Here is a 57,671-nt window from a genome sequence, read left to right as displayed (position 1 = left end):
GAGGGCGCCGTGTGCACGATGCGCCCGGGCGACCCCGGTTTCGAGGAATGCGAAGCCTGCCAATAAGTCAAAACAGTGTCTGAGGTTGCTCCCGCGCAAGCGGGGGCGCCGTGATCTGCACGACACTGGGCTCGCGCTCCGAAAGAGCGGGAGCGACGCGCAAAGAATTAGGAGAAACACATATGCTGAGCTGGGACGACGACGTCAAACCTGCCGCACAACCGCAAGCTGCACCGCAGCCCGCGTATCAACCGCAGCCGCAACTGCAAACAGCCACCGCCGACCAGGGCGGCGTGCTGCCCCGTCGGCCACGCAGGCCGCGGGCACGGGCATCCTGGGCAACAATCCGAATGCCGCTGCCGCACAGAGCAACCGCCGGGTGAATGCCGCCGACAAGCGCGTCATCAATGGCGCCACCGACGTCAACCAGCTGGTGCCGTTCAAGTACAAGTGGGCCTGGGAAAAGTACCTCGCCGGCTGCGCGAACCACTGGATGCCGCAGGAAATCAACATGTCGCGCGACATCGCCCTGTGGAAAGACCCGAACGGTCTGACCGAAGACGAGCGCCGCATCATCAAGCGCAACCTGGGCTTTTTCGTGACGGCCGACTCGCTGGCCGCCAACAACATCGTGCTGGGCACGTACCGCCAGATCACCGCGCCGGAATGCCGCCAGTACCTGCTGCGCCAGGCGTTTGAAGAGGCGATCCACACGCACGCGTACCAGTACATCGTTGAATCGCTGGGCCTGAACGAGGCCGAGATCTTCAACGCGTACCACGAAGTGCAGTCGATCCGTGACAAGGACGAGTTCCTGATCCCGTTCATCGACACGCTGACCGATCCGTCGTTCAAGACCGGCACGCCCGAGAACGACCAGAAGCTGCTGAAGTCGCTCATCGTCTTCGCCTGCATCATGGAAGGCCTGTTCTTCTACGTCGGCTTCACGCAGATCCTGGCGATGGGCCGTCAGAACAAGATGACCGGCGCTGCCGAGCAGTACCAGTACATCCTGCGCGACGAGTCGCTGCACTGCAATTTCGGTATCGACCTGATCAACCAGATCAAGCTGGAGAACCCGCACCTGTGGACGGCCGAGTTCAAGGCCGAGATCACGGAGCTGTTCAAGAAGGCCGTCGACCTGGAATACCGCTACGCAGAAGACACCATGCCGCGCGGCGTGCTGGGCCTGAACGCACCGATGTTCAAGGGCTACCTGCGCTTCATCTGCAACCGCCGCTGCCAGCAGATCGGCCTGGACGCGCTGTTCCCGAACGAAGAAAACCCGTTCCCGTGGATGAGCGAGATGATCGACCTGAAGAAGGAGCGCAACTTCTTCGAGACGCGCGTGATCGAGTACCAGACCGGCGGCGCGCTGTCCTGGGAGTGATCTGAGCTAGCCGCTCGACACTCGTTCGACCCGGCATCAACGTAGACAGGCGACGCACCACGCGTCGCCTGTTTGCGTTTTGGGGCGATCGATTCACGTGCGTGCGATTGCGCCGCGCCTGTCAGCCATGGCAGGCTGCGGCAATCACTGCACCGGATCCCGCCATGACGGTCGAAGCCTTCTTCTCGCAGACCTACGATGAAGCCCGCGGCAAGTTCCTCGCTGCTGCGCAGGCCCGGAGGCTCCGCATCGAGCGCCATCTGCATCCGGATGCGGTCGGGCCGTCCGGCGAGCAGCTTTCCATCGACACCGCGTTGTTTGCCCCGGCGCAGGCTGAAGCGCTGCTGATCGTCACCTCCGGCGTCCATGGCGTGGAAGGGTTCTGCGGCTCCGGCTGCCAGACCGGCTTGCTGCAAGACGACGAGCTCTTCGCGCGGCTGGCGGCCGGCAAGGTCGCGCTGGTGCTGGTGCACGCGGTCAATCCGTACGGGTTTGCGCACCTGCGGCGCGTGAATGAAGACAACGTTGACCTGAACCGCAACAGCGTCGACTTTGCGGAGGCCGCTTCCGCCAATCCGGCCTACCTTGAAGTCGATCCGCTCCTGCTGCCGCACACGTGGCCGCCCAGCCAGGCCGACCAGGCTGCGCTGCAGCACTACATGGTCACCCGCGGCGAAAAAGCCCTGCAGGACGCCGCAACGAGCGGCCAATACCGCGTGCCGGACGGCATGTTCTACGGCGGCAGCGCGCCGTGCTGGAGCACGCTGCAGATGCGCGGGATCGTGTCGCGGCATGCGGCAGCCATGTCGCAGCTGGTGTGGATCGATCTGCATACCGGGCTCGGCCACTACGGCCACGGCGAGAAGATCTTCAACAGCCCAGATCCCGCCGAACTTGAGCGCGCCATGCGCACGTGGGGCGCCGATGTCCGGCCGATTGCCGCCGCCGGTTCGGTCTCTTCGGTGGTCAAGGGCGATCTGGTCGGCATCGCCTACGAGCTGCTGCCCGGCATCGAGAAGACCTGCGTCACGCTGGAGTTCGGCACGCTCGCGCCGCTGGCGGTGCTGCAGGCGCTACGTGCCGACCATTGGCTGTATCGCCATCCGGAGCAGGGCGCCGCGCAGCGGGCAGGCATCCGCCAGGCGCTACGTGATGCGTTCTATTGCGACGTGCCGGAATGGAAGGGCATGGTCTACGCGCAGACGCGCATGGCTGTATTGCAAGCCGTGGCGCGGTTTCCCGGCTAGCTTTGGACGGGCTTGGGCGCGCGCACCGTCAGCGCGCAGCCTGCTGACGCAGCGATGATGGCCAGGATCGCCACCCACTGGCGCCCGGTCAGCTGCTCCTGCAGCACGATCGCCCCGGCCAACGCGCCGATGGCGGGCTCGAGGCTCAGCAGCACGGAAAACGTCTTGCCCGGCAGATGCTTGAGCGCCACCATTTCGAGCGAATACGGGATCGCGCTCGACAGCAGCCCGATGCCCAGTCCCGCCAGAATGAGCGAGGGCGAGAACAGCGCCCACCCGGCCTGCGCCACGCCAAACGGAATCGCAAACAGCGCACCGACCACCATGCCGATCGACGTCGCCTGGCCCGCATGCAGGCCGCCGAGGTTCTTGCCGGTGAGGATGTAGAGCGCCCAGCACACGCCGGCGGCCAGCGCATAAACCGCGCCCAGGTGGTCAACCTGCCCGACCGACTTGTCGGCCACCGTCAGCATCAGCAAGCCGACCACCGCCAGCCCGATCCACACGAAATCCAGCGCGCGGCGCGACAGCAGCACGGCCAGCACAAGCGGCCCCGTGAATTCGATGGCGATTGCAATGCCGATCGGCAAGCGCTGCAGCGACAGGTAGAACAGCAGGTTCATGCTCGCCAGCGTGACGCCGTACAGCGCGATGCGGCCGGCATCGGCGCGGCTCAGGTGCAGGCGCCACGGCCGCCAGAACGCCAGCAGGATCACCGCGCCGATCGTCACCCGATACGTGACCGTGCCCGCGGCGCCCAGCACCGGAAACAGCGTCTTGGCAAACGAGTTGCCGAGGCACACCGAGGCCATCGAACCCATCAGCGCAAGGATGGGCATCCAGGGGGAGGTCGTCGTCGTGGAAGTGGCGGAGGCGGAAGCAGCGGAAGACATGAGCGACAGCGGAGGCGCGGCAGAGAACGCCACAGCATAGCCGTGCACCGCCGAGAAATCGTTGCGTTCTCGGCGGCGCGGGCGTCGCTTTTTATCGAATTGGCAGCCTTACAGGGCGGCTGCGCTGGGGCGAATCACGTCGATCAGCAACACGCGCTGGCCTTCGCGTTCGCCGTCGGGGCGCGGGGTCACACCGCGCTGCGGGCGGGGGCGGCGAGCGGCGCCGGGTCTTCGGCGCTCATGCCGAAGACGGCCAGCCTGGACGCCGCAATACGCTGCAGCGTGCCGCGCACGCCGGGCACGTCGAGGTCTTCGGGGTCGAAGCCGGTGGTGGCCGTCCAGTCGTCGCGGGCGATGTCCTGCAGGCCGTTGGCCATCTCGAATTGCAGCGACGCGCCAAAGCCCTTCTGCAGCGAGTGCGAGCCGAGCAGGTATTCCGCCGTCAGGAAGCCGCGCAGCCGCGTCCAGAACGCCAGCGAACTGATGTTGCCGCTCTTGAGCGCGTGGCTCGGGGCGACTTCCCAGCTGTGGTCGAGCAGCTTGTTGATGAGGCGGCCCCAGGTCGGCACGTCGGTGCCGGCGGAGCAATCCTCGCCGGGGCCTTCCGGGCGCGCGAGCTGGCGCAGCAGGCCGGTGAATGAACCCGAAGTGGGCGCGCCGCCGGCGTGCGGGCCGGAGGGCCAGCGCCATTGCAGCGGCGAAGCCGGCCGGGCGCCGGGCCATTGCGCATGCTGCTGCAGGCCCGTGCAGGGTGTCAGGTAGCGCCACTGGCGCTGGTCGCGGCCCACGCGGCGCAGCGGGTCCAGCTCGGCGGACAGGTCGAACTTGCCCAGGAAGGTGGCGTTGCGCGACTTGATCGGCGAGCGCGCATAGACGTTGAAGTCGGGCCAGCCTTCGTACAGGTTGATCTGCGGCAGCGGGTGGTGTTTGTCGAGCGCATCGCCGGGCTGGTCGATGCGGCGGCTGGTGAGAAACAGCGCCCGGCAATCGAGGGTCGGGACCGCGCCGCGCAGGCGCAGCAGCACGAGCAGGTCGCCGAATTCCGCCGGGCGGGCTTCGGCGCGGGCCGGATAGGCGTGCGGCTGTTCTTCGGGCCAGAAGGTGGTCAGGCGCAGGGCCGAGCCCGGGAACGCACTGCGCAGTCCTTGCCGGAGCAGGCGCAGGCCGTCTGCGTGGCGCAGGATGCGCAGGACGGAAAGATCGTCGCGCAAGACGGCGTCGGGGTGAGGCGCGCGGCCGCCGTGCTCTGCGGCCAGCGCAAAGCGCCACAGCGCGGTGTCGCTGGCCAGATCTTGTGCAGCGACATCGCGCACGGCACTGGAGCGGCCGCCGGACATCGGCTCATGGGCGTCGCCGGCAGTGTCTCCTGCTGCGGCATAGGCGCTGGTGGTCGACCCGGCAATCGCGCCAAAAGGGCCCCTGAATGGCGGCCGGTTGCGCTCGGGCATGGCTATTCCAACATGGTTTTATCGATTCTCTGGCGCGCAGCATAGCACCATGCGACACACCAGAGAACGGCGCGGCGTCCCTCCCCTCGTTGGGGAATAGGACGTGAAATCTCGGCGATCAGGCGGTGCGGAACGACGCCACAGCGTCGCGCAGCACCTGTGCCTGTTCTTCCAGCGACAGTGCAGCCGCGGCAGCCTGCTCGACCAGCGCGGCGTTCTGCTGCGTCACCTCGTCCATCTGGTTCACGGCCTGGTTGACCTGCTCGATGCCGGAGCTTTGCTCTTCGGAGGCCGAGCTGATCTCACCCATGATGTCGGTCACGCGCTTGACCGCGACTACCACCTCGTCGATCACGCTGCCCGCTTCGGCCACCAATGTGGTGCCGTTTTCCACGCGGCCCACCGAATCGCCGATGAGTTCCTTGATCTCCTTGGCCCCCGCCGAGCGTTGCGCCAGGTTGCGCACTTCGCCGGCCACCACGGCAAAGCCGCGGCCCTGTTCGCCGGCACGCGCCGCTTCAACTGCGGCGTTGAGGGCGAGGATGTTCGTCTGGAAAGCGATGCCTTCGATCACGCCGATGATGTCCGCAATCTTCTTGCTGCTTTCGTTGATGCCCGCCATGGTGTCGATCACCCGGCCGACCACCTCGCCGCCCTTGGCAGCAATGTCCGACGCGCTGACGGCGAGCGTGCTCGCCTGGCGCGCGTTGTCGGCGTTCTGGCGCACGATGCTCGTCAGCTCTTCCATGCTCGAAGCGGTTTCTTCCAGCGAGGAAGCCTGCTCTTCCGTGCGTTGCGACAGATCGGCATTGCCGGCGGCGATCTGCTTGGTGGCACTCGCAATCGAGTCCGCCGATGTCTTGATATGACCGATGGTGCCGGTCAGTTGCTGCTGCATCTGCGCCATGGCGACCAGCATGCTGTCGCGGTCGCCGGGGCGGGTCTGGACCTGCACGGCCAGGTCGCCGCCGGCAATGCGGCGTGCGACCTCGGTGGCGTAGCTCGGTTCGCCGCCCAGCCCGCGCTGCACGTTGCGGATGATGATCGACATGGCCAGCGACACCGCGCCGCCCACCAGCAGAATGACGATCAGGTTGGCGAAGAGCGAATGGCGATACGCCGCATCCACTTCCTGCAGGAAGACGGCGCTGGAGAGGTTCCAGTCCCACGGCGCAAAGTGCTTCACGTAGCCGATCTTCGGCAATGCGGTCTCGCTGCCGGGCAGGCGACCCTGGTATTCGGCAAAGCCGAAGCCCTTGTCTTTGGCGGCATTGACGATGGTGGGGTAGACCAGTTTGCCGGTCGGGTCCTTGAAGCCCGCGGTGCTCTTGCCGACCATGTCCGCCAGCGTCGGGTGCATCAGCAGGATGAACTGCGAATCGACCACGAACAGGTAGCCGGTGGTGCCAAAGCGCATCGAGGCGAGCGTCGACAGCGCGGCTTTCTTGGCGTCGGCTTCGCTCATGGCGCCTGATTGCGCGCGGCCGTGATACAGCTTGGCGATGCCCTCGGCGGCGTCCACCAGGTTCTGCAGGCCGACCTTGCGTTCGTCGAGCATGGTCGCGCGTGTCTCCATCGCGCTCCAGATGCCGACGCCGATCAGTCCCAGCCACATGACGGCCAGCGCCAGGCGCAGCTTTGCTTTGAGTGTCCACTGTCGCATGTCGCGTTTTCTCCACTTATTGTTTGACGACTCCGCAACGGTGTAACGGCGATGGAGTGGTCTTCTTTAATGGAGATGCCGGGCGCGCAGTGTGCGGATTTCCGCAAAGAAGGCGCCGGCTTGCACCGGCGCCCGAAGAGACGGCGTCCCACCCACAAGGAGGGCGCCGCCGCGCGTTGGAGGTCTGCTGGGTTTCGCTATCGGCGGGCGATCATTGCTCGCGAATCCAGGTCTGCGTACGGCCCAGCAGGCTGATGCCCAGGAAGCCGCGCACATTCAGTTTCTGACCGTCTTCCGACAGCGACATCTTGGCGCTGTAGACCTTGCCGTTTTCCGGGTCCAGGATCTGGCCGCCATCCCAGTTGTTGTTCCCGTTCGCTTTCAGACCGGTCAGGATCGTCAGGCCCTTGATCGGCTGGTCCTTGCGGTCGTCCGTGCACTTGGTGCAGGTCTTGTTCTCATCGCCGGGCACCAGGATCTTGGTGACCTTGCCCGTGAACGTGCCGCCGTTGTCGACGATCGTCACTTCGCCTTTCTGTTTGCCCGTGTTGTCGTCGATGGTCTTCCAGGTGCCGGCGGGAGTGGCTTGCGCGAAGGCGCTGCCAGCTGCCACTGCGAGGGCCAGTGCGCCAGCCAGGCGCGCGAGAGCGTGGGGGGTATGTTGCATCGTGGAGTCTCCTTGTTGTCAGTCAAAAGAATCGGTGAGGGCAGATCGATGATGTCGGCGCAGGGATCAATGCGCGCTCAACGCACCGGTCAGGGGTGACAGCGGATTGCTGCCGGAGCCGCCGGCGGCGTTCGTGACGCCACCCAGCGCATTCGTAATCGGGGCGAGGGGTTGCCGCTGCCGGCTGCGCCGCTCAGTGCGCTCGTGACCGGGGCCAGCGGATTGCTGCCACCGCCCACGCCGCCGCCGAGCGCGCTCGTGATCGGCGCCAACGGATTCGTCGAGCCGCCGCCGCTGCCGCCATTGACCAGGCCGCCGGCACTCGCCACCGTGCCGCCGACGGCGCCGACCACACCGCCCAGGTCAGCCGCGACGGGGTTGCCGCCGGCCGCGCCGACTTGCGCGCCCGCGCTCTGCAGGCCGCCGCCAACCGTATTCAGCGCACCGGCCAACGGGCCGCCGAGCATCGTCGCGCTGCCGACCGTCTGCGTGCCCTTCACGAGCTGCGACGACAGCGGCACGATCGCGTTGCTGGTCTGCTGCGTGATCTGCTGCACCGGGCCGCTCGACGTGCCAATCGTGACGAGCCCGCCGGCACCCTGCATCACCTGACCCAGCGCAGACACACCGCTGCCCACCGGCGACGTCACCGGATTCAGCGGCGCCAGCGGCTGCCGGCGGCACCCAGATCCGAGACGGTCTGCCCTGCGTTGCCGACCGTCACCCCGGCGGAGCGGATCACGTCACCCGAGCTTTGCACCGTGGTGCCGACCGGGTCGGGCGTCGAGCCGATCTTGCCGAGCCCGTTGCTGATGCCGCCGCCCAATGTCTGGACCGTGTTGCCGGCGGAGGTGACCGTTGCACCCAGATCCTTCTGCGCCGCCGTGCCGCCGATGACGGGCACCGACGCCGTGCCGATCGTCGTACCAAGGTCGCTGACGGTTTTGCCCGTCTGCGTGACGACGTTGCCGCTGCTGCTGGCGACGTTGCCGACCGGCACCGCGCCCGGATCGTTGTTGGCCGTCGACGACGGTGTCGTATCGCCGTTCGGATTGCCGCCCGAAGCGCAGCCGGCCAGCGTCAGCACGGTCACTGCAGCGGCTGCCAGCAGCGTGCGCGACGCCGAAACGGCGGACGACGAAGCCGAAGAAGAAGTGTGGAGCGGGTTCTGAATCTTCATGGTGAGTCTCCTTGTAAGCGCGGCCCGTACCGCGTGTCACCGCCGGGTCAGAAGAACGCGCATCTGGCGTCCAGCGGGTAGCATCCGCCTGCGTTTGCTGTCGAATGCAAAGAAAGTTCTACAGAGCGGTGATCAGTGATGCACGCCGGATGTCACACCCGACAGCACACCGCCAACCAACCCGCCCACCGTTGCGCCGGCGCTGCCCAATCCGCCGAGCGGACCCGTTGCGGCCGTACCACCACTGCCGACTGCGCCGATCGAGCCGAGCGTACTGACACCAGGCAAGCCCGCCGTCAGCGAACCGATTGCCGACGTAACCGGCGCCAGCGCACCGCCGAGCGCGCCGGTCAACGCACCACCCGGCGCACCGCCTGCTGAGGACGGCGCCGCCGGCGCGGCGATCGTCGACAACCCGCTGGTGAGCGAGCCGAGTGCGCTGACTGTGTTGCCCAACGTTGACACCAGCGCATCGCCCTTGCCGGCCGTCGTGATCGTGCTGCCTTCGCTGCCGAGCGCACTGCCCAGCGTCGACAACACGTTGCTCACCGGTGCACCGAGGCCAGTGGCCGCACCCAGCGTTTGCGTGGTCGAAGTCAGCGTGCTGGTGAGCGGCACGATGGCGCTGATGGTCGTGGTCGTCAGCTGCTCGACGGGGCCGGTCAGCGTCGCGATGGGTGTGCTGCCGGTCGATCCGGTGCTACCCGTTGCATTGCCGCTGTCGTTGTTCGACCACGTGGGCGAGGTCGATGCCGCAATCGCCGGCTTGGACTGCGAATCGCTGCCGCCGCCCAGCGACGTACCCATGTCGCCGCTGCCCGAATTCGCGCAACCGGCCAACATGGCGAGCGATGCTGTCGCCAGCATGCACTGCAGGAACAGTCCGCACTTCGGCGGATTCGATTTCGACAAGAACGCTTGGTCGCGCATCTTGTGCCTCCACTACTCAGAACAGAACGCTTGTTGAACCCCTTCTGTCTTGCGCTCTTTGCTCGTCGGGTTTGTCGTCGTCAGCCATGTGGGGTTGGCGACGACCTCCCTGTCTTCTCGTGCCACGCGCAGGCCCGTGCCACACCGCGCGATCGATGCCGTGCTGATGTGGTGAGCGGATCGTGAAGTGAAACCGAATGACATGACAATCAGCGCCAACCTGACACCCGGATTTGCGGTTGCAGCAATTTGCGAACTCGATTTCGAATAAAACGCTACAGCAAGCCATTCTTAGGGCGATAAGGTTGCAGCAAAAATGGCCCGCGGATTGCCGTAGAACAATTCTTCTATCGTCGCAAAACAGCGTCGTTTCAAACGCAGTTGCGTAAAGTTTTCAGCGGTTGCTGAGCAGGGTTTTCCCGCGATCGGCGATCGGTCGAGCGTCGCGCGGGGCGCTGTCGAAGTCGTTCGCGCAGTCGGGCATCGTCGCGATCCGATGTCCGCGTCCGATGCATCGACATCCATCGCGCATGCGCGGATGCGAGTCGCGCTCATGCAGGCATCGATGCTTCGGTCCCATCGCAACCACCTCGCGCATCGGATGCGCGGCACGCGATTTGCGGCATGTGCATGCACGCTGTTGGTCGCCGCAATCGCATCGACTTCGCGCAGTGCGCGTCGACGGCGTTCGAGATGCAGATCAGCGTCGTCGTCGACACGCTCAACACGTCGATAGACGCGCGTCGATCGCTTCGATTGCGTGCGTATCGACGTGTCGAGCGCGAAAAATTCGCGCGCGTTGTCGCATCTACGCATCGTTTTTTTCGACGCGCATCGCGCAGCTCGCACGTCGTCGCGCACGACGGTGTCGAATGCGCGCGAGGCGCGTGCGCGAGTTGATGATGCACACGCGCACAACATCGCGTGTTGCTGTAAACCGGCATGAACACTGGGTTTGCGGGACACGTGTGTCAACGTGGAGCAACGCCGCAACGTGATGTCACGACGCAAGAAAATGCGCATTCGCGACAGCGATCTGCGCGCATGCGCGATGCGAATCGCAGCGACGCACAGACGCAGCGCAATCCTTCACCAAAACTCACCGCGCTTTTTGCATAAATCTCTTAACATCACCGCGCAAACGAATTATGATTCGCCTTGACAAGACGTTGACTTCGATGCAAGGGACCTTCGCGCGATCAACGACGATGAAGTTCCAAGCGGCAAGTGAAAGGTAGTCGAGGAGCGTAACCACTTTGATGCACGCCACGCCGACAGGGCTGTTTGAACTCGGTGCCGTCTCTGCGATCCCCCGTCGGGATGGGCGTACTACCCCCAAAAGAAAACGCGCGCTCTCCAGTTTTTCGCTGTCCGCGAAGTCACGCTGCAAGCGGCTTTGCGGTCTACGCAGCGATTCGCGCAAGATCAGATTTCGACCGGTGTGGCCACGATGCCCCGGTCCTCTCAATTGATGAAGACTCGCCGGATGCATTCTGTCCGGCCGACTGCGGCTGCGCTCGTGCGCGCGACCGGGGCGTGCAACTTGCTGCGTGTGTTCGCCGCGCAAGTCGCAGATCTTCCTACCGAATTCATTAGCGTGCGACTGCCGTTTGGTGGCGCGCCGATGAATCGCTCGCTCGGTTGGTCTGGCGGTGCCAATGCATCGTGGGATCGGGCCGGTCGGGTTGCTCAATCTCGATAGTTCGATACCCAATCTTGAAGGAGTTTCCCATGGCAACTGCTGCTAAGAAGAAACCGGCCGCCAAGGCCCCGGCCAAGAAGGCCGCTGCAAAGAAGGCTCCGGCCGCCAAGAAGGCTGCTGCAAAGAAGGCTGCTCCGGCCGCTAAGAAGGCCCCGGCCAAGAAGGTTGCAGCTAAGAAGGTCGCTGCCAAGAAGGCACCCGCCAAGAAGGCCGCAGTGAAGAAAGTTGCAGCCAAGAAGGCTCCGGCCAAGAAAGCTGCAGTGAAGAAGGTTGCAGCCAAGAAGGCCCCGGCCAAGAAGGCCGCAGTGAAGAAGGTTGCAGCCAAGAAGGCTCCGGCCAAGAAAGCCGCAGTGAAGAAGGTTGCAGCCAAGAAGGCTCCGGCTGCCAAGAAGGCTGCCGCCAAGCCTGCTGCGAAGAAGGCTGCTGCGAAGAAGGCCCCGGCTGCCAAGAAGGCTGCCGCCAAGCCTGCTGCGAAGAAGGCTCCGGCCAAGAAGGCTGTCGCCAAGCCCGCTGCTGCTCCGGCCGCTGCACCTGCTGCACCCGCTGCCAAGACCGCGCTGAACCCGGCTGCGGCATGGCCGTTCCCGACCGGCAACCGTCCGTAAGTCATTCTGACGACGGTGATCCTCCGGGACCACAGCGGCGCGCAGGTCGCGCCCACCTGATCGGATACTGCGTATCCGGTCCGCAAGGCCTTGGTGTCTTGCACCGCCCGCCGATCGGCTCACGCCCCGGCGGGCTTTTCTTGCCCGCGCGTTTCGCATACGTTCCTCGCGAGCAAAAAAACCGCATCGGCGCGATGCCGATGCGGTGTTTCCGATGAATCTCTCGGCGTATCAGCCGAGCGCAATCGATCAGTGCGTGACGCGCGTCACGCCGCCCGATGACAGCAGGCGCACGCGCTCGCCAGGGCGGAACGCCTCGTCCGCGTCTTGCGTGATGGCGCGGTACTCGCCGTTGTCGAGCTTGACGGTGATTTCCAGGCCAGGCCGCTTGTTCATCTGACCTTCGAGCGCGCTGCCTGCGACGCCGCCGAGAATCGCACCGAGCACACCCGCCGCCACCGAGCCGTTGCCGCGCCCGATGGCTGCAGCCGAACCGATGCCGCCGATTGCGCCGCCGGCAATGGTGCCAACGCCGGTCTGCTCACGATCGATCACGACATTGCGCACGGAATCTACCGTACCGAAGCGCACGGTCTGCTCGCGCTGCGCCTGCCCCGAGGTGTAGGCGCTGTTGGAGTTGGTGCCCATGGCGCAGCCTTGCAGGCCAAGGGCGGCGACCAGCAGAGTCGCGGCGCCGATGCGATAGATGGGTTTCATGTTCGTTCCTTATTGATACCGATACCCGAAAGCGGATTCAAAGCGTCGCGCAATCTCGTCGACGGGCAGGCCGTGATTCTGCGGGCCTTGGCAAGCGATCTTGAGTGAGCCCATCAGGCTGGCGAGGCGGCCGGTGGTATCCCAGTCCAGGCCGTTCTCGATGCCGTAGAGCAGGCCGCCGCGGAAGGCGTCGCCGCATCCGGTTGGGTCGACCACACGTTCGGCCGGCACGACCGGAATAGTGTACTGCTTGCCGCCGGCGTAAATCTCCGCCCCTTCTTCCCCGCGCGTGACGATGTAAGCCTCGACGCGCTGCGCAAGTTCTGCCGCACTGTAGCCCGTGCGTGACAGCATGACCTGCGCTTCGTAGTCATTGACCACCACGTAGCTGGCGAGTTCAACGAAGTGGCGGAGGTCGGCGCCGTCAAACAGCGGCATTGCCTGGCCCAAATCGAAGATGAAAGGCACGCCCGATTCGGCAAATTGGGTGGCGTGGTGCAGCTTCGCGGCTGTCGGGGCCCACGAGGCCGAGCCGGGCCGGCAGCGCATTCTTGACCGAATTGATGCTCGAATGGCTCATCGCGCCTGGGTGGAAGGCGGTGATCTGGTTGTTGTCGCGGTCGGTCGTGATCATCGCTTGCGCGGTGAACGTGTCCGGCACCTCCGTGATATGCGCCGTCGAGATGCCGAGCTTTTTCAGGTAGTCCAGGTAGGGGCCTGCGTCCTGGCCGACCGTGCCCATGATGATGGGCTCGCCGCCGAGCATCTTCAGCGTGTAAGCGATGTTGCCTGCGCAGCCACCGAACTCCCGGCGCATGGTCGGCACCAGAAAGGAGACGTTCAGGATGTGGATCTTGTCGGGCAGGATGTGTTCGCGGAAGTGTCCGTCGAACGTCATGATGGTGTCGTAGGCAACCGAGCCGCAGATCACGCTGGCCATATTGAAGCACTCCAGATATGACACGGCCGCCCAGTGGACGGCCGTGTGATGAACGAGAGACCGGAAGTCGGTCTCGATGCAGTCAGTTCAGCTTACTTCAGCGCAGCCAGGGCCGCGTCGTAGTTCGGCTCGTCCTTGATCTCGGGCACGAGTTGCGAGTACAGGACGGTGTCGTTGGCGTCGAGCACGACCACGGCGCGGGCGGTCACGCCAGCCAGCGGGCCCGACGTGATGTCGACGCCGTAGGCTTGCTTGAAACCCTTGTCGCGGAAGGTCGACAGCGGCTTCACATTCGCGATGCCTTCGGTGGTGCAGAAGCGGCCGGCTGCGAACGGCAGGTCGGCGGAGATGGATAGCACGACCGTGTTGTCCAGCTTGGCGGCGGCTTCGTTGAACTTGCGCGTGGAGGTGGCGCACACCGGGGTGTCCAGGCTCGGCACGATGTTCAGAACCTTGCGCTTGCCGGCAAAGTCGGCGAGCGAGACGTCCTTCAGGTCTGCGCCGACCAGCGTGAATGCGGGGGCCTTCGAGCCTGCGGTCGGGAATTGGCCGCCGACTTCGATCGGGTTGCCGCCAAGGGTCACGTTTGCCATGGTGTTACTCCTTCCTTTGATGCGTGTTGGGGAAAAGCCGCTAACAAGACTCTCCTGGCTTCTGCGTCGGCACGCCGGGCCGGCAGGTTCTTGTTAGCGGCTCTAAGCCAGGGGTGAAAATTCAGGGGTAAAAATCAGGACCCGGTAATTGGCCGTCGGGCGCTGGGACTGGAATCGTACCCGAATCGGTAGTTCGGCGCGGGCGGGCAGCCCTGACTTGCTGTATGCACTGTCGCTCGGGTTGAGGTAGTCGCTGGGCAGCAGCGCGCGGCGCGAGAGCAGCTGGTCCTGCAGATCGGTCGTGACCAGTTCGATGGCAGGCAAGGCGATGGGGCCGCCGGCGCGGTTGCGCAGCGTCGCGGTCAGCACGTACTGGTCGGACGCGTCGCCTTCCTGCCGCTGCAGTTGCGACGATTCGATCTGGAGCGCATCGAGGTCGCGCGGCGGCGCAATCGTGCAATGCAACGGCTGGCACAGCGCTTCCAACATCGGGCGTGTGGAGGGCGCACGTCGCGCGATCTCGGCGCGAGCGAGGAAGAGCAGTTGCGCCACCGCCAGCACTGTCAGCAAACCAATCGCGACGCGGGCGAGGGCACGGCGTCCGGTCGTTTGCGCGCCTGCTCGCGGGCCTGTGCGGCACGCAGAAAATCCAGCGTCGCGGCAGAGACACCGTGATTCGGCCCACGCACCTTGCGCGGACGCGGCGCGCCAGTCAGCGTGCGCTGCGGCGTCGGGCCGGTCGGCTCGGATTGCGCGCGGCGTGCGTGTCCATGGCGGCGCCGCACCGGCGCAAAAGCGTGTGCGGATCGGTTTCGTGGCGCATCCAGACCGAATCGTGTTTCTCGATCTCGGGCTTCGGAGATGCGACGGCTGCCGGCGCAGGCACTGTTCCCAGAGGAGCTGCTGTGGGCGCGAGGGCCGGTTCCACCGGCAAGTCTGCCGACGGCTGCTTGGGGACAGCCGCCGCGAACGCGTCTTCCTCGTCGTCCAGGTCGCGGATGGGCGGTAGGCCGTGGAACGGATCGGCGGGCGGCGCGGATGGTTCTGGCGCTTGTGTTTGCTGCGCTGGTTCAGCCGCGGGATCGGCGGCGTGCTCGATCGGCGCTTCGTCTGGTAGTGGACGCGTGTCGGGTGCGGTCGATTGCACGTCGGGCGCCGGTGTTGCACCTTCAACTTCGCCCAGATGAACTTCCGCGATGCCTTCATCGGGAACGTCTTCTTCCCAGATCAGCGTCATGCCGAAGCCGTGGTCGTCCTCTGCAGCGGGAGGTGCTGCGGGCGCTTCGGGTTCAGGGGCGACGGGCGGCGCAAGTGGCGCTACGCGAGCGGCGGGTTCGGGCGATTGCGGAGGCTGCGATGCTTCGGGGGCCGGCGCCGCAGGCGTGGCTATGGCGCCCAATTCGATCAGATGATTGCGGCCATCGAAGACGTGATTGCAGCGCCCACAACGGACGAGACCGCCGCGCAGACGAAGCTGATCGGCGACAACGCGGAATGCGGTTTGACAGTTGGGACAGCGGGCCGCCAAACGTGGCGCAGCTTGTGGCGCAGTTGCCATGCGGGACGAGGAGAAAAAGCCGACCGCGCGAGTATTGCAGACAGCGGCGCCAGCGTCGACCTTTGCAGGCGACACCGGCGCGCGATGCCGTGAAATTACGCGGGCTTCACACCATGCAGGCAGACCCAGCCGTCACGTGCACGCCACACCGTGAGCGGAATGGCCGACGCATAAGCGGCAGCCACTTCTTCGGCTTGGCGCTCAAGCACGCCAGAAAGGATCAGTCGGCCGCCCGGGCGCACGCGTGCGCAGAGCATGGCCGCCATTGGCTTGAGCGGGTTCGACAGGATGTTGGCGACGACGAGATCAAACGTGCCTTCCGGTGCGTCGTCGGGCAACGCAAACGCGGCTTCGACGTGGTTGCGCTCGGCGTTGTAGCGCGAGGCTTCGACCGCATTCGGATCGATGTCGACGCCGACGGTTTCTCCGGCGCCGAGCTTCTTGGCGACGATAGCCAGAATGCCCGAGCCGCAACCGTAGTCGAGCGTGCGCTCGCCGGGGTGCACGTGCTGCTCCAGCCATTCCATGCACAGGCGCGTTGTCGGGTGGCTGCCCGTGCCGAACGCGAGGCCTGGATCAATTCCAGCACCACGGCGTCGGGTTCCGGCGCATCGTGCCAGGACGGCACGACCCAGATGTGCTCACCAATATGGATGGGCTCGAACTGCGATTGCGTCACGCGCACCCAGTCCTGCTCTTCGACTTCGCGCACGGTGTACGCAGGCAGCGGCGAGAGGTTGATCTCGTTGGCTGCGGCTGCCACCAGCAATGCCGGATCGGCATCGTCGGCGAGCAGCGCAACCACGCGCGAGCGGTTCCACGCCAGCCGTGTCGGCTCATGGCCGGGCTCGCCAAAGAGCGGTTGCTCTTCAGGCGTGTCAGCATCGGCGTCTTCCACCGAGACCGACAGCGCGCCGAGATCAAACAGGGCTTCGGACAACGCTTCGGCGTCGTCGCGCGCCACTTCGAGCACGCATTCGCGGTACGTCACTTGCCGCCACCCTTGGCCACTTCCTGTTGCGCCAGACGGTGCTCCAGGTAGTGGATGTCGGTGCCGCCTTCAACGAAGTTGGCGTCGAGCATCAGGTCGCGGTGCAGCGGCACGTTGGTCTGGATGCCTTCCACCACCATTTCCGACAGGGCGATGCGCATGCGGGCAATCGCCTGCTCGCGCGTGGCGCCATATGTGATGACCTTGCCGATCATCGAGTCGTAGTTGGGCGGCACGAAGTAGCCGTTGTAGGCGTGCGAATCCACACGAACGCCCGGGCCACCCGGCACATGCCACGACGTGATGCGGCCCGGCGACGGCGTGAACTTGAACGGATCTTCCGCGTTGATGCGGCATTCGATGGCGTGGCCCTTGAGCACGATGTCCTTCTGGCGGAAGCGCAGCTTTTCGCCGGCCGCCACGCGGATCTGCTCCTGCACGATGTCGACGCCCGTGATCATCTCCGTCACCGGGTGTTCGACCTGCACGCGCGTGTTCATTTCGATGAAGTAGAACTCGCCGTTCTCGTACAGGAATTCGAACGTGCCGGCGCCGCGGTAGCCGATCTTCTTGCATGCCTCGGCGCAGCGGTCGCCAATGCGCTCGATCAGGCGGCGCGGAATGTGCGGTGCCGGCGCTTCCTCGATCACCTTCTGGTGGCGGCGCTGCATGGAGCAATCGCGCTCGCCCAGCCAGATGGCATTGCGGTGCTGGTCAGCCAGGACCTGGATCTCCACGTGGCGCGGATGCTCCAGGAACTTCTCCATATAGACTTCCGGATTGCCGAAGGCGCGGCCGGCTTCTTCGCGCGTCATGTTGACGGCATTGATCAGCGCGGCCTCGGTGTGCACCACGCGCATGCCACGGCCACCGCCGCCGCCAGCTGCCTTGATGATCACCGGATAGCCGACCTTCTTGGCCGTTGCCAGGATTTCCTTCGGGTCTTCCGACAGGGCGCCTTCCGAGCCCGGCACGCACGGCACGCCGGACTTGATCATCGCTTGCTTGGCCGAGACCTTGTCGCCCATCAGGCGGATCGATTCGGGCGTCGGGCCGATGAAGGTGAAGCCGGATTGCTCCACACGCTCGGCAAAGTCGGCGTTTTCCGACAGGAAGCCGTAGCCGGGGTGGATGGCCTGGGCGTCGGTCACCTCGGCGGCCGAGATGATGGCCGGCATGTTGAGGTACGACAGCGGCGACGGTGCGGGGCCGATACACACGGCTTCGTCGGCCAGCTTGACGTATTTGGCTTCCTTGTCCGCCTCGGAATAGACCACCACGGTCTTGATGCCGAGTTCGCGGCAGGCGCGCTGGATGCGAAGAGCGATCTCGCCGCGATTCGCGATCAGGATCTTGTCGAACATCGTGTTCTCGCTACAAAAGGAGAGGCGAGGGCGCTGTGGCCGGGCTGCGCTCAGTGGCAGCCCTGGTGCGCCGGCTCGCGCTCGGATGCGGCACGCTGTGCGCCGCACGATGAGGGGGCAGATGCCGGAGGATCAGCCGATCACGAACAGCGGCTGGCCGTATTCCACCGCCTGGCCGTTTTCGATCAGGATTTCCTTGATCACGCCGGCCTTGTCCGCTTCGATCTCGTTGAGCAGCTTCATCGCTTCGATGATGCAGATCGTCTGGCCTTCCTTGACGGTGTCGCCCACCTTGACGAACTCCGCTGCGCCCGGCGACGGCGAGCGATAGAACGTACCGACCATCGGCGACGTCACGATGTGGCCGGCCGGCAGGGCGGGCGACGCTGCTTCGGCGCCGACGGCGGCCGGCGCTGCTGCGGCGGGCGCGCTGACAGCCGGTGCGGCCTGCATCTGCATCGGCGCATATTGCATCGGGGCCGCCACTTGCGGCGCCGACTTGACGATGCGGACCTTGCCTTCGCCTTCGGTCACTTCGAGTTCCGAAATGCCCGATTCGGCCACCAGGTCGATCAGCGTTTTCAGCTTGCGCAAATCCATGAACGTTCTCCTGCAGCGTCGGCGGTCTGGGCGGTCGATGCGCGCGAATGGCTCTTCAGCGCATCGGTCAAAGGCGCTCCAGGCGCTGGCGTCGTTGCGTTGGTTAAGTGGTTGAAAATAAAGGAAGTAGACGGCTGATCAGCCGCCGTGTTGATCGATTGCGAAATCCAGCGCCGCCAGATAGCCGCGCCAGCCCAGTCCGCAAATCACGCCCACCGCCTGGTCTGCCAGATACGAGTGATGGCGGAACGGCTCACGACGATGCACGTTGGACAGATGGACTTCGATATACGGGATCACCACGCCGGCCAGCGCATCGCGCAGCGCCACGCTGGTGTGCGTGTAGGCGGCCGGATTGATGATGATGAATTCAACGCCTTCGCTCTTGGCAGCGTGGATGCGGTCCACCAGCGCGCCTTCATGGTTCGACTGGAAATGCGCCAGCGTCACACCGCGCGCAGTGGCGCGTTCAACCAAGGCAGCATTGATGTCGGCGAGCGTGGTTGCACCGTAGACTTCCGGCTCGCGCGTCCCCAGCAAATTGAGGTTCGGGCCGTGCAGTACGAGCACGTTGCGAAGCGCTTTGGCGATGGGTTTATCAGCCACGGTTTGGACCGGTTGAGCGAAGTTGGGCGCAATTTACAGCAACTTAGAATGCTTTGTCTAGTTTTTGCTGAAAAACTCTCAACAAATCGGTGTTTTCACCGATCTTGTGCGTCACCTCTACGCTTTTGCCGAAGAAGGGGGAGTTACGTGCACATGAACGTCATATGACGTTTTTCCATATTCACGTGCGCTGCAGGGCTTCTCGCAGTTCGTCGGCATGCACTCGGCCCATCTTCCGGAAAGTGATCTCGCCTTGTGAATTAAGGATCACAGTAAACGGAAGTCCGCCCACCTCGTTGCCGAACTGCCGGCCCAGTTCCGTCCGCCAAAACCCGCCACGGCGACGGGGTATGTGACGTGAACCTTACTCAGGAACGTCTGGATATTGGCGGCTGAGTCAATGCCGATGCCGACGAACTTCGCCTTGGACTTCTGTTCCTGCGCCAGCGCAGACAGCTCCGGCATTTCCTCCACGCAAGGACCGCACCACGGTGCCCAGAAATTGATCACTACCGGCTGGCCGCGAAACGCTGCCAGATCCAGCGGCGCGCCATTGGCGTCCGAGAGCTTGCTGCCGTAGAACGCGGCGACGGCATTGTCGGCTGGCGTCTTGGGCGCGGTAGCGCGATGCCCGAAATAGACGCCCGCGGCCGCAGCAACGAGGCCTGCGATCAACAAAGCGGTCAAAGTGGTACGGCGCGACATGGTTCTGCGGTGGTCTCTATATAGACAGAGGCGGAGCGTGCGGGATTGTACTCCTGTCGGCGGATCACCCCTGCGACAGGAGGGCACGCACCGCCGCCGCGTCGCCGCGTTGGGTCTTGCCGGTGGCGTCCGCGCGGCGCGCGCCGCGCACATCGTTCATGTCATATAGGGCGATATGGACGCCGACCGGCGTGCCCGTTTCAGCGCGCAGCTCACGCGCCAGGTCGCGGGATTCGGGCCCGGCCGGCCACTGGCCGCGCCACAGGAAGCTGAGCGTTTCCACCTCGTCGCAGCCGGCGAAGTGAGCGCTCTCTGTTGTATCGAAATCCACGCCCGCATTGAGCAGGAAGATCGCCACATCCTTCGGGCTGTCGCAGAAGACTTGCAGGTGGATGTCGGAATGCTCGCTGGCGGTGCCGTTAAAGACCGCGCCAGCAAGGTACGGGTTATGGACTGCCAGCCCTTCCATCAGCAGCAGGGCGATACGGCGCAGCAACGCCAGCACGCGCGGCTGCGATTCTGCCTGGAACAGCGCCTGGTATTCGCGGACTTCCGTTTCGACCTGTTCGTTGTCCGGTAGCCATTCGCCGGGCGTGCGCGATTCCGTGCCGAGCACCTGGCGGGCCGCCTTGCGCTTGGCCGTGGCGTAGTCGGCGCCGTCTTCCGCGATCATGCGGGCGGCGGTGATGGCGATTTCCTCCCGCACGCGGGCGGGGTCGAGGTGGGGCGTTTGGACATGGCTCTATTTTACTGAAGCGCGCGGACCCGCCTGAAGCCGCAGGTACAATGCGGCGCTACGAAGTTGAGATGGCACCCATGCATATCCACATCCTTGGAATCTGCGGCACCTTCATGGGCGGGATTGCCCTGATCGCCCGTCAGGCCGGTCACCGCGTCACTGGCTGCGACGCCAACGTCTACCCGCCGATGAGCACCCAGCTTGAGGCTCAGGGCATCGAACTGATTGAAGGATTCGACCCGGAACAGCTGTCCATCGGCGCCGATCTTTACGTAGTCGGCAACGTGATCTCCCGTGGCAATCCGTTGATGGAAGCCATCCTGGATCGCAATCTGCCTTACATTTCCGGCCCGCAATGGCTGGGCGACAACGTACTGCGCCAGAAATGGGTGCTCGCCGTGGCCGGCACGCACGGCAAGACGACCACCACGTCGATGCTCGCGTGGATTCTGCAGGACGCCGGCTACAACCCGGGCTTTCTGGTCGGTGGCGTGCCGCGCAACTTCGGCTTGTCCGCACGGCTGACGGAATCCGACTTCTTCGTCATCGAGGCCGACGAGTACGATACGGCCTTCTTTGACAAGCGCAGCAAGTTTGTTCATTACCGCCCTCGCACGGCCATCTTGAACAATCTGGAGTTCGATCACGCCGACATCTTCCTGATCTGGCCGCGATTGAAACCCAGTTCCACCACTTGGTGCGTACCGTGCCCGGCCAGGGGCGGCTGCTCGTCAATGGTCGCGAAGACAGTCTCACCCGCGTACTTGAGCGCGGATGCTGGTCGGAAGTCGAGCGGTTCGGCGCAGAAGACGGCGAGGGCTGGAAAATCGCCAATCTGGGCGAGGACGATAGCTTTGACGTTGTGTTTAACGGGCAAGCGCAGGGTCGCGTCCGCTGGGCACTGCAGGGCGACCACAACCGTATGAACGCCGTCGCCGCCATCGCCGCTGCACGCCACGTCGGTGTGCCGGCCGCACAAGCCATTGAAAGCCTGACCCGTTTCGAAAATGTGAAACGCCGGATGGAAGTGCGCGGCACGGTCAACGGCGTCACGGTCTACGACGATTTCGCTCATCACCCCACGGCCATTCGCACCACGATCGAAGGCCTGCGCCGTCGCGTCGGCAACGGCCGCATTCTGGCCGTGCTGGAGCCGCGTTCCAACACCATGAAGCTCGGTGTGATGAAGCAAGCGCTTCCTAAGAGTCTGTCCGGCGCGGATCAAGTCTTCGCTTACGGCGCCGCCAGCGCCGCGACGCCATCGGCTGGGACTTGGCTGGCGCGTTGGCGCCTTTGGGCGCGCGTGCAAACACGTTCTCAGACCTGACGGCTTTGGTGGGCGCTGTCACCGCTGCGGCCGCCCCGGCGACCATGTGCTGGTCGCGAGCAATGGGGGCTTTGGGGGCGTCCATCAAAAGCTGCTTGACGCACTCGCAGAACAGGCCAACGCGCCCAACTGAGTCGATATGCCGGCATCCATCGTCTATCTGCACAGTTCCGTTCGTCGCCGCGCTCGTTCAAGGCGCAGTTGCTGGGCAAGCGGATGGCTTCGGTCGGGCTGGCGGACCGGTACGTCTGCCCGGCATTGCCCGTCTCGCCGCGCGAGGCGATGGCGGAAACCGAGGCGCTGATTGCCGAGTTGAGCGCGCGTGACGGCGCGCAACCGGTGCTCATGGCTCCTCGCGCTTTTATGCGACCTGGCTGGCGGAGCGCCGCGGGCTCCGCGCGGCGATGCTCAATCCGGCCACCCGCCCGGAGCGGGATCTCGCCAAATATGTCGGGGAACAGCCGCTGTGGCATGGCGGCGGCACCATCCGCGTCGAGCCGCACCATCTGGACGAGCTGCGCGCGCTCGCCGTGCCTGCTATCACGCAGCCCGAGCGTTATTACCTGCTCGCAACGACGGGTGACGAGGTGCTCGACTACCGCGAAATGCTCGCTCATTTCCCGGGGGCGGCCACGCGCGTCATCGACGGCAGCGACCATGGCATCAGCGATTTTGCGCAGTACATGGACGAAGTGCTCGTCTTTTGCGGTATTCCTGCTCAGTTGCTGGCCGCACATCCCTTCGGCGCGGCATGACCGATTCACCGTCGTATCCGCGCAGCCTGTGGCGCAGCGCGCTGCCCCCGGCTGTCGTTTATGACCGGCATTGGGCACGTTGGGCCCTGGGTGCAGACTCGCTGACAGCACGTCTTCGTGCGGCATCGTCGCGCTTTCGCGTCCAATTGCTCGGCCAGGAGCGCGCGATGCCGCTACGAGACGAGTGGCGTTGCCTTGGCATGTCGCGTGCCGCAAAGACGCTCGTCCGCGAAGTTTTGCTGATTTGCGACGAGATTCCCGTGGTGTATGCCCACCATCGTCCATCCGCGCAGCGTGGCGCTCGACTGGCCGTTCCTGAAAGCGCTTGGGACGCAGCCGCTGGGGCATTCTCTGTTTGCCGATCCGCGTGTGCAGCGCGGGGACTTCGAATTCGCCTTGCTGGACGCGCGCCACCCGCTGGTGCGCCGCGCGCACGACGCGCTGGGCGATGCGCCTGTCTCGGGCACGTCACGGCTACCGGCCCGCCGGTCGGTGTTCCGGCGCGGTGCAAGCGCGATGCTGGTGACGGAGGTTTTCCTGCCCGCGCTGGCAGGTTTCCACCCGCTGCGCTAAGCGTATTTTCGCGGGCCGGGCGGCGGGCCAGTGCGGTATCATCGCCCCCAACTTTTGATCGCCGCGCGTGACGTTGTAACGTCGGGCGGCGCAGCCATCCACCTCATTCAAAGTGACGCTCGCTCGTGCGAGTGCCGCAATCCATACAAATCCATGCAGTTGCTGTTTGAAGAAGGCGGCGAGATCCGCGCGGGCACCGTCTTGTCCCAACAAGGCGAGGCCTATCAGGTCGAGTTGCCGAGCGCCAAGCGCACCAAGGTCAAGTCGCGCGACGTGTTGCTGCAATTCGCGCAGCCGTCCGCCGGCGAGTTGTCGCAGGCCGCCCAGGCGCTGTCGGCAGAGATCGACCTGGATTTCCTCTGGGAATGCGCTTCGGCCGAAGAATTCGGCTTTACCGATCTGGCCGGTGAATATTTTGGCGCCGGCGCCAATGCCACGCAGCAGGCCGCGCTGGCCATCGCGCTGCATGGTTCGCCGATCTACTTCCGCCGCAAGGGCCGCGGCCGCTATCAGCGCGCGCCCGAAGACCAACTGAAGGCCGCGCTTGCAGGTTTGGAGCGCAAGAAGCAGCAAGCCGCCCTGCAGGCCGAATACGAAGCCGAGCTGAGAGCGATGCGCCTGCCCGAGGCCTTCCGCGGCAAGACGCTGCAGCTGCTGTTCAAGCCGGACAAGAACAGCCTCGAATACAAGGCGCTCGATGCGGCGTGCACCGCGCTGGGCCTGTCGCCGATGCGCCTGATGGTGGCGGTCGGCGGCATCGCCAACGCCCGCGCGCTGCACGAGGCCCGCTTCCTCTCGGAGTGCTTCCCGAAGGGCACCGGCTTCCCGGACGTGACCGTGCCGGAACCGGCGATGGAGCTGCCGGCGGCCGATGTGCGCGCGTTCTCCATCGACGACGTGACCACCACGGAAATCGATGACGCCATCTCCGTCACGCCCATTGATGACGCCACCGTGCGCATCGGCATCCATATTGCCGCGCCGGGCTTCGGCATCCAGCGTAGCGACCCGTTGGACGTGATTGCCCGTCAGCGTTTGTCGACCGTGTATTTCCCCGGCGACAAGATCACGATGCTGCCGGAGTCGGTGGTCGATCGTTACACGCTGCAGGAAGGGCGCGCGTGCCCAGCGCTGTCGCTGTATGTGACGGTCGACCGCGCCACGTGGGCGGTCACCGCCAGTGAGACGCGCTGCGAATCGGTGACCGTGGCGGCCAACCTGCGCCACAACCTGCTCGACGATGTGATCACCGCCGACGCGCTCGCCGATGGCTCGGGCGACTATCCGTTCAAGGCTGAACTGGCGGTGCTGTGGCCCTTTGTGTGCGCCTTGTATGACGGCCGTCAGCAGGCCCGCATCGCCAGCGGCCTGAAGCCGGAGGGCGCGCAGAAGGGCGATTACTCGTTCTACATCGATCCCATTCCCGAGGCGGAAGGCGGTGGCGAGCGCGTGCGGATCGAACAGCGCAAACGCGGCTCGCCGCTGGACAAGATCGTGGCCGAGCTGATGATCCTGGCCAACAGCACGTGGGGCCGCATGCTTGCCGACGCCGGGGTGCCCGGCATCTATCGCACGCAGAAAGCGTGGGGTATGCATCGCACGCGCATGCAGACGTATCCGGCGCCGCACGAAGGCTTGGGTGTAGCGCAGTACGCGTGGAGCACCTCGCCGCTGCGTCGCTATGTCGATCTGGTCAACCAATGGCAGATCGCAGCGGTGGCGCAGCACGGCGTGACGGCCAAGCTGATCGCGCCGTTCAAGCCCAAAGATGCCGACCTGCTCGCCGCCGTGGCCGACTTCGAAGCCACTTACGCCGCTTACGCCGACCACCAGTCCACCATGGAGCGCTACTGGTGCCTGCGCTGGCTCAAGCAGGAGAACCGCACGCGCATGCAGGCCGTGGTGCTCAAGGAAGGCGCCGTGCGTTTCGCCGACATTCCGCTGGTGACGAAGGTGCCCGAGCTGGCGCAAACGGCGCGCGGCACGCATGTCGTGCTCGATATCCTGGAGACCGATGAGATCAGCCTGGAAGTGTCGTGCCGCGTGGTCGAGATTCTCGCCCCGGCTGCGGACGCCCAAGCTGAAGCCGAAGCCATTGAAGCAGAACTGGCCGAGGCAGAGACAGAAGCTGAGGTGCCGGCTGAACCACAACCCGCCGCCGATGGGGAAGAGGCTCGTGCAGAAGCCGACGCTGCTGTGGCGCCGCCGCCGCAGGACGGCGAGAGCGGTGGAACGCCCGCCGCCGCCTAACTACAATCGCAGTCTGACCTTCATTCTTCGCGCACCGACCAGGAATACCCCATGGCCGCCCTCGCAAACCGTCCGGACTGGTCCGGCAGCAGCACGCTCACCAAGGCACTGGTCGTGTCGCTGGCCGTGCATGTTCTGCTCTTGTTCGTACGCGTCGTGGCTCCGGAGGCGTTCGATATCAAGCGCGAAGATCCGGGCCTCGATGTGGTGCTGGTCAACGCCAAGTCGTCGACAGCCCCGTCCAAGGCGACGGCCGTGGCGCAGGTCAACCTGAACGGCGGCGGCGAATACGACCAGCAGCGCGCCACCACGCCGCTGCCCGCCGACACCAATGAGCAGACCGGCGACGCCATCAAGCTCACGCAGCGCCGCGTCGAATATCTCGAGCAGGAGCAGCGCCGCCTGCTTACGCAATCGACCGAGCGTGCGCCGCTGGTCAACGATCGTCAGGTCAAGCCCGGCGAGCGCCCGCAGCCGTCGCCCACCAACGGCACCGACGATCGCACCACGCAAGACGAAATCGCCCGCCTGCAAGCCGAGATCGACCGCAACCTCGAAAACTACGCCAAGCGCCCGCGCCGTAATGTGCTGACGGCCGCCAGCGCGCGCCAAGTCGATTACGCCCGCTACTACGATGCCGTGCGCCGCAAGATCGAAGCCCGCGGCACCGCAAACTTTCCCAGTCAGAACGGCCGCCCGCTGTACGGCGAACTGATCGTCGTGATCAGCATCAACCGCGAAGGGCAGCTCGGCTACAACCAGGACGGCTACAAGATCGAAGGCATCGAGATCGCCAAAAGCTCAGGCAACCCCGCGCTGGATCGCCAGGCTGTAGCCATCGTGCGTTCGTCTTCACCGTTTGGCGCCTTCCCGGCCGAGATGCGCAAGCGCGTCGACATCCAGGATGTGGTTGCCACGTTCAAGTTCACCCGTGCAGGCCTGGAAACCCACCTGCAGACTCGCTGATTTCGTCGTCCATGCCGTCGTCGTTTCAAGAGGCCATCCTCGCCGCTGCGAGCGCCCCGCCCACAGATCGTTATGGCGTGATCGGCAACCCGATCGCGCACAGCAAGTCGCCCATCATCCACGCCGCGTTTGCGCAGCAGGCGGGGCAGCTCATCCGCTACGACCGCATCTACGCCGAGCTGATCGCGTTTGACGAAACCGTGATGACCTTCGTGCGCGAAGGCGGGCGCGGGCTCAACGTGACCGTGCCGTTCAAGCTCGATGCATATGCCATGTCGACGTCGTTGTCGCTGCGGGCGGAATCGGCCGGCGCGGTCAACACGCTCAAGTTCGATGGCGAAGAGATTTTTGGCGACAACACCGACGGCGTCGGCCTGATGCGCGACATCACCCACAACATCGGCAACTCGTTTGAAGGCGAACGCGTGCTGCTGCTGGGCGCGGGCGGCGCGGCGCGTGGTGTGCTGCTGCCGCTGCTCGAACACAAGCCCGCGCGCGTGTTCATTGCCAACCGCACGGCCGATCGCGCCAACAAGCTGGTCGAGCGCTTCGAGGTCTCGGCCAAGCTGCACGAGGTCGAACTCGTGGGCGGCGGCTATGACGAGCTTGCGGCAGACGACGTGTTCGACGTCATCATCAACGCCACGGCGAGCAGCTTGCAGGCCGAAGTGCCGCCGATTCCGACCACCGTGTTCGGCCCCAACGCGCTGGCCTACGACATGATGTACGGCCAGCGGCCGACGGTATTCATGGAGTTTGCCCGGCGCAACGGGGCGCGCGCGTGGGACGGCCTGGGCATGCTGGTGGAGCAGGCGGCGGAATCGTTCTTCGTCTGGCGCGACGTGCGCCCGGACACGCTCGGTGCTGCTCGCCATGCGCGAAGGGCTGCAGGGCGAAGCCGCAGTCGCGGCACGCGCGCCCCGCTGAACCTGGAGCGCAGCCCTGCGATGATGCGTTGGTTCGGCTACGTGATCGGCTGCTTCGTTGCGGGCGTGGTCGCGCTCAACCTGTACTTCTTCGCTGCCATCGCGAGCTGGCAGGTGTTCGATCCGTCGTCCACCAGCTTCATGCGTGCCGAGCGCATGCGCCTGTGCGGCGCCAATGTCTTCACCTGCAAGATCGACCACCGCTGGGTCAATTACGACCAGGTCTCGCGCAACCTCAAACGCGCGGTCATCGCCAGCGAAGACGCCGACTTCGTCTCGCACAGCGGCTGGGAAGTCGACGCCATGCTCGACGCGTGGGAGAAGAACAAACGGCGCGGCCACGTGGTCGCGGGCGGTTCGACCATCACGCAGCAACTGGCCAAGAACCTGTTCCTCTCGGGCGAACGCCACTACCTGCGCAAGGGCGAAGAACTGGTCATCACGTGGATGCTCGAGTTCTGGCTCGACAAGGAACGTATTCTCGAAATCTATCTGAACTCGGTGGAATGGGGCGAGGGCGTGTTCGGCGCGGAAGCGGCGGCGCAGCATTACTTCAAACGCCCGGCCTCGCAACTGACGGTCGGCCAGGCTGCGCGCCTGGCTGCGGCGCTGCCGGCACCGAAGTGCTTCGACAAGAAGAGCTATTGCGCCAACGTGCACGTGAACTTCACGCGCAAGGCCACCGTGATCGCCAACCGCATGGGCTCGGCCACGCTGCCGGATTGACCTGGCGCAGGGCTACTTCAACCAGCCCTTACGGCGGAAGTACACCAGCGGAATCGCCGCCGACACCACCATCATCACGATCGCATATGGGTAGCCTTGAGCCCAGTCCAGCTCCGGCATGACCTTGAAGTTCATGCCGTAGATCGAGGCGATCAGCGTGGGCGGCATCAGCGCCACCGACACCACCGAGAACAGCTTGATGATCTTGTTCTGGTTGATGTTGATGAAGCCGACCGTGGCATCCATCAGGAAGTTGACCTTGTCCGACAGGAACGCCGTGTGGTTCTCGATGGAATCGATGTCACGCAGCACCTGGCGCGCTTCGTCCTGCTGATCGGCCGAGAGCAACTGGCTGCGCAGCAGGAACGACACGGCGCGGCGCGTATCCATCACGTTGCGGCGGATCCGGCCGTTCAAGTCTTCCACGCGCGCGATGATCTCCAGCACGTCGGCGGCGGCGGCATCGGTCACCTCATCGGCCAGTACGCGCTTGCTGGCATCTTCGAGGCGTTCGTAGACTTCTTCGATGGAGTCGGCCGAATATTCAGCGTCGGTGGCGTACAGATCCATCAACACGTCTTTGGCGTTGCGCACCGAGCCTGGGCGAAGCCGCGCACGCATGCGAACCAGGCGGAACGCGGGAGGTCTTCGTCGTGGATGGAGAAGAGCACATCCTTGGTCAGCACGAAGGCGACGCGCACGTTGCGGGAGGTCGTTTCTTCGTCGAGCAGGAAATCGGTGCGGATGTGGATGTGGCCGTCTTCGCCTTCGAAGTAGCGGGCGGAGGCTTCCAGGTCCCCCAATTGCTCCAGCTCGGGCAGGACGACGCCGTAGGCTTCCTTGATCAAGCCAGTTCTTCGTCGTCGGGGTCGATCACGTCGATCCAGATCGGCTTGTGCTGCAGCAGTTCGCTGCGTTCTTCGACCTGTTCCTGCGCGAGACGGCCTTTTTGCACGACGAACAGGTTGATCATGGGGTGTTTCCTTGAAGCAGGCGTTGAACGGGCAGCGAAAAATCGCGCCGAGTGTAGCCTAAAGAAGCGACGGGTTCAGCCACAAACGGCGGCTCGGCGCGCACGCGTGGGGCCGACGCCACGTCCGGAAGATGCCGCAACCGGGCCGCCCGACGGGTAAAATGCAGGCAAGTCATGCGGCCATCCGGCCGCCTTCACATTCCCGACACCATGCGATTTACCGAACAACTCGCTGCCGCCTGGCAACGCAACAACTCCCTGCTGTGCGTTGGCCTCGATCCTGACCCGGCACGCCTGCCGGCATCGCTGACCGGCACGGGCGGAGCAATCTTCTCGTTCTGCCGCGCCATTGTGGACGCCACCGCCGATCTGGTCTGCGCCTTCAAGCCGCAGATCGCCTACTTCGCCTCGCAGCGCGCCGAAGACCAGCTCGAACAGCTCATCAACTACATCCACGAAGCCTATCCGGGCATCCCCGTCATTCTCGACGCCAAGCGCGGCGATATCGGCTCGACCGCCGAGCACTACGCCAAGGAAGCCTTCGAGCGCTACCAGGCTGATGCCATCACCGTCAGCCCGTACATGGGTTTCGACTCGATGCAGCCGTATCTGGCGCATGCCGACAAGGGCGTCATCGTGCTGTGCCGCACCTCCAACGCCGGCGGCAGCGATGTGCAGTTCCTCGAAACTGACGGCCGCCCCGTCTACCAGGTCGTGGCGGAACGTGCGCGCGACGTGTGGAACACCAGCGGCCAGATGGGCCTGGTGGTGGGCGCGACGTTCCCGGAAGAGATTGCCAAGGTGCGGGAGATTGTCGGCGACATGCCGCTGCTGATTCCGGGCGTCGGCGCCCAGGGCGGCGACATCGAAGCCACGGTGCGCGCCGGCCGCACGGCTGACGGCACGGGCATGATGATCAACTCGTCGCGGGCGATTCTCTACGCCAGCACCGACAGTGATTTCGCTGATGCGGCCCGCCGCGTGGCCGAGACCACGCGCAACCAGATCAACCAGTTCCGCAACTGATCGGCGCTGTCGGTCCGGTTGCGGCGATGAGGACATCATGACCACGCACCGCACCGCCCCGCCGCCGGCACGCATCGGGAAGAGACGGGTAAGGATCCGGACCGCAAGCTCGAGAAAGAGCGCGACGACACCCACCAGCACGAGACGACGCGCCGCGATCATGATCGCGACCGTCGCCACGAGCACGACCACGAGCACCAGCCGGAACACGATCACGGAGATCGTCGCCGGCCGGATCATCCAGCGAAATCTAGATCAGGACTCTGCTGGTCGAGGAAGTCGAGCAGGCCGCGCAGTGCGTGCTCGGCGGCCTGCAGGCGGACCTGCTTGCGGTCGCCCTTGAAGTGGCGCGTTTCCACGCGGGTTTGCAGGCGGTTGCTCCAGCCAAAGCAGACCATGCCGACGGGCTTGTCGGGCGTGCCACCGGTCGGGCCCGCGACGCCGGTAATCGCCACCGCCACCTGCGCGCGGCTGTTGAGCACCGCGCCTTCGGCCATGGCGTGCGCCACGGGTTCGCTCACGGCCCCATGTTCGCGGATCAGCGCCGCCGGCACGCCCAACATCTGCGATTTCGCTTCGTTGGAATAGACGACGAAGCCGCGCTCGAACCACGCGGACGACCCCGATACGTCGGTAATGGCGGCGGACACCAACCCGCCTGTGCACGATTCGGCGGACGCCATCATCAGGCTGCGCTTGTTCAGCGTGTCAGCAACGAGTTCGGCCAGTTGGGCCAGCGCGCGGGATTCAGCCATTGCGGTACCTTTGAAGCTTCGGTCGTCAAACGTCAAAACGAGCGCCACAGCGCGAACACGAGCAGCGTGTAGAACGCCGCCAGAATGTCGTCGACCATCACGCCGTAGCCGCCGCGCACGCCAAAGCCTTTGAGCGAGCGGTCGTAGTAGCGAATGGGCGCTGGCTTGACCATGTCGAAGAAGCGGAACCACAGGAACGCGGCGAATTGCCCGCCCAGCGTGGTTGGCGTGACGAAGGCCAGCACGATCCAAAACGCCACCATTTCGTCCCACACCATGGCGCCGTGGTCTGCCACGCCCAGGTCGCGCGCGGTGCGGGTGCATGCCCAGATGCCGATCACGAAGCCGACCGCCGCGATCAGCAGCCAAGTCGGCCCCGAGATCCACCGAGCAAACACAACGTAGATCAGCCACGCGTACAGGGTGCCGACCGTGCCCGGCAGGATGGGAGAGAGGCCCGAGCCGAAGCCAAGCGCGAGGATCCGCGCCGGATGACCGAACATGAAGCGCGCCGTGGGGCGGCGTACCTGCGGTCTGGCCCGCTTCGAGCACGACAGTGTCAGGCTGGCCCGGCGGATTGGATGGCGGGAAGGGAGCGGAAGACATCATGAGGCGGAAGAAAAATGGTCGAAGCTGCCGTGCGTGAAGATAATCGGCGCGCCTTTGGCATCGATGAGTCGCAAGCCGGTTTCGCCGTCGATGCGGCCGATGCGCGTCACGGCCACACCCGCACGCTTGCCGGCGGCGATCACAGCGTCGCGCGCATCGGCAGGCGCAGTGAAGCAAAGTTCGTAGTCGTCGCCGCCGGCCAGCGTGCACTGCAGCTGAAGCGCCTGCGACTGCGCGGCGAGGGTCGCCGAGCGCGGGACATCGTCCACCGCGATCGTCGCTCCGACGCGCGATTGCGCGAGGATGTGGCCAAGATCGCCCAACAAGCCGTCAGATACATCGAGCGCCGCCCGGGCGATACGCGCAACGCCAGGCCGAGTGCGACACGCGGCGTGGGCATGTCCATGCGCGGCTGCACCTGTGCGAGGGCTTCCGGCGTGAGCGGCCACTCGTTACGCAATGCGCCCAGTGCCAGTCGCGCGTCGCCGACGGTACCCGAAACCCAGATGTCATCGCCGGGGCCGGCGGCGTCGCGACGTAGTGCCGTAGCGGCGGGAACGTCGCCGAAGACGGTCAGGCTGAGGGTGAGCGGCCCCCGTGTAGTGTCGCCGCCGATCAGTTCGCAGCGAAACGCATCGGCCAAGGCGAGCAAGCCTTCGGAAAACGGTTTGAGCCACGCCGCATCGGCCTGGGGCAATGCCACGGCGAGCGTAAAGGCGCGGGGCTCGGCGCCCATCGCTGCCAGGTCAGAGAGGTTGACAGCGAGCGCCTTATGGCCAAGTGCGCGCGGCTCCGCATGTGGAAAGAAGTGACGGCCGGCGACCAGCATGTCGGTGGAGATCGCCAATTCGTGCCCCGGGCGCGGCGCAAGCAGGGCGCAGTCGTCGCCCACGCCCAACGTCGCTTTCGAGGTCGGCCGCGTGAAATAACGGCGGATCAGACCAAATTCGGACAGATTGTCCGCCGGATCGCCGAAGTTGGAGGGGTGGACGGGTTTAGACACGGCAGCGGCGATGGAAGAATATGGGGCAAGCCCGATGGTGCCGTGACAGGACGGTGGAATATTGTAGCGAATGCGCATGGCACTCCCACCCAAAATCCCGTTGTGAGATCGCTTTTCACTATATAAAATGACGGGCCCAAGGAGGCGGACCGTATTCCCGTGGCGCTCGTGAGGGTATCCCGGTGGCCCGCTAGATGCGACGGCCGGCGTGCGCGCTGGCCACCCGATACGAGAGACCCATGACCACGGTGGATTCCCAGCCTCAGCAGCCCGCCCGCACGGATGAAGAACTCAAGGCGCAGCAGCGCGCCGCCTTGCGCAAGGCCGCGCTGGAGTACCACGAGTTTCCGACCCCGGGCAAGATTTCCGTCACGCCGACCAAGCCGCTGTCGAACCAGCGCGACTTGGCCCTGGCGTATTCGCCCGGCGTTGCCGCCGCCTGCGAAGAGATCGTCGAAGACGTTGCGAACTCGTTCCGCTACACCGCACGCGGCAACCTCGTCGGCGTGGTGACCAACGGCACGGCGGTGCTCGGCCTTGGCGACATCGGCCCGGAAGCCTCGAAGCCGGTCATGGAAGGCAAGGCAGGCCTCTTCAAGAAATTTGCCGGTATCGATGTGTTTGACATCGAGATCAACGAAAAAGACCCCCAGAAGCTGGTCGATATCATCGCCTCGCTGGAGCCGACCTTCGGCGGCATCAACCTGGAAGACATCAAGGCGCCGGAGTGCTTCTTCGTCGAGCGCGAACTGCGCAAGCGCATGAAGATTCCCGTCTTCCACGATGACCAGCACGGCACCGCCATCGTCGTGGGCGCAGGCATCACAAACGCACTGAAGGTCGTCGGCAAGGACATCAAGAAGGTCAAGCTGGTGGCTTCGGGCGCGGGCGCTGCGGCGCTGGCCTGCCTCGACCTGCTGGTCGATCTGGGCCTGCCGCGCGAAAACATCTGGGTGACGGACCTGGCGGGCGTTGTCTACGAAGGCCGTACCGAACTGATGGATCCGGACAAGGCGCACTTCGCACAGAAGACCGATCTGCGTACGCTGGCCGAAGTCATCGACGGCGCCGACATTTTCCTGGGGCTGTCCGCCGCCGGCGTGCTTAAGCAGGACATGGTCAAGCGCATGGCCGACAAGCCGATCATCTTCGCGCTGGCCAACCCGAACCCGGAAATCCTGCCGGAGCTGGCCAAGGAAGTGCGCCCCGACGTCATCATGGGCACCGGCCGCACGGACTACCCGAACCAGGTCAACAACGTCCTGTGCTTCCCGTTCATCTTCCGCGGGGCGCTGGACGTGGGCGCGACCACCATCACGCGTGAGATGGAAGTTGCCGCCGTGCACGCGGTGGCAGAACTGGCCCGCCAGGAGCAAAGCGACATCGTGGCTTCCGCCTACGGCATCCAGGATCTGTCGTTCGGCCCCGAATACCTGATTCCGAAGCCCTTCGACCCGCGCCTGATCGTCAAGATCGCGCCGGCCGTGGCGCAAGCGGCCATGCTCTCGGGCGTGGCGCAGCGTCCGATCGAAGACATGGACGCCTACCGCCAGCATCTGCAGCAGTTCGTCTACCACTCCGGCACGCTGATGAAGCCGATCTTCTCGGCCGCCCGCAAGGTGCCGATGGAGAACAAGCGCATCGTCTTTGCCGAGGGTGAAGAAGAGCGCGTCCTCCGTGCCGTGCAGATCGTCGTGGACGAAAAGCTCGCCAGCCCGATCCTGATCGGCCGCCCGAGCGTGATCGCCCATCGCATCGAGCGTTTCGGCCTGCGCCTGCGCGAGGGCGTGGATTTCACCGTGGTGAACCCCGAACACGACCAGCGCTTCCGCGACTACTGGGAGACGTACTACAAGCTGATGGCGCGCAAGGGCGTGACGCCGCAATACGCGAAGCTCGAATTGCGCCGCCGTTCGACGCTGATCGGCGCTGTCATGATCCACAAGGGCGAAGCCGACGGCATGATTTGCGGTACGGTCAGCAACACCGCCGCCCACCTGCGCTATATCGACCAGGTCATTGGCGGCACGAACTGCGTGTACGCCGCCATGAACGGCCTGGTTCTGCCAGGGCGCCAGATCTTCCTCACGGACACACACGTCAACGTCGATCCGACCGCGGAGCAGCTCGCCGAGATCACCATCATGGCTGCCGAGGAACTGTGCCGCTTTGGCATCAAGCCGAAAGTTGCGCTGATGTCGCACTCCAACTTCGGCTCCTCGGAAGCGCCTTCCGCCGTCAAGATGCGCGAAACTTTGGCCATTCTGCGCGAACGTGCGCCGACCCTGGAGGTGGATGGCGAGATGCACGGCGATGCGGCGCTCGACGAAAAGCTCCGCGACTCGCTGGTGCCGGATTCGACCCTGAAGGGCGAAGCGAACCTGTTGGTCATGCCCAACATCGACGCTGCCAACATCGCCTACAACCTGCTGAAGACGGCGGCTGGCAACAACATCGCCATCGGCCCGATCCTGCTGGGCGCGAAGAAGCCGGTGCATATCCTCACGCCGTCGGCTACCGTGCGACGCATCCTTAACATGACGGCTCTGACCGTGGTGGATGCTGCTGCACAGGCGCAACGCTGATCGCCCTGCACCAGAAAAGGGAGCGCACGATGCTGCGCTCCCTTTTTGCTCTGTAAGTGTGCGTGCGCTTACATTCAAACAAACTCAATATTGATGTGGAAAAACCCTTCAGACTTTTACCGTCGGTTGATTGTTGTCATCGATGAGCGTACCCTTACGGGCTGAAGGGGTGCTTCTGAGCACATGAGGTCCGAACAGGGCCAGACGGGTTCAAAAAGCGGTTTTCCGTACACACGTCTAGCCGGTTTGCCTTATTTGGTGCGCGCAATGGGTAGGTTTTTGCAGGCGGAAGGATTCCCCAAGTCTTCGGCAGTCGCCCGACTTGTCATTCCCTGCCAGGCCTCTCACGCATTGAGCCGCTTCGCTTTCAGCTGCAAATCGGCTGTCCGGATCGTTATTGGGCGGCCGCCTGCGCTTGTGACCTGCGCCGTGCTCCGGCTGGCGCGATTCTCCCGTTAGGGCCTGCTGATGACAAAGCGACTTGGGGCGTGGATCGGCCGCTCCGTATCTCAGGCGATGGCGCGTGGCGCGCTGGCGGCAACGCTTGCGTTGTCGGTGGCGGCCGGTTTGCCGGCCAATGCAGTCGCCCGGGACACATCCGGCATGACTGCCGCCGTGGGAACCATTCGTGCGGCAGACCTGCCCAATGAGGCGCAGCGCACGCTGGCACTGATCGAGCAGGGCGGTCCGTTCCCCTATGCGAAAGATGGCACCACGTTCGGCAACTATGAACGACGTTTGCCTGCGCAACGGCGTGGCTATTACCACGAGTACACCGTGAAGACGCGAGGGGCTCGCAACCGCGGCGCCCGACGCATCATCTGCGGCGGCGATCAGCAAGCGGCCAACGACTGCTACTACACGGAAGATCACTACAACAGTTTTCAACGGATACAGCGATGACGACCAACATGTTTGGGCTGGACGACTCGCTCACCGCACGCGATGAGCGCGTGGCCCGCGAGGCGTGGCACAAGGCGCAAAATCTGTACGACGGTGTGGTCGGGATGCAAGCCCTGGGCGCACGCGTCGGGGGCGGCCAAGTTGCCTCAAAGCGCACCGCAGAACATCATGACGCAGGACAACACTCAGACGGACGACGATGGAGGTCGCGAAGACGCCATGAACCTGTTCAAGACGGTGCGTCCGAATATCGTGCAGTCGATCCGCGCGTTCCGCGTGGCGGATCTGGCCGAGTCGGCGGCCAGCCTCGGCCAGCATTTCCTGTACGCCAACTGTGCGGCGGCGACGACCAAGAGTGAAGTGCTCGACGTGATTGCGCGCGAGTTTCTGTTCCCGAAGCATTTCGGCAAGAACTTCGATGCCCTGGCCGACTGCCTGACCGACATGATCTACAAGGCCGGCCCGCAACCGGGTTTTGTGATCGTGCTCGAGGGTCTGCCGTGCCAGCCGAAGTTCGACAAGGAAGCGCGTGAAGTGCTGCTGGACGTGTTCCGCGACGCGGCCGAATTCTGGGCCGAGCGCAAGGTTCAGTTCCGCGTGTTCTATTCGTTCGCTTGAAGGTGCTCCGGCGCCGATCATCGATCATCGGCCTTGGAATGAAAAAGCCCGCACATGCGGGCTTTTTTGTTGCCGTGTAAAAGTCGAGTGGCGTGTCAGCTTGCCCGCTTGTTGCGGCGAATCCGGTCAAACCACACCGCCAACAGCAGAATGCCGCCGCGGATCAGGTACTGATAGAACGTCGGCACGTTCATCAGGCTCATTGCGTTCTGCACCGACCCCATGATCAGAACGCCGACCAGCACACCCGACACGGTCGCCACCCCGCCCGTGAGCGACACCCCGCCCAGCACGCAGGCCGAGATCACGCCCAGCTCAAGCCCGACGGACGTTTTCGGATCGCCCAGACTCATGCGCGAGGCCAGCATCACCCCGGCAAAGCCGGTTACCAGCCCTTGCAGGACGAACACGGCGATTTTGATGCGTGTGACAGGCAGGCCAGCAAGCAGCGCGGCTTCTTCGTTGCCGCCGACGGCAAGGACGTTCTTGCCGAACACCGTCTTCTTGAGCAGGAAGCCGAACAAGGCGAAACCAACGATGTTGCTCCAGATGGGGTAGGAAATGCCGAGGAAGGATCCGCCGCCCAGGTCGAAGAAGCTCTTCGGAAATCATCACCGCGTCGCCGTTGGAGGTGATGAAGGCGAGGCCGCGCACGACTTCCATCATGGCCAGCGTGACGATCAGCGAGTTGATCTGGTAGCGCGCCACCAGCACGCCGTTGACGAGCCCGACCAGGCCGCCCGCCAGCACGCCGGCTCCGACACCAAGCGCCACGCTGTGCGTTGCGGTGATGAGTGTCGATGCCACCACGCCCGCGAAGGCGACGATGGAGGCGACGGACAAGTCCACCTCGCCGAGTGCGAGGACGAACATCATCGTGACGGAAATGGAGCCGATCAGGGTGACGGAGAGCAGCAGGCCCTGGATGTTGCGACTGCTGACGAAGCCCGGCACCGTGAACGCCAGCGCGGTGAACAGCAGGAGGAACACCACGACGATGCCCGATCGGTTGACCAGCTCCCACGTGAGGGCGGCGCGGCTTGGAATGCCGGAGGCGGCCAACGGAGGGCCGCCCGGCACGGATTCGGTGGATGGCGTTTGCATTGGGTCGGTTTCCATGAGGGCGTGATTCGCGCTAGCGTGGCAGCGCGAGTTTGATGAGGGTGTCGGGCGACGCGTGCTCTCTGGGCAGATCGCCGACGATGCGGCCTTGCTTCATCACGAGCACCCGGTCGGCCACGCCGATGACTTCCGCCAGATCGCTCGACACGACGATGACGGTGCGCCCCGCCTCGGCCAGGCCGTAGAGCAGGCTGTAGATTTCGCTGCGGGCGCCGACGTCGATGCCGCGTGTGGGCTCGTCCATCAGGAAGACGTCGATGTCTTCGGCCAGCCAGCGCGAGAGAATCACCTTCTGCTGGTTGCCGCCCGACAGCTTGCCGATCGGCGTTTCGCCGTTGCGCGTCTTGATGGCGAGCTTGTCGATGAACGACTGGGTGGTCCGCGCTTCCTGCCGGTTGTTGAGCACGCTGAAGCGGCTGAAGTGGCGCCGGCAACTGATGTTCAGATTGTCCGAGACCGAGGCGATGGCAACGATGCCTTCCTGCTTGCGGTCTTCCGGGCAGAGCGCAACCCCCGCGCGCACCGCATCGCGCGGCGTGTTGAACTGGACACGCTTGCCGTTCAGGCGAATCTCGCCTGCTGTGGGTTTGACTGCGCCGTAGAGCAGCTTCATCAGCTCCGAGCGCCCCGCGCCCACCAGCCCGAAGAAGCCGACGATTTCTCCTGCATGTGCCCGGAACGAGGCGGGTTCGCTCAAGCCGGGCCCCATCAGGCCGCGCACGTCGACCTTCACCTCGCCGAGCGGGCGCGGCTTGTAGCCGTACACGTCCTGAATTGAGCGGCCGACCATGCAGCGGATCAGCCGCTCGCGGTCGAGGTTCGCGCCGGCGTTGAACGTGTCGATGTGCCGGCCGTCGCGGAACACGGTCACGCGATCGCACAGTTCGTACACCTCTTCCATGCGATGCGTGACGTAGATGACTGCGCGGCCCTCGGCCTTGAGCGCGCGAATGATGCGGAACAACTGTGTCGTCTCGCGCGAGGAGAGCGAACTCGTGGGTTCATCGAAGGCGATCACGCGTGCGTCGCGCATCAGCGCCTTGCCGATTTCGATCATCTGGCGCTGGCCGATCGACAGATGCTTGACGGGCTGCGCCGGATCGAGCTTCTCCCCAGCCGTTCGAGTTCGCGCAGCGCGCGGGCGATCAGCGTCTTCTCGTCGAGCACGCCAAAGCGGTTGGGCAGCGCACCGAGCATCAGGTTTTCCGCCACCGTCAGTTCAGGTACGAGGTGCAGTTCCTGATAGATGATCGCGATGCCCGCCGCAATGGCTGCACGCGTGTTCGTGAACTGCTGCGGCACGCCGTCGAGCGACAGCGTGCCGTCCTCCGGCTGGTTGACGCCCGACAGCACCTTGAGCAGCGTCGACTTGCCCGCGCCGTTTTCGCCCATCAGGCCGTGCACCTCGCCGCGGCGGATGTCGAGCGAGACGTGGTCGAGCGCCAGCACGCCAGGAAAGCGCACGGTGATGCCGTCGAGCTTCAGATAGGCGCCAGCGGAAGCGTCCGGCGGGCCGCTCTCATCAAGTGATTGGACTGTCATCGATTGCCTTTTTTCGCTGGCCTTGGCGCTGAACCGGTTCACGATCCGTAGCGAGCGGCCCGAGGTTGGCCTGAGAAGCGCAGTCGTACATGGGTACGGCGAGCATCGCAAGGTCAACTTCGAGCCGCGCAGTAGGATCGTGAGCCGGTTCTCAAATGCCCAGTTCCTTGCGCACTTCTTGCCAATTGCTGCGCACCATCAGCTTGCCGGTGGTTTGCGTATCGGCCGGCGGTTGCTTGCCCGTCTTGATCCAGTCGACGAGGTTTGCAGCGCTGTCCTTGCCGTGGTTGGTCGAACTGACGGCAATCGTGCCGAAGAAGCCCGTCTGCTCCTTCTTCTGGAATTCGGCAAACGCCTCGCCGGCACCGTTGATGCCGACGCCGATCACATCGGCTGCCGGGATGTGCAGTTGCTCGGTGGCGCGCACGCCGCCCAGCACGCTCTCTTCATTGAGCGCGAAGATCACCCACTTCTTGATGTTGGCATGCTGCGCCAGCACCGGTGATGCCGCATTGAAGCCGCCTGCGTCGTCGGTCGTCTTTTGCGGCGCGTCGAAGATGTTCTCTTCTTGAAGCCGCCGGCCAGCAGCGTCTGCGTGGCGCCGTCGGTGCGCAGCTTGGCCGTCGGCAGTTCGTAGTTGGTGATGCGCAGCGCCCCCACTTCCTCGGGCTTCCAGCCGCGGCGCTTCATCTCGTCGGAGATGGCCTGGCCGACCTGGTTGCCGATCTTGAAGGCCGACATGCCCAAGTGCGGCACGTTGGCCAGCGGCTTGCCGGACGAGTCGACGAGCTGATCGTCCACCGTGACGAACTTCATGTTGTAGTGCTTGGCGCGTGCGGAGATGGCCGGCCCGAGGCGCACGTCCGGTGCGCAGATGACGAAGCCCTTGGCACCTTGCGCGCCCAGGTTGTCGATGGCGGCCAGCACCTTTTCACCATCGGGCGTACCGATGTTCACCACCGAAAAACCGTTCTTCTTGCCAAGTTCGGTGGCGGCTTTCTGCTCGTTGATGAACCACGCCTGCTCCGGCATCTTGACCAGGAAGCCGATCTTGAGCGGCTCGTCGGCGTGGGCGGGCAGGCTGGCGGCCAGCGGCGCCAGGCAAAGGGTGGCTGCCAGGGCGGACAGGGTCAGCCGGCGAAGTTTGCGTTGCATGGTTGTCTCCTCGTTGGAATGGCTCTTATGGCACTACGTAAGTCGGCCGTGCATCACGGCACGAACGGATCGATCAGATGGCGCCGACCGAGCAGCATGGCATCGGCGACATGCTGAAGCGGGCGGACATCCACATCGCTTTCACCACTGGCGATCAGTTCGAGAAAGCGTGTGTACAGGCTCGGGTATTCGCGTTCAGGGCCGACGTCGATCTCAGCGCCGTCGATGGTCAATTGCTTGCCGCCTTGGGCGAGCCGCAGCGTGCCGTCGCGCGTGGTCACGTCGATCTGCCATAGCTCGCCCGCGTCATGGCGCCAGTCGAATTCCGCCGCGATGGCCGTGCCGCGTTCATCGGTGAATGCGAGGTGGGCTGCAATCGGCGTCTGCTGATTGGCGGGCACCCACAGGTCGGCGGACGTCAGAAAGAACGCATGAGGCAGTACGCGGGTCAGGATCGACAGCGCGTTGATGCCCGGGTCGAACACGCCCAGGCCGCCGGGTTCCCAGATCCATGCCTGGTTCGGGTGCCAGCGGCGCACGTCTTCTTTCCATTGCACGTCGACCGAGACGATGGCGCGGCTTGCCAGCCACTCCCGAGCGGCCTCGACACCGGGCGCGTGGCGTGAATGCCAGGAGGCGAACAAGGTGCGGCGGTTCTGCCGCGCCAGATCAGCGAGGATCGCCACTTCCGACACGCTGGCGCCCGGGGCTTCTCCAGCATGACGTGCTTGCCGGCGGCGAGAGCCGCCCGGGCCTGGGCAAACCGCACCTGAGGCGGCGTGCACAGCGACACTGCCTGCAGCGCGCGTTCGTCTGCCAGCATGGCGTCGAGCGTCGTGTAATGCGGCAGGCCCTCAACGCGCGAATGCGGGCTGGCGCAGGCCGCAAGCGTAAAGCCCGGCTGCGCGGCAAGCGCAGGCAGATGCTGGTCACGCGCGATTTTGCCAACGCCGACGATGCCGATCGAAACAGGGGTGGAGTTGCCGTGCATGGTTATCGGCCCCAGCGCAAGACCAGCGGGTCGAGCCGCCGGGCAATGTCGATCAGGCCCCGGCGCGTGTCCGGGTGCATTGCGGGCAGCGGATGGCGCGATGCCTCGCAGGCAATCACGCCGCCTTCCTTCATCAGCGCCTTTGCGGCCAGGATGCCGGCCTGCCGGTTCTCGTGATTGATGAGCGGCAGCCAGCGTTGATACAGATCGAACGCCAGATCGTGCTGCCCTTGGGCATGCGCCTCGATGATCGGCCGGATGCCGTCGGGATACGCGCCGCCGGTCATGCTGCCCGTGGCGCCGGCATCGAGATCGGCCAGCAGCGTGATGGCCTCTTCGCCGTCCCAGGGGCCTTCGATGGCGTCGCCGCCGAGGCGGATCAGCTCGCGCAGCTTGGCCGCCGCCCCGGGCGTTTCGATCTTGAAGTAGGCGACCTGCTCGATCTCGCGGGCCACGCGCGCGAGGAATGCCGCAGACAGCACAGTGCCGCTGGCCGGCGCATCCTGAATCATGATCGGAATGCCGACGGCATCCGACACGCGCGCAAAGAATTCGTAGATCTGCGTTTCCGGCACGCGGAAGGTGGCGCCGTGGTAGGGCGGCATCACCATCAGCATGGCGGCGCCCATGTCCTGCGCGCGACGGCTGCGTTGTGCGCAGACCTGCGTGCTGTAGTGCGACGTGGTGACGATCACCGGTACGCGGCCCGCCACGTGTTCCAGCGCGGTGCGGGTGAGGACTTCGCGTTCGTCGTCCGACAACGAGAACTGCTCGGAGAAATTGGCGAGGATGCACAGGCCATCGGAGCCGGCGTCGATCATGAAATCGATGGCCCGCTTCTGGCTGGCAAGGTCGAGTTCGCCAGTTTCCGTGAACGTGGTGGGCACCACCGGAAAGATGCCTTGGTAGCGCGGTTTGCTGTTGCGGGTCATGAAATCGTGAAGTCGGGAATGGGTGTCAGGAGAGGTGCTGGCGTGCGCCCAGCACGGCGCGAACGATGAACGTCATCACCACGGCAAATGCCAGCGCGGCGGCAAGGAAGTACAGACCGGCAGACAGGCTGCCTGTGGCGTTCTTGAGGATGCCCATGCCATAGGGGCCGAGGTAACCGCCCAGGTTGGACAGCGAGTTGATGGTTGCAATGCCCACGGCGGCGCTCGTGCCGGTCAGGAAGTGTCCGGGCAGCGTCCACAGCACGGCCTGGATTGCATAGGCGGAAAACGCGAACAGGCAGAGGCACGCCAGTTGCAGCGCGGGCGTTTGAACCCATGCGCTGGCCGCCATGCCGAGCGCGGCCAGCGCCGACAGAATGGCGATGTGCCAGTAGCGCTCGCCCGTGCGGTCCGAATGGCGCGGCACTAGGTACAAGCCCAGCACGGCAAACAGATAGGGCACAGCCGACAGCAAACCGGTGGCGGCATCGCTCACGCCAAACTGCTTGATGATCGTCGGCAGCCACAGCGAGAGGCCGTAGATGCTCAGCGGAAACGGTAGAAACAGCAGCGCCAGCATCAGCACCCGCACATCCTTGAGCGCCTTGAGCGGGCTACCGTGCGATTTCAGCGCATAGGCGGCCTGGTCTGCGGCCAGCTCACGTTCGATCCACGCGCGGTCTGCAGCGGGCAGCCAGCGCGCATGCGCGGGGATTCCGGCAGGATACGCAGCGTCGGCACACACAGCAGCGTGGCCGGCAGGCCGCTGACCACGAACAGCATCTGCCAGCTCGACATGCCGAAGAGCCCCGGCACCGACAGCAGCCACCCCGCCAACGGCCCGGTGATGATGAGCGCGACGGGCTGCGCCAGCACCAGCAAGCCGACGATGCGCGCACGGTGGCGCATCGGAAACCACTTGGTCAGGAAATACAGAATGCCGGGGTACAGGCCGGCCTCGGCCGCACCGAGCAGGAAGCGCAGCACATAGAAACTGACCGGGCCGCTGACCAGCGCCATGGCCATGGTGATGACGCCCCACGTGAACAGAATGCGCGCAAACCAGCGGCGTGCGCCAAAGCGTTCGAGTGCCAGGTTGCTCGGCACCTCGCATAGGAAATAGCCGATGAAGAACAGGCCCGCCCCCAGACCGTAGGCAGCGTCACCGATGCCCACTGCCGCGTTCATGTGCAGCTTGGCGAAGCCGACTACGGAGCGATCGATATACGCCACCACGTAGATCAGCGCGAGGAACGGCATCAGCTTGCGCGTGAGCATGCGGATGATGCGCTGCTCCTCCGATGCATCGGCCGAAGTCGGAGCGGCGCCTGCGGTTTGGGAGATGTCCATCGGTCTTTCCTCGGCTCAGTGCGAGTGGCGCGGCACGGCGGCGCCACGGCAGCCGACCAAGAAATCAAGGTCGCAGCCTTCGTCGGCTTGCAGCACGTGATTGACGTACAGGCGCTGGTAGCCGCCGTCTTCACCATGGGAGCGAGGTGCCTGATAGGCCGCCATGCGGCGCGCCAGTTCGGCGTCGTCGATATCAAGGTGCAGCGTGCCGGCCTCGCAGTCGAGTTCGATCCAGTCGCCGTCCTGCACCGCGGCCAGCGGCCCGCCAGCGGCAGCCTCGGGCGCGACGTGCAGCACGACCGTTCCGTAGGCGGTGCCGCTCATGCGCGCGTCGGAAATGCGGACCATGTCCTTCACACCCTGGCGCAGCAGCTTGGGCGGCAGGCCCATGTTGCCGACCTCGGCCATGCCCGGATAGCCCTTCGGCCCGCAGTTCTTCATCACCAGCACGGAGCTGGCATCCACCTCCAAGGTCTCGTCGACGATGCGTTCCTTGTAGTGTTCGAGGTTCTCGAACACGACCGCACGGCCGCGATGCCGCAGCAATTCCGGACTCGCCGCCGACGGCTTGAGCACCGCACCGCGCGGCGCGAGATTGCCGCGCAGCACGCGAATGCCGCCATCGTCGATCAGCGGATTTGTGAGCGGCCGGATGACTTCGTCGTCGGTGATGGGCGCGTTTTTGACGTTCTCCCACAGCGTCTTGCCGTTGACGGTCAGCGCATCGGGGTGCGGCAGCAGGTTTGCCTCACCCAGGCGGCGCAGCACGGCGGGCAGGCCGCCGGCGTAATAGAACTCCTCCATCAGGAAGCGCCCCGAGGGCATCAGGTCGACGATGGTCGGGGTGTCCCGGCCGATGCGCGACCAGTCTTCCAGCTCAAGCGGCACGCCGATGCGCCCGGCAATCGCCTTGAGGTGGATCACCGCGTTGGTGGAGCCGCCAATGGCCGCGTTGACGCGGATGGCGTTCTCGAATGCGGCGCGCGTGAGGATCTTGGACAGCGTCAGCCCCTGCAGCGCCATCTCGACGATGCGGATGCCTGACATGTGCGCAAGCACGTAGCGCCGCGCATCCACTGCGGGAATGGCTGCGTTGTGCGGCAGCGATGTGCCGAGCGCTTCGGCCATGCAGGCCATGGTGGACGCCGTGCCCATCGTGTTGCACGTGCCGGCCGAGCGCGACATCCCCGCCTCGGCGGACAGGAAGTGATGCAGGTCGATCTCGCCCGCCTTGAGCGATTCGTGCAGCTGCCACACCGCCGTGCCCGAGCCGATGTTCTTGCCGTCGAGCTTGCCGTTGAGCATCGGCCCGCCCGTCACGACGATGGCCGGCACGTCGCAGCTGGCCGCGCCCATCAGCAGGGCGGGCGTGGTCTTGTCGCAGCCGGTGAGCAGCACCACCGCGTCGATCGGGTTGCCGCGAATCGCCTCTTCCACATCCATGGCGGCGAGGTTGCGCGTGAGCATGGCGGTCGGGCGCAGGTTCGATTCGCCGTTGGAGAACACCGGAAACTCCACCGGAAAGCCGCCCGCCTCGTAAATGCCGCGCTTGACGTGTTCGGCGAGCTTGCGGAAATGCGCGTTGCACGGCGTCAGTTCCGACCAGGTATTGCAGATGCCGATGATCGGGCGTCCGTCGAATTCGTGGTCGGGGATGCCCTGGTTCTTCATCCAGCTTCGATACATGAAGCCGTTCTTATCGGCGGTGCCGAACCATTCGGCCGAGCGCAGCTTGGGTTTCGATTCCGACATGGGTGCGTGTGTCACGGACGTGCTTGTCGATGCGCGCGTGCATCGATCGGCTGCGCGGCACTTGCGGGCCGCGCGGCACGTCCGTTGTCTCCGGTGTGGTTGTGGTTTTTTGATCGGACCGAGTGTACGGAGCGCCCTGATATCCTTCCAATGAAATATTGGCCGTGACCGATATCCGATTTGATATCTCGAGGAAGACCCGATGTCGAACAGCCCCTGGTATGTCCGTGCGCGCCTGAAGACGCGACAACTGCTGCTGCTGATCGCCCTGGCCGAGGAGGGCAACATTCACCGGGCGGCCGCTGCGCTCAACATGACGCAGCCGCCGCCTCGCTGCTGCGCGAGCTGGAGGCCATGCTGGATGTGCAACTGTTCGAGCGCATGCCGCGCGGCATGCGGCCCACGCGCTATGGCGATGCGCTGATCCGGCACGCGCGCGCCGTCGTCGGCAGCCTGGACCAGGCGCAAGAGGAAGTGCTCGGGCAAGGCCGGCCACCTGGGGCATGTGGCGGTGGGCACCATCACCTCGCCGGGCGTGCGGCTGTTGCCGCCGGTGGTGGCGCAGATCACGCGCGAGCATCCGGGGCTGCGGGTGTCGCTTGAAATCGAAAGCAGCAACGTGCTGCTCGAACGCCTTGCGCAGGACAAGCTCGACTTAGTGGTCGGCAGGCTGTTTGCCGAGCACGACAAACTGCACCTACGCTACGAGCCGCTGGCCGACGAGCCGGTGGTGGCGGTGGCGCGGCCGGGGCATCCGCTGTTGGCAGAACCGTCGCTGACCTGGCCGATGTGCAGCCCGCCACCTGGGTGGTGCCGCCCATCGGCAGCGTGCTGCGTCACCGGTTCGATTTGATGTTCCAGCGGGAGAGCCTGACAGCGCCGTCCAGCGTGGTCGAAACCTCCGCGCTGCTCTTCCTGACGCGCATCCTGGAGCAGAGCGACATGTTGGCTGTGATCGGCACCGATGTCGCGCAGTACTACGCGTCGTATCGGATGCTGGCGATTCTTCCGCTGGCCATGCCGTGCCAGATGGACGATTTCGGCATCATCACGCGTACGGACCGGTTGTTGTCTCCGGCGGCGCTGCATGTGGTGCAGGCGCTGCGCGACGCGGCCCGAACGGCCTACGGCGCGGCGTGATTGCCGAGTCAAAAAAAGCCCGCATTGCGGGCTTTTTTACTGTGCCGAGATGACGCTCAGGCTGCCGGCACCGCACCCTGCGGCGTGAGGTGATTGACGGCCTCAGGCAGGCCCTCGGCGAGCTGGTTCGCGAGGTCGCCTTCGTTGACGCCGAAGTGGGCGGCCAGTTTCGAGACTTCCTCCAGCGCGCCCGTACCGCTCAGTGCCTGGGTAATCTGCTCGCCCGACACCGGCAGGTTCTGGCCATTGCCGATCCACGATTTGACCTCTTCGCCCAGACCCGCTTGCTCCAGGATCTGTTGCAGCGGCCCGAGGCCACCGACCGCGGCCTGATCCGCGTTGCCATTGCCGCCGCCCAGCAGCCCGCCGAGCAGGCCGCCAAGGCCACCGGCCCCACCAGCACCGCCGAGCAGACTGCCCAGCGCGCCGGCACCGCCTGCCGCACCAAGCAAGCCACCCAGCGAGCCGAACAGGCCGCCGCCCTGATCTTCCTGCCCCTGCGGTGCTGCCGAATCGCCCGCGCCTTGCGATTTGTGCTTCATTGCCAGGTAGGCCAGCACGCCCACGGCCAGCAGCACCTTCTTGTTGCCTAGCAAGGACGATTGCGCGCCGCTGGCGTCATTGCCGCCGCCGAGAATCGAATCGAGTAGACCCATGATGAAGCTCCTTTGGTCAATGGCGGGCAGGGGGATAAGGCCCGCCGGTGGGATCAAACGGTCAGTGTTTCGTCGCCAGAACTTAGAACTCGCCGAGCACGGCGTGCAGCGCGGAGACGGCCGCGAGCGCCGCCGATTCCGTTCTCAGAATACGTCGCCCGAGTGTCAGCGGTAAGAAACCGGCAGCCTCGGCAAGCGCTTCTTCGTCGGGGGAGAGGCCACCTTCGGGGCCGATCAGCAAGACGATGCCGTTGCCTTCGATGTGCGTGCACGACTGCACCGCCCACTGCGTGAGCGATTGCGTGCCGCGCGGTGACAGCAACACGCGCGGCGCGTCGGTCGACTTGGCGGCGGCGAGCCATTCGCGCAGCGTGGCGACCGGCGCGACCACCGGCACGCGGGCGCGGCCGCATTGCTCGCAGGCGGCTTGCACGAGTGCCTGCCAGTGCTGCACGCGCTTGGCGGCGCGCTCGCCGGAGAGTCGCACCACGCCGCGTTCGGTCTGCAGCGGCGCGACGGCATTGACGCCCAGTTCGACGGCCTTTTCGATGAGCCAATCCATCTTGTCGCCGCCGGCAATGCCCTGCGCAAGCGTGATGGCGTAGCGCGCTTCGGTGTCAGGCTGCGTGGCGTCGGCAAGGCTGGCAGTGGCATCGCGCTTGTTGATGGCGTCGAGCCGCGCGCGGAATTCGTGGCCGGAGCCATCGAACAGGCAGACGTCATCGCCAGCGGCCAGGCGCAGTACGTGGATGTGGCGCGTGACGGACTCGTCCAGCGTGACGGTGGTGTTGGGGGCGAGCGGCGTATCGACGAAAACGGGAAGCCCCATTACTGCAATCCTTGTTGTGAATCGGTCAGGCGATCCGGCGATGAGCGATCAGGCTGCGGCAGGGCGGCAGGCAAGGCCCCAGCGGTAGCCATCGGGATCGCGTACGGCGGCGTAGCGCTCGCCCCAGAAGGCATCGTGCGGCGCCATGATCGACGCGGCACCCTGGTCGAGCGCGTGCTGGTACACGGTGTCGACGTCGTCGCAATACAGATGGAAACTCTGCGGGCATTCAAAGCCGGCGCCCGCGGGGGCTTTGGCGGTGGAGCCGAAGGCGCCTTCGGGCGCAAACATCAGCATGAGCTGGCCCTGGTACGTCATCTCGACGTGGATCGGGCGGCCATGGTCGTGCACCTCATCCTGCACACCAAACCGAACGCGTTGCGATAGAAGGCGATGGCGGCCGAGGCGTCGCGCACGGTCAGGTACGGGACGAGCCACGGCGTGTTGGCGGGGCGGGGGAAGCTCATGGCGGGCTCCTTCTTCGGCGCGATGCAAACAGGGACGAGTAGTGTAGAGCGCCGGCCCCACCACAATCAAGAAATCAAAACACCTCGCCCGCCGCCGACTGGTTGCGCGGCCGCCCGCCGCTGCGCGCCACTTCATCGACGAGCCATTGGCGGAACAGCGCAAAACCTGCGTGCTCGGCCGCCTGGTGCGGGTGGATCAGGTAGTACGACAGGCGCAGCGACGCCTCAGTCGCCAGCGGCCGCATCAGGCGCCCGGCGGCGATGTCGTATTCGACGAGGATGCCCTGGCCGAGCGCCACGCCTTGGCCGTCAATGGCGGCCTGCAGGGCCATCAGCGCCTCGGAAAACGCGGGCCCGCGCGTGGCGTCGATGTGCGCGACGCCGACTTCGTCGAGCCATTGCCGCCACGTCGGATGGTGCGCGAGATGGCGTCCGCCGCGCTCGTGCAGCAGCGTTTGGGTGGCCAGGTCCTGCGGCATCCGTATCGCGGCCTGCAGCGTGGCGTTGCATACCGGAAAGAAGTCGGTGGAGGTGAACCACTCGACGCGCAGGTTGGGTGCATTGACTTGCCGGTCGTCGATGCACAGATCGAACTGGCCGTGGTCCTGCACGTCGGCGGTCGACACCTCGACGCGCACGTGCGGGTGCTGGTTGAAGAAGCGGTACAGCCGCGGCACCAGCCACTTGGCGCCGAAGGTTGGCGGCACGGCCACGCGCAGGGGCGCGTCGGCGGTGTCCATCAATAGGTCGGTGGCCTGTTCGAGCGCGCGCAGCGCATCGCGCACGCGGGGCAGGTAGTTCTCGCCGGCGTCTGTGAGCGTGAGCTGGTTGTTGCGGCGCGCGAAGAGCTTTTTGCCCAGATGATCTTCGAGCTGCTTGATCTGGTGGCTGACGGCGGCATTGGTCACGCAAAGCTCGTCCGCGGCTCGGCTGAAACTCAGGTGACGGCCCGCGACTTCAAAGACGCGCAATGCGTTAAGGGGAGGGAGGCGCCGTGGCATGCGTTCTCGTTAAGAAAAATTTAACGTCTCGCGAAGAATTTGTAGTTTGCCACGTTAAGGCGGCCCCGACTACAAATGCGCCTGGGGACGGTGACGATGCCTGGTGTGTGCCTCCAGCGATCTCAAACCACGTGACGCACCGGACCCCGCCTACAAAAACATTTCAGGAGACGTCATGAATCGAACCACCGCTGTTCGCGGGATGTCGGCGTGCGCGCTTGGGCTCACCTTCGCGCTCGCCGGCTGGACCGCTCCCGCCCTCGCACAAACCAACGTCACGCTGTACGGCCGCGTCGCCAGCGGCATCGACTACCAGAACAACGTCGCCCCCACCGCGACCTCGCCCGGCGGCAGCCTCGGCGCGCCGCCGACAACCAGTGGGGGACCAGCATGTTCGGGTTCATGGGCAAGGAGGATCTCGGCGGTGGTCTGCAGGCCGTGTTCCGGCTTGAATCCGGCTTCGGTGCAGCCCAGGGCAAAACCAACGGCGATGCGCTCTTCAACCGCCGTTCGTACGTCGGCCTGTCCAGCCCGACCTGGGGCACGTTGACGGCCGGCAAGAACCTCTTCATCAGCAACGACGTCTGGTTCCTCGACCCGACCGGCCAGCAGTTCATCGGCTCGGCCACGCTCGTGCGCGGGCGCAACTGGCCGGGCGCGAACAACATCGTCGAATATCAAAGCCCGACCTGGGGCGGCTTCCAGATCGGCCTGCAGACCGGCCTGGGCGAGCAGCCTGGCTCGTTCACGAACAGCCGCCGCGATGGCGTGTCCGCCGTCTACACGGCCGGCCCGCTGGAAGTGCGCGCGATCTACGACGTGATCCGCGACGGCAACGGCAAGTTCAGCGACATCTTCAACTTCTCGAAGGAAGCGACGATCGGCGGCACGTACACGATCGGCAAGGCCAAGCTGTTTGCGGCGTATGAAAACCTGTCGGCGCCGGATGCCGCAGCGGGCGCGCCGACCAAGGCGAACCACTACTGGCTGGGCATCAACTATGAAGTCACGCCGGCGCTGACGCTGATCGGCGCGGCCTACCGCGTCAACGTGAACCACGGCGGCGGCAACGCCAACCTGTTCATGGCCGGCGCGAACTACAACCTGTCCAAGCGCACGATGCTGTACGCGAGCGTGGGCACGGTACAGAACAGTTCCACCGCCAACTTCTCGGTGGAAGCGACCAACAACAACCCGGCCCCGGGCAAGAACCAGCTGGGTGCCTATACGGGTATCGTTCACTCGTTCTAAAACCGCTCATGATCCCGCTGTGCGCCCCGAACTTCACTGCGCGCGCCGCTGTCTTCAGCGATGGCGGCGCTTTCCGGGTCAACCTCGGGCCGCTTGCTGCGGGATCATGAAACGGTTTTTCGCCTTGGGCCCCGTCCCACGTCACACCAAGCAATGCCACGCATGAACATCCTCACCATCGATACCGGTACCACCAACACACGCGTTACGGTCTGGCGCGATGACGTTGCGCTTTGCCAGGCTGCGCGCCAGGTTGGCGTGCGCGACACCGCCATCACCGGCAACCGGACGACGCTGCAGCGCGGCGTGCAAGACACGATTGAAGCTGCGCTGCAGAAGGCCGGGTTCGGCATGAGCCAGGTCGACTTGGTGCTGGCGTCCGGCATGATCACCTCCAACGTCGGCCTGCACGAAGTCCCGCACCTGATGGCGCCGGCCGGCCTGCGCGACCTGGCGGCCGGGATGGTGCAGGCAAGCATCCCCGAGGTGTGCGCCCAGCCGATCTGGTTCGTGCCGGGCGTGCGCAATCCGGTGGACAACCTCGGCCTGCACAACATCGAGTCGATGGACATGATGCGCGGCGAAGAGGTCGAGACCATGGGTCTGGTCTCGCGTCTGGGCATCACGGAACCGGCGGTGATCGTGCTGCCGGGGTCGCACTCGAAGTTCGTGCACCTGGACGCCGACCAGCGCATCACCGGCTGTGTGACGACGCTGGCCGGCGAGCTGCTCCACGTGATCACGCACAACACCATCCTGGCCGATGCGCTCGACTCCGACTTTGCCACCGAGGTCGATCCGGAAATGTTGCTCTCCGGCGCGCGCAGCGCCAGCAGCATCGGGCTGGGGCGTGCCTGCTTCATGGTGCGCACGCTGGGCCAGTTCACGATCTACGAGCGCAATGCGCGGGCCAACTTCCTGCTGGGCGCGGTGCTGGGCGCGGATCTGCGCACGCTCAAGAACAGCAGCGCGATCCGCATGAATCCGGGCACGCAGTTCGTCATCACGGGCAAGCCGCTGCTGCGCGAAGCGCTGGCCGTGCTGGTGTCGGACGACGATTTCTTCTCGGGCAAGGTCACCGTCACCAGCAGTGAACAGCAGGAACACCTGGCCGGCAGCGGCGCGATCGCCATCGCACGCGAGCGCGGCCTGGTCAAAACCTTGAAGGTGGCGTGAGCCCGGCGCGCACGCCATCCCTTTCATCCAACGCAGAACAGATGCCGCAATGACGGCATCGCAAGGAGACAACATGCAACAACAACGACGCGGGACATTCAAGGCCATTGCGGCCGCCACGCTGTTTGCCATGGCCGGCGGCCTTCGGTGTTTGCCCATGCAGCCGATGACGTGAAGATCGGCTTCCTGGTCAAGCAGCCCGAAGAGCCGTGGTTCCAGGACGAATGGAAGTTCGCAGACCAGGCCGCCAAGGAGAAAGGCTTCAAGCTGGTGAAGATCGGCGTGCCGAGCGGCGGCGAAGTGCTGACCGCCATCGACAACCTGGGCGCGCAGCACGCGCAGGGTTTCGTGATCTGCGTGCCCGACGTGAAGCTAGGACCGGCGGTCGTCGCCAAGGCCAAGCAGAACAACCTCAAGCTGATGACGGTGGATGACCGGTTGGTCGACGGCGCAGGCAAGCCGATCGAAGCCGTGCCGCACATGGGCATCTCGGCCACGAAGATCGGCGAACAGGTGGGCGATGCCATCGCGCAGGAGATGAAGAAGCGCGGCTGGAACCTGTCGGAAGTCGGTGCTATCCGTATCGCCTATGACCAGCTGCCGACCGCCAAGGAACGTACCGACGGCGCCGTCGCCGCGCTCACCAAGGCGGGCTTCCCGGCCGCCAACGTGCTGACCAGCCCGCAGGCCAAGACGGATACCGAAGCGGCCTTCAACGCCGCCAACATCACGCTGACCAAGAACCCGAAGTTCAAGCACTGGATTGCCTTCGGCCTGAATGACGAAGCCGTGCTGGGCGCCGTGCGTGCGGCGGAAGGCCACGGCGTGAAGCCGGCCGACATCATCGGGGTGGGCATCGGCGGCAGCCAGTCGGCACTCAACGAGTTCGCCAAGCCCGAGAAGACCGGCTTCTTCGGTACCGTGCTGATCAGCCCGAAGCGTCACGGCTACGAAACCTCGGTCAACATGTACGAGTGGATCAAGAACAACAAGGCGCCGGACCCGCTCATCCTGACCAGCGGCCGCCTGATGACGCGCGACAACGAAAAGGCCGTCCGCCAAGAGATGGGTCTGTGATCTTGCGGATGACGTTGTTGAAGGAGACTTGCCATGTCGGCGTTTCTTGAGTTTCGTGGCATCAGCAAGGTGTTCCCGGTGTGCGGGCGCTGTCCGATGTGTCGTTCGGCATCGAATGCGGTCGCGTGCACGGCTTGCTGGGCGAGAACGGCGCGGGCAAGTCGACGCTGTTGAAGATCCTGGGCGGCGACTATCAGCCCGACGGTGGTCAGATCGTCGTCGAGGAAAGCCGACGGCGTTCCCGACCACCGGGCAGCGCTGGATGCCGGCATTGCCGTCATCCATCAGGAGCTGCAGACGGTGCCCGAGCTGACGGTGATGGACAACCTGCTGCTCGGCCACCTGCCGGCCAGCGGCGGGTTCATCCGTCAGCGCGAGGCGATGGCGTGGACGCGCGAGCAGCTCGGCCGCATCGGCGTCGACCTGGACCCGCGCGCCAAGCTGAAGCACCTGTCGATCGGCCAGCGCCAGATGGTCGAGATCTGCAAGGCGATCCTGCGCGATGCGCGCGTGATTGCGCTGGACGAGCCGACGAGTTCGCTGTCGATCCGCGAGACCGACATCCTGTTCCGCCTCGTGAAAAGACCTGCGCGCGCAGGGCCGTGCGCTGATCTACATCTCGCACCGGCTCGATGAGATTTTCGAGCTGTGCGATGGCTGCACGATCTTCCGCGACGGCCGCAAGGTGGCGGATTCCCGTCGATGGCCAACGTCACGCGCGACGAGCTGGTGGCGCAGATGGTCGGCCGCCAGATCGACGACATCTTCGATTACCGCGCGCGGCCGCTGGGCGAGGTGCGCTTGCAGGTGGATGGCCTGATGGGCCCGAAGCTGGCTGAGCCGGCGAGCCTGTCTGTACGCCGCGGCGAGATTGTCGGCTTGTTCGGGCTGGTGGGCGCAGGGCGCTCGGAACTGGCCCGATTGATCTACGGGGCCGATCGCAAGACGGCGGGCAGCATCACGCTCGACGGCGCGCCGATCCGCATCCGGGATGTGGCCGATGCCATTCGCCAAGGCATCGTGCTGTGTCCGGAAGACCGCAAGGAAGAGGGCATCATCGGCTGCCGCTCGGTGTCGGAAAACATCAACATCAGCTGCCGGCGCAACCAGCGCCGCTTCGGCCTGTTCGTCAATGACCGGCAGGAAGCGAAGACGGCCGATCACTACATCACACGCCTGCGCATCAAGACGCCCAACCGCGAGCAGCCGATCCGCCTGCTGTCGGGCGGCAATCAGCAGAAGGCGATTCTGGCGCGCTGGCTGGCCGAAGACGACATGCGCGTGCTGATCATTGACGAGCCCACGCGCGGCATCGACGTTGGTGCCAAGAACGAGATCTACCAGGTGCTGTACGAACTGGCTGAACGCGGCGTGGCCGTGCTGATGATCTCCAGCGAATTGCCGGAAATCCTCGGTGTTGCCGACCGCGTGCTCGTGATGAGCGAAGGCCGCATCGCCGGCGAATTGCCGCGCGAACAGGCCAACGAGCAGGCCGTGCTCAAGCTCGCGCTGCGGCCAGAGTCCGCGCCGCTGCCGTCCGCACCTTTGCCGCCGCTGGCGGCATGAGAACCACGGAGTCCAAGATGTCCCAGTCTCAACCCCTGCAACATTCCGATGCGCTCGCCGCATCGGCGCTCTGCCATGAACAAGACGCGCCTGCTTCGCCTGCTGGACGATTTCAGCCTCCCGCTGATCTTCGCCATCCTCTTTGCCGCGCTGTCGTTCTCGGTCGAGTATTTCTTCTCGTGGCAGAACATGGTCGGCCTTGCACTGTCCGTCTCGCAGATCGGCATGGTTGCCTGCACGATGATGTTCTGTCTGGCGTCACGTGATTTCGATCTGTCGATCGGCTCCACGGTGGCGTTTGCCGGCGTGCTCTGCGCCATGATCATCAACGCCACCGGCAGCATCGCACTCGGCATTGGCGCGAGCCTGGTGGCGGGCGCGATTATCGGCGGCATCAATGGTTTCGTGATCGCCAAGCTGAAGATCAATGCGCTGATCACGACGCTGGCCACGATGGAAATCGTGCGCGGCCTCGCTTTCATCGCCTCGCATGGGCAGGCGGTGGGCGTGTCCGACATGGATTTCTTCGACCTCGGCAACACGATCTTTTTCGGTGTGCCGACGCCGGTGTGGGTGGCGGCGCTGTGCTTTGTCGTGTTTGGCGTGCTGCTCAACAAGACGATCTACGGCCGCAATACGCTGGCGATTGGCGGCAATCCGGAAGCGGCCCGGCTGGCCGGCGTGAACGTCAACATGACGCGCATCGTGATCTTCCTGATCCAGGGTGTGATTGCCGCGCTGGCCGGCGTGATCCTGGCGGCGCGCATCACCAGCGGCCAGCCGAATGCGGCGCAAGGCTTTGAGCTGAACGTGATTTCGGCCTGCGTGCTGGGCGGCGTGTCGCTCCTGGGCGGCCGCGCGACCATCAGCGGGGTGCTGGTCGGCGTGCTGATCATGGGCACCGTGCAGAACGCGATGAACCTGCTGAACATCGACGCGTTCTATCAGTACCTCGTGCGCGGCGCGATTCTGCTGGCGGCGGTGCTGGTCGACCAGTTGAAGAACCGCGACGGCCGTGAGTGAGGCGGTGCAGATGACAACCGCAACCACGCTGTCCGATCTGCGTTGCACGCTTGGCGAAGGCATCGTCTGGGACGACGCCCTGCGTGTGCTGTGGTGGACCGACATCCAGGAATCGCTGCTGTGGCAGCACGATCCGGCGACGGGGCAGGAGCGTCAATGGCCGCTGCCGCAACGCGTGGGCTCTTTCGTGCTGACGGACGAGCCCGGCGTGCTGATCCTCGGCGCGAAGAACATCGCCCGCTTCGACACGCGCACCGGCGCGCTCACGCTGCTGGTCGACGTCGAATCCGACAACCCGACCACGCGCGTCAATGACGGCCGCGCAGACCGCTCCGGCAACTACGTCTTCGGCACCCTGCACGAAGGCGGCCCGGAACCCACCGGCAGCTTCTATCGCTTTACGCCGATGGGCACGTTGCAACGCTTGGCGCTGCCGCACATCGCGATTGCCAACAGCATCGCCTTCAGCCCCGACGGCAAGACCATGTATTGGTGCGATACCAACAGCCGGCGCATCCACGCGTGCGACTACGACGGTCAGACGGGCGCAGTCGCCAATATTCGTGTCTGCCGACCTCGTGACCAAGAAGCCGATGGGCGCGCACAAGGGCTCGCCCGATGGCTCGACCGTCGACGCAGACGGCTGCCTGTGGAACGCCGAGGGGCGGCAACCGCCTGACGCGCTACGCACCGGATGGCCGTGTGCTGGCGCGCGTGTCCGTGCCGGCATCGCAGCCCACATGCCCGGCATTTGGCGGCGAGGCGCTCGACACGCTGTATCTGACGACGGCGCGCGACGGTTTGTCGGCGCGCCGCCTGGCAGAAGACGTGAATGGCGCGACGTTGCAGCTGGCCGTGCCGGACATGCGCGGATTGCCGGAGGGCCGGTTCGGCCATGCCTACGTTGCAGCGAAAACGGCACGCTACGCGCCGGTATTGCCCGAAGCCGGTGGCGGCTTGTTGCGTTTCGATCTGCTGCGTGACGGCGATGTCGCGCCGATCTTTCGGCCGGCGGTAGCAGAAGCGGCGCTGCATGATCCGAGAGCGCTCGCCTGTTTTCCGCTCGTGCCGTGGTCCAACCGCATCGGCGGTGGGTGCTTCCAGTTCGAGGGCGGACCATCGAAGTGCCGGGCACGCGTGACGACGAAGCGTATCCGCTGCACGGCCACGGCTGGCTGATGCCGTGGGAGGTGGTCTCACAAACAGACACGTCAGTCGAACTCGCCGCAACGGTCGACCACGGCCGCCTTCCGCTACCTGACGACGCAGCGCTACACGCTCGCGGGCAACACGCTGGAAATCTCGCTCACGGTACGCAACGAAGGCGCGCCGCTGCCGTTCGGCGTGGGCGTGCATCCGTTCTTTCCGCGCCCGCCCGATGTTCGGTTGCTCGCCAGCGCAACGGCTATGTGGGAATCCGCATCGGACCATCTGCCGACGGTCTTGCAGACACCACATGCCGATGCAGACTTTCGCAAGCTCCGAAACCTGGAAGCCAACGCCGCCATCAATCACAGCTTCGAAGGCTGGGATGGCCGCGCCGAGATCGTCTGGCCCAGCCGTCGCCTGTCCGTGCAGATCACGGCAGACACGGCGCGCTATGTGCTGTACACCCCAGCCGGGTACGACTTCTTCTGCTTCGAGCCGGTCGACCACGCCATCAACGCGCACAACCTGCCGGGCCTGCCGCAAGACCACGGGCTGACCGTTCTCGGCGCCGGCCAGAGCCTGCAGCGCAGCTATCAATTCACCGTGAATCGAACTGACGCATGACTGTTTCTCCGATGTCTTTCCCGCCGCGTCTTGCCGGCAAGGTCGCCTTGGTGACAGGCGCCACGCAAGGCATTGGCGGTGCGATTGCCAAGTTGTTCGCGCAGCATGGCGCGCGCGTGATCGTCAACGCGCTGGTGCGTGACGCGCGCGCCGAAGCCTTTGCCGCCGAAATGGCGACAGCGTTGGCAACGACAACATCCTCCTCGTGCAAGCCGACGTGCGCGACCGCGCGCAGATCGACGCGATGGTCGCTGTCGGCGTCGAGCGCTTTGGCGGGATCGACGTGCTGGTCAACAACGCCGGCATCAACGTGTTTTCCGATCCGCTCGAGTTGA

The 57,671-nt window shown here is 65.0% G+C and carries 32 protein-coding genes and 26 pseudogenes (1 of these 58 running past the window's edge); 25 read left to right on the top strand and 33 right to left on the bottom strand.

Annotation, left to right across the window (positions count from 1 at the left end; genetic code table 11):
- The 3 genes from OWR21_RS07380 to OWR21_RS07370 form a co-directional block, all read left to right on the top strand.
- Positions 1-66, top strand: partial view of a ribonucleoside-diphosphate reductase subunit alpha gene (locus OWR21_RS07380; protein ID WP_147213783.1) — the end only. It extends 2,907 nt beyond the left edge of the window; only the last 66 of its 2,973 coding nucleotides appear in the window; its start codon lies off the left edge, out of view; the stop codon is at positions 64-66.
- A 265-nt stretch (positions 67-331) separates the two neighbouring features.
- Positions 332-1,390, top strand: coding sequence for a ribonucleotide-diphosphate reductase subunit beta (locus tag OWR21_RS07375; RefSeq protein ID WP_442968608.1), 1,059 nt, complete (start codon positions 332-334; stop codon positions 1,388-1,390).
- A 164-nt stretch (positions 1,391-1,554) separates the two neighbouring features.
- The gene (locus tag OWR21_RS07370) at positions 1,555-2,637 is read left to right on the top strand and encodes a M14 family metallopeptidase (RefSeq protein ID WP_332394894.1); all 1,083 of its coding nucleotides are present in this window, start codon (positions 1,555-1,557) and stop codon (positions 2,635-2,637) included.
- On the opposite strand, the gene OWR21_RS07365 is transcribed toward OWR21_RS07370, so the two are convergent.
- From OWR21_RS07365 to OWR21_RS07330, 8 genes and pseudogenes are all read right to left on the bottom strand, one after another.
- On the bottom strand, positions 2,634-3,530 hold the full coding sequence (locus OWR21_RS07365) for an EamA family transporter (RefSeq protein ID WP_442968607.1): 897 nt from the start codon (positions 3,528-3,530) through the stop codon (positions 2,634-2,636). The genes OWR21_RS07370 and OWR21_RS07365 overlap by 4 nt on opposite strands.
- A gap of 108 nt (positions 3,531-3,638) precedes the next feature.
- Positions 3,639-4,978, bottom strand: a pseudogene (locus OWR21_RS07360) (peroxidase).
- Between the two features lie 118 nt (positions 4,979-5,096).
- On the bottom strand, positions 5,097-6,641 hold the full coding sequence (locus tag OWR21_RS07355) for a methyl-accepting chemotaxis protein (protein ID WP_332394892.1): 1,545 nt from the start codon (positions 6,639-6,641) through the stop codon (positions 5,097-5,099).
- 211 nt (positions 6,642-6,852) lie between these two features.
- Positions 6,853-7,308, bottom strand: coding sequence for a DUF2147 domain-containing protein (locus OWR21_RS07350; protein WP_147213757.1), 456 nt, complete (start codon positions 7,306-7,308; stop codon positions 6,853-6,855).
- 66 nt (positions 7,309-7,374) lie between these two features.
- Positions 7,375-8,488, bottom strand: a pseudogene (locus OWR21_RS07345) (collagen-like triple helix repeat-containing protein).
- 132 nt (positions 8,489-8,620) lie between these two features.
- Positions 8,621-9,418, bottom strand: coding sequence for a collagen-like triple helix repeat-containing protein (locus OWR21_RS07340; RefSeq protein WP_332394891.1), 798 nt, complete (start codon positions 9,416-9,418; stop codon positions 8,621-8,623).
- Between the two features lie 291 nt (positions 9,419-9,709).
- Positions 9,710-10,441 (bottom strand): hypothetical protein, encoded by a 732-nt coding sequence (locus OWR21_RS07335; RefSeq protein WP_332394890.1) that lies wholly within the window; start codon positions 10,439-10,441, stop codon positions 9,710-9,712.
- A 76-nt stretch (positions 10,442-10,517) separates the two neighbouring features.
- Positions 10,518-10,841, bottom strand: a complete 324-nt coding sequence (locus OWR21_RS07330; protein WP_332394889.1) for a hypothetical protein — start codon at positions 10,839-10,841, stop codon at positions 10,518-10,520.
- Between the two features lie 308 nt (positions 10,842-11,149).
- On the opposite strand from OWR21_RS07330, the gene OWR21_RS07325 reads away from it, so the two are divergent.
- Positions 11,150-11,725, top strand: a complete 576-nt coding sequence (locus OWR21_RS07325; protein ID WP_004632965.1) for a histone H1-like DNA-binding protein — start codon at positions 11,150-11,152, stop codon at positions 11,723-11,725.
- Positions 11,726-11,974: 249 nt separating this feature from the next.
- On the opposite strand, the gene OWR21_RS07320 is transcribed toward OWR21_RS07325, so the two are convergent.
- From OWR21_RS07320 to OWR21_RS07305, 4 genes and pseudogenes are all read right to left on the bottom strand, one after another.
- Positions 11,975-12,442 carry a membrane protein gene (locus tag OWR21_RS07320; protein WP_009241557.1) on the bottom strand — a complete coding sequence of 156 codons (468 nt, stop codon included), beginning with the start codon at positions 12,440-12,442 and terminating at the stop codon, positions 11,975-11,977.
- Positions 12,443-12,451: 9 nt separating this feature from the next.
- Positions 12,452-13,382, bottom strand: a pseudogene (locus OWR21_RS07315) (carbohydrate kinase family protein).
- A gap of 92 nt (positions 13,383-13,474) precedes the next feature.
- Complete coding sequence (gene tpx / locus OWR21_RS07310; RefSeq protein WP_027680357.1) at positions 13,475-13,975, bottom strand: thiol peroxidase; 501 nt, start codon at positions 13,973-13,975, stop codon at positions 13,475-13,477.
- Between the two features lie 102 nt (positions 13,976-14,077).
- Positions 14,078-15,503, bottom strand: a pseudogene (locus OWR21_RS07305) (DUF3426 domain-containing protein).
- On the opposite strand from OWR21_RS07305, the gene OWR21_RS07300 reads away from it, so the two are divergent.
- Positions 15,384-15,626, top strand: a complete 243-nt coding sequence (locus tag OWR21_RS07300; protein ID WP_332394909.1) for a hypothetical protein — start codon at positions 15,384-15,386, stop codon at positions 15,624-15,626. The pseudogene OWR21_RS07305 and the gene OWR21_RS07300 sit on opposite strands and share 120 nt — an antisense overlap.
- 2 nt (positions 15,627-15,628) lie before the next feature.
- Here OWR21_RS07300 and prmA read toward each other — a convergent pair.
- The 6 genes and pseudogenes from prmA to OWR21_RS07270 form a co-directional block, all read right to left on the bottom strand.
- Positions 15,629-16,524: pseudogene (prmA, locus tag OWR21_RS07295) on the bottom strand (50S ribosomal protein L11 methyltransferase).
- Positions 16,521-17,888, bottom strand: a complete 1,368-nt coding sequence (accC, locus tag OWR21_RS07290; protein ID WP_147214582.1) for an acetyl-CoA carboxylase biotin carboxylase subunit — start codon at positions 17,886-17,888, stop codon at positions 16,521-16,523. Before accC ends, prmA begins: the two are co-directional and overlap by 4 nt.
- Positions 17,889-18,020: 132 nt before the next feature.
- Positions 18,021-18,488, bottom strand: a complete 468-nt coding sequence (gene accB / locus OWR21_RS07285; RefSeq protein WP_332394888.1) for an acetyl-CoA carboxylase biotin carboxyl carrier protein — start codon at positions 18,486-18,488, stop codon at positions 18,021-18,023.
- Between the two features lie 138 nt (positions 18,489-18,626).
- The gene (aroQ, locus tag OWR21_RS07280) at positions 18,627-19,094 is read right to left on the bottom strand and encodes a type II 3-dehydroquinate dehydratase (protein WP_147214580.1); all 468 of its coding nucleotides are present in this window, start codon (positions 19,092-19,094) and stop codon (positions 18,627-18,629) included.
- 181 nt (positions 19,095-19,275) lie between these two features.
- Positions 19,276-19,799: pseudogene (locus tag OWR21_RS07275) on the bottom strand (TlpA family protein disulfide reductase).
- A gap of 64 nt (positions 19,800-19,863) precedes the next feature.
- Entirely contained in the window at positions 19,864-20,472 is a 609-nt protein-coding gene (locus OWR21_RS07270; RefSeq protein WP_332394908.1) for a UDP-N-acetylmuramate--alanine ligase, read from the bottom strand.
- Positions 20,473-20,615: 143 nt separating this feature from the next.
- On the opposite strand from OWR21_RS07270, the pseudogene mpl reads away from it, so the two are divergent.
- The 7 genes and pseudogenes from mpl to mtgA all read left to right on the top strand — a co-directional run bounded on the left by mpl (position 20,616) and on the right by mtgA (position 28,061).
- Positions 20,616-21,998: pseudogene (gene mpl / locus OWR21_RS07265) on the top strand (UDP-N-acetylmuramate:L-alanyl-gamma-D-glutamyl-meso-diaminopimelate ligase).
- 6 nt (positions 21,999-22,004) lie between these two features.
- A pseudogene (locus OWR21_RS07260) lies at positions 22,005-22,620 on the top strand (YqiA/YcfP family alpha/beta fold hydrolase).
- A pseudogene (locus tag OWR21_RS07255) lies at positions 22,617-23,193 on the top strand (chorismate--pyruvate lyase family protein). The pseudogenes OWR21_RS07260 and OWR21_RS07255 overlap by 4 nt, the downstream one beginning before the upstream one ends.
- A 153-nt stretch (positions 23,194-23,346) precedes the next feature.
- Complete coding sequence (locus tag OWR21_RS07250; protein ID WP_332394887.1) at positions 23,347-25,443, top strand: ribonuclease catalytic domain-containing protein; 2,097 nt, start codon at positions 23,347-23,349, stop codon at positions 25,441-25,443.
- A 51-nt stretch (positions 25,444-25,494) separates the two neighbouring features.
- Positions 25,495-26,409 carry an energy transducer TonB family protein gene (locus tag OWR21_RS07245; protein WP_147214573.1) on the top strand — a complete coding sequence of 305 codons (915 nt, stop codon included), beginning with the start codon at positions 25,495-25,497 and terminating at the stop codon, positions 26,407-26,409.
- 11 nt (positions 26,410-26,420) lie between these two features.
- Positions 26,421-27,336: pseudogene (aroE, locus tag OWR21_RS07240) on the top strand (shikimate dehydrogenase).
- A gap of 20 nt (positions 27,337-27,356) precedes the next feature.
- Positions 27,357-28,061: a monofunctional biosynthetic peptidoglycan transglycosylase gene (mtgA, locus tag OWR21_RS07235; protein ID WP_332394886.1), complete on the top strand. Its 705-nt coding sequence runs from the start codon at positions 27,357-27,359 to the stop codon at positions 28,059-28,061.
- A gap of 12 nt (positions 28,062-28,073) precedes the next feature.
- Here mtgA and corA read toward each other — a convergent pair.
- Positions 28,074-29,034: pseudogene (gene corA, locus OWR21_RS07230) on the bottom strand (magnesium/cobalt transporter CorA).
- A 210-nt stretch (positions 29,035-29,244) separates the two neighbouring features.
- On the opposite strand from corA, the gene pyrF reads away from it, so the two are divergent.
- Positions 29,245-30,060 (top strand): orotidine-5'-phosphate decarboxylase, encoded by an 816-nt coding sequence (pyrF, locus tag OWR21_RS07225; RefSeq protein ID WP_316899992.1) that lies wholly within the window; start codon positions 29,245-29,247, stop codon positions 30,058-30,060.
- 236 nt (positions 30,061-30,296) lie between these two features.
- Here the strand turns inward: pyrF and OWR21_RS07220 are convergent, their stop codons facing one another.
- The 3 genes and pseudogenes from OWR21_RS07220 to thiL form a co-directional block, all read right to left on the bottom strand.
- Complete coding sequence (locus tag OWR21_RS07220) at positions 30,297-30,815, bottom strand: CinA family protein (protein ID WP_332394885.1); 519 nt, start codon at positions 30,813-30,815, stop codon at positions 30,297-30,299.
- A 32-nt stretch (positions 30,816-30,847) separates the two neighbouring features.
- Positions 30,848-31,424: pseudogene (locus OWR21_RS07215) on the bottom strand (phosphatidylglycerophosphatase A family protein).
- Positions 31,421-32,505, bottom strand: a pseudogene (gene thiL / locus OWR21_RS07210) (thiamine-phosphate kinase). Before thiL ends, OWR21_RS07215 begins: the two co-directional pseudogenes overlap by 4 nt.
- Before the next feature lie 161 nt (positions 32,506-32,666).
- On the opposite strand from thiL, the gene OWR21_RS07205 reads away from it, so the two are divergent.
- The 3 genes and pseudogenes from OWR21_RS07205 to OWR21_RS07195 all read left to right on the top strand — a co-directional run bounded on the left by OWR21_RS07205 (position 32,667) and on the right by OWR21_RS07195 (position 36,533).
- Entirely contained in the window at positions 32,667-35,012 is a 2,346-nt protein-coding gene (locus tag OWR21_RS07205) for an NADP-dependent malic enzyme (protein WP_147214566.1), read from the top strand.
- 468 nt (positions 35,013-35,480) lie between these two features.
- Positions 35,481-35,915 carry a ribonuclease gene (locus tag OWR21_RS07200; protein ID WP_332394884.1) on the top strand — a complete coding sequence of 145 codons (435 nt, stop codon included), beginning with the start codon at positions 35,481-35,483 and terminating at the stop codon, positions 35,913-35,915.
- Positions 35,912-36,533 (top strand): annotated as a pseudogene (locus OWR21_RS07195) (barstar family protein). The gene OWR21_RS07200 and the pseudogene OWR21_RS07195 overlap by 4 nt, the downstream one beginning before the upstream one ends.
- Before the next feature lie 95 nt (positions 36,534-36,628).
- On the opposite strand, the pseudogene araH (OWR21_RS07190) reads toward OWR21_RS07195, so the two are convergent.
- From araH (OWR21_RS07190) to OWR21_RS07160, 7 genes and pseudogenes are all read right to left on the bottom strand, one after another.
- A pseudogene (gene araH, locus OWR21_RS07190) lies at positions 36,629-37,637 on the bottom strand (L-arabinose ABC transporter permease AraH).
- 31 nt (positions 37,638-37,668) lie between these two features.
- Positions 37,669-39,197, bottom strand: a pseudogene (araG, locus tag OWR21_RS07185) (L-arabinose ABC transporter ATP-binding protein AraG).
- Positions 39,198-39,348: 151 nt separating this feature from the next.
- A pseudogene (locus tag OWR21_RS07180) lies at positions 39,349-40,229 on the bottom strand (substrate-binding domain-containing protein).
- A gap of 176 nt (positions 40,230-40,405) precedes the next feature.
- Positions 40,406-41,343 (bottom strand): annotated as a pseudogene (locus OWR21_RS07175) (Gfo/Idh/MocA family protein).
- 2 nt (positions 41,344-41,345) lie between these two features.
- Positions 41,346-42,275 (bottom strand): dihydrodipicolinate synthase family protein, encoded by a 930-nt coding sequence (locus OWR21_RS07170; RefSeq protein ID WP_332394883.1) that lies wholly within the window; start codon positions 42,273-42,275, stop codon positions 41,346-41,348.
- A 25-nt stretch (positions 42,276-42,300) separates the two neighbouring features.
- Positions 42,301-43,625 (bottom strand): annotated as a pseudogene (locus tag OWR21_RS07165) (MFS transporter).
- Positions 43,626-43,640: 15 nt separating this feature from the next.
- Positions 43,641-45,377, bottom strand: a complete 1,737-nt coding sequence (locus tag OWR21_RS07160; RefSeq protein ID WP_332394882.1) for an IlvD/Edd family dehydratase — start codon at positions 45,375-45,377, stop codon at positions 43,641-43,643.
- A 202-nt stretch (positions 45,378-45,579) separates the two neighbouring features.
- Between OWR21_RS07160 and OWR21_RS07155 the strand changes: the two are divergent.
- Positions 45,580-46,517 (top strand): annotated as a pseudogene (locus tag OWR21_RS07155) (LysR family transcriptional regulator).
- A 56-nt stretch (positions 46,518-46,573) separates the two neighbouring features.
- On the opposite strand, the gene OWR21_RS07150 reads toward OWR21_RS07155, so the two are convergent.
- The 4 genes and pseudogenes from OWR21_RS07150 to gcvA form a co-directional block, all read right to left on the bottom strand.
- Complete coding sequence (locus tag OWR21_RS07150; RefSeq protein WP_332394881.1) at positions 46,574-47,173, bottom strand: YidB family protein; 600 nt, start codon at positions 47,171-47,173, stop codon at positions 46,574-46,576.
- 82 nt (positions 47,174-47,255) lie between these two features.
- Positions 47,256-48,002: a 16S rRNA (uracil(1498)-N(3))-methyltransferase gene (locus OWR21_RS07145; protein WP_332394880.1), complete on the bottom strand. Its 747-nt coding sequence runs from the start codon at positions 48,000-48,002 to the stop codon at positions 47,256-47,258.
- A 48-nt stretch (positions 48,003-48,050) separates the two neighbouring features.
- Positions 48,051-48,469: pseudogene (locus tag OWR21_RS07140) on the bottom strand (VOC family protein).
- Between the two features lie 74 nt (positions 48,470-48,543).
- Positions 48,544-49,470 carry a transcriptional regulator GcvA gene (gcvA, locus tag OWR21_RS07135; RefSeq protein WP_027680389.1) on the bottom strand — a complete coding sequence of 309 codons (927 nt, stop codon included), beginning with the start codon at positions 49,468-49,470 and terminating at the stop codon, positions 48,544-48,546.
- 175 nt (positions 49,471-49,645) lie between these two features.
- Here gcvA and OWR21_RS07130 point away from each other — a divergent pair.
- The 8 genes and pseudogenes from OWR21_RS07130 to OWR21_RS07095 all read left to right on the top strand — a co-directional run.
- A pseudogene (locus tag OWR21_RS07130) lies at positions 49,646-50,721 on the top strand (porin).
- Between the two features lie 162 nt (positions 50,722-50,883).
- Positions 50,884-51,897, top strand: coding sequence for a 2-dehydro-3-deoxygalactonokinase (locus tag OWR21_RS07125; protein ID WP_332394879.1), 1,014 nt, complete (start codon positions 50,884-50,886; stop codon positions 51,895-51,897).
- Between the two features lie 73 nt (positions 51,898-51,970).
- Positions 51,971-52,974, top strand: a pseudogene (locus tag OWR21_RS07120) (arabinose ABC transporter substrate-binding protein).
- 33 nt (positions 52,975-53,007) lie between these two features.
- Positions 53,008-54,540 (top strand): annotated as a pseudogene (gene araG / locus OWR21_RS07115) (L-arabinose ABC transporter ATP-binding protein AraG).
- Positions 54,541-54,615: 75 nt separating this feature from the next.
- A complete protein-coding gene (gene araH, locus OWR21_RS07110) occupies positions 54,616-55,563 on the top strand; it encodes an L-arabinose ABC transporter permease AraH (protein ID WP_332394877.1) in 948 nt (315 codons plus the stop codon).
- A 10-nt stretch (positions 55,564-55,573) separates the two neighbouring features.
- A pseudogene (locus tag OWR21_RS07105) lies at positions 55,574-56,475 on the top strand (SMP-30/gluconolactonase/LRE family protein); the annotation flags it as partial.
- Between the two features lie 345 nt (positions 56,476-56,820).
- Complete coding sequence (locus tag OWR21_RS07100) at positions 56,821-57,336, top strand: aldose epimerase family protein (RefSeq protein WP_332394907.1); 516 nt, start codon at positions 56,821-56,823, stop codon at positions 57,334-57,336.
- Positions 57,333-57,671, top strand: a pseudogene (locus OWR21_RS07095) (SDR family NAD(P)-dependent oxidoreductase); the annotation flags it as partial. The gene OWR21_RS07100 and the pseudogene OWR21_RS07095, both read left to right, overlap by 4 nt.

This window comes from Ralstonia sp. 1B3, assembly GCF_036631435.1.
Note: the sequence above shows the minus strand (reverse complement) of the source record. Positions and strands in the feature narration are given on the sequence as shown.

Coding starts and splice junctions, on each gene's coding strand:
- OWR21_RS07370 (WP_332394894.1), top strand. CDS start 1,555: ATGACGGTCGAAGCCTTCTTCTCGCAGACCTACGATGAAGCCCGCGGC.
- OWR21_RS07365 (WP_442968607.1), bottom strand. CDS start 3,530: ATGTCTTCCGCTGCTTCCGCCTCCGCCACTTCCACGACGACGACCTCC.
- OWR21_RS07355 (WP_332394892.1), bottom strand. CDS start 6,641: ATGCGACAGTGGACACTCAAAGCAAAGCTGCGCCTGGCGCTGGCCGTC.
- OWR21_RS07350 (WP_147213757.1), bottom strand. CDS start 7,308: ATGCAACATACCCCCCACGCTCTCGCGCGCCTGGCTGGCGCACTGGCC.
- OWR21_RS07340 (WP_332394891.1), bottom strand. CDS start 9,418: ATGCGCGACCAAGCGTTCTTGTCGAAATCGAATCCGCCGAAGTGCGGA.
- OWR21_RS07335 (WP_332394890.1), bottom strand. CDS start 10,441: ATGCGCATTTTCTTGCGTCGTGACATCACGTTGCGGCGTTGCTCCACG.
- OWR21_RS07325 (WP_004632965.1), top strand. CDS start 11,150: ATGGCAACTGCTGCTAAGAAGAAACCGGCCGCCAAGGCCCCGGCCAAG.
- OWR21_RS07320 (WP_009241557.1), bottom strand. CDS start 12,442: ATGAAACCCATCTATCGCATCGGCGCCGCGACTCTGCTGGTCGCCGCC.
- tpx (WP_027680357.1), bottom strand. CDS start 13,975: ATGGCAAACGTGACCCTTGGCGGCAACCCGATCGAAGTCGGCGGCCAA.
- OWR21_RS07300 (WP_332394909.1), top strand. CDS start 15,384: ATGATTGCGGCCATCGAAGACGTGATTGCAGCGCCCACAACGGACGAG.
- accC (WP_147214582.1), bottom strand. CDS start 17,888: ATGTTCGACAAGATCCTGATCGCGAATCGCGGCGAGATCGCTCTTCGC.
- accB (WP_332394888.1), bottom strand. CDS start 18,488: ATGGATTTGCGCAAGCTGAAAACGCTGATCGACCTGGTGGCCGAATCG.
- OWR21_RS07270 (WP_332394908.1), bottom strand. CDS start 20,472: ATGATCGCGGAAGACGGCGCCGACTACGCCACGGCCAAGCGCAAGGCG.
- OWR21_RS07250 (WP_332394887.1), top strand. CDS start 23,347: ATGCAGTTGCTGTTTGAAGAAGGCGGCGAGATCCGCGCGGGCACCGTC.
- OWR21_RS07245 (WP_147214573.1), top strand. CDS start 25,495: ATGGCCGCCCTCGCAAACCGTCCGGACTGGTCCGGCAGCAGCACGCTC.
- mtgA (WP_332394886.1), top strand. CDS start 27,357: ATGATGCGTTGGTTCGGCTACGTGATCGGCTGCTTCGTTGCGGGCGTG.
- pyrF (WP_316899992.1), top strand. CDS start 29,245: ATGCGATTTACCGAACAACTCGCTGCCGCCTGGCAACGCAACAACTCC.
- OWR21_RS07220 (WP_332394885.1), bottom strand. CDS start 30,815: ATGGCTGAATCCCGCGCGCTGGCCCAACTGGCCGAACTCGTTGCTGAC.
- OWR21_RS07205 (WP_147214566.1), top strand. CDS start 32,667: ATGACCACGGTGGATTCCCAGCCTCAGCAGCCCGCCCGCACGGATGAA.
- OWR21_RS07200 (WP_332394884.1), top strand. CDS start 35,481: ATGACAAAGCGACTTGGGGCGTGGATCGGCCGCTCCGTATCTCAGGCG.
- OWR21_RS07170 (WP_332394883.1), bottom strand. CDS start 42,275: ATGACCCGCAACAGCAAACCGCGCTACCAAGGCATCTTTCCGGTGGTG.
- OWR21_RS07160 (WP_332394882.1), bottom strand. CDS start 45,377: ATGTCGGAATCGAAACCCAAGCTGCGCTCGGCCGAATGGTTCGGCACC.
- OWR21_RS07150 (WP_332394881.1), bottom strand. CDS start 47,173: ATGGGTCTACTCGATTCGATTCTCGGCGGCGGCAATGACGCCAGCGGC.
- OWR21_RS07145 (WP_332394880.1), bottom strand. CDS start 48,002: ATGGGGCTTCCCGTTTTCGTCGATACGCCGCTCGCCCCCAACACCACC.
- gcvA (WP_027680389.1), bottom strand. CDS start 49,470: ATGCCACGGCGCCTCCCTCCCCTTAACGCATTGCGCGTCTTTGAAGTC.
- OWR21_RS07125 (WP_332394879.1), top strand. CDS start 50,884: ATGAACATCCTCACCATCGATACCGGTACCACCAACACACGCGTTACG.
- araH (WP_332394877.1), top strand. CDS start 54,616: ATGAACAAGACGCGCCTGCTTCGCCTGCTGGACGATTTCAGCCTCCCG.